Origin of the sequence: Pseudonocardia lacus, assembly GCF_018531445.1 — a bacterium.
Classification (GTDB): Bacteria; Actinomycetota; Actinomycetes; order Mycobacteriales; family Pseudonocardiaceae; genus Pseudonocardia; species Pseudonocardia lacus.
The window spans coordinates 1-57,671 of record NZ_JAHDTH010000010.1 but is presented as its reverse complement, the minus strand read 5'-3'; the positions used below and the strand labels follow the sequence as shown (position 1 = coordinate 57,671).

Genomic DNA, 57,671 nt, shown 5'->3' with positions numbered 1-57,671 from the left:
CTGCCCGACGGGGTCGTCCCGGTGGCGCAGGCCTACGCCGGGCACCAGTTCGGCGGCTACGTGCCGCGCCTGGGCGACGGGCGGGCGCTGCTGCTCGGCGAGGTGACCGACACCGCGGGCCGGCGCCGCGACCTGCACCTCAAGGGGTCCGGCCGCACGCCGTTCGCCCGCGGCGGCGACGGCAGGGCGGCGGTGGGGCCGATGCTGCGCGAGTACCTGATGGGCGAGGCCAACCACGCGCTGGGGATCCCGACGACGCGGGCCCTGTCGGTCGTCGCCACCGGCGAGGAGGTGCTGCGCGAGGAGGGTCCGCTGCCCGGTGCGGTGCTCTGCCGCGTCGCCGCGAGCCACCTGCGCGTCGGCACGTTCCAGTACGCCGCCGCCTCGGGCGACCTGGACGTCCTGCGGGCCCTCGCCGACCACGCCATCGCCCGCCACCACCCCGCGGCGGGCGACGGGCCCGACCGGTACCTGCGGCTGTACCGCCACGTCGTCGACGCCCAGGCCGAGCTCGTCTCGCGGTGGATGCTGGTCGGCTTCGTGCACGGCGTGCTGAACACCGACAACACCACGATCTCCGGCGAGACCATCGACTACGGGCCCTGCGCGTACATGGACGCCTTCGACCCGGCCACCGTGTTCAGCTCCATCGACCACGCCGGCCGCTACGCCTACGGCAACCAGCCCGGCATCGTGCAGTGGAACCTCGCCCGGCTCGGCGAGGCGCTGCTGCCGCTGATCGACGCCGACGCCGACGCGGCGGTCGAGGCCGCGACGGCGGTCCTGAGCGGGTTCGCCGAGACCTACCGGCGGCACTGGGCGCGGGGCAGCGCCGCCAAGCTCGGGCTCGCCGAGCCGGACCCGGACCTGGTGACCGACCTGCTGGAGCTGATGCGCGCCCAGCGCGTCGACTTCACCACGTTCTTCCGGGCGCTGTCGGCCGGCACCGCGCGGTCGCTGTTCGCCGAGCCCGAGCCGTTCGACGCGTGGGCCGCCCGCCGCGAGGCGCTGCTGCCGGCCGACCGGGCCGCCGTGGCCGCGGCGATGGACCGGGTGAACCCCGTCTACGTCCCGCGCAACCACCTCGTCGAGCAGGCGCTCACCGAGGCGACCGCGGGCGACACGACCTCGTTCCGGCAGCTGCTCGACGTGCTGGCCCGCCCCTTCGACGAGCGGCCGGGCCTGCAGCGCTACGCCGAGCCGGCGCCGGCGGGCTGCCCGCCGCACGTCACCTACTGCGGCACCTGACCCCACCGCGGGGGAAGATCCGGTGGTGAACGGCTCTTCCCCCACCCCCGGCACCCCCGCCGCGACCACCCTCCCCGACGGGCGGGTCCTGGCCTGGACCTCCTGGGGGCCGGAGACCGGCCGGACCGTCCTGTACTGCCCCGGCGCGGGCAGCAGCGGCTCGCTCGGCTTCGGCACCGACGACCTGCACGACCTCGGCGTCCGGCTGGTCGGCATCGACCGCCCCGGGCTGGGCCGCTCCTCACCCCGGCCCGGCCGCACCCTGACCGACTGGTGCGACGACGTCGCGCACCTCGTCGCCGATGTCGGCGCCGGGCGCGGCGCCGACACCAGCGACGTCCGCGTGGTCGGCTTCTCCCAGGGCGCGGTCTTCGCCGCCGCCCTCGCCGGGGCCGGCACCGTCCGGGCGGCCGCGCTGGTGTCCGGGCAGGACGACCTGGCGGCGATGCGCGAGCACCTGGTGCCCGAGGTCCGCGCGATGGTCGACGCGGTCGCCGACGACCCGGCGGAGTTCGAGCGGGAAGTGCCGCGGTGGGCCGGACCGGACCTGCTGTGGGACCTCACCGTCTCCACCAGCGGCCCCGTCGACGCCGCCCGCTACGCCGGCGCCGACTTCGCGCCGGCCTACCGCACCGCCCTGGCCGAGGGCTTCGCCCAGGGACCCGCCGGCTACGCCCGGGACCTGGTGCTGGCCCTCGGGCCATGGCCGGTGCCACCCGAGGGGATCGCGGTGCCCGTCGACCTCTGGTACGGCGCCCTCGACACCAGCACCGTGCACTCCCCCGACCACGGCCGCACCCTCGCCGAGCGCTTCCCGCGCGGCCGCCTGCACCTGCTGCCCGAGGAGGGGGGCTCGCTGCTGTGGACCCGGTCCCGCGACGTCCTGGTCACGCTGCTGGGCGCCTGAGCCCCGCTCGGGGTGCCGGACGGGCGCCGTCGTGATCTGCTCGGCGCACCCACGTGTCGACCGGAGGCAGCAGTGACCGACCCGACCACCGTCTCCGCCCCGCCCACCGGGGAGAACCCCCACCCCGCCCCCGCCGAGACCGAGGTGACCCCGGTGCCCGGCGACGACCTCGCCCGGTCCCGGGGCACCGACTTCTTCCACGTCGAGGAGCACCTCGACGCCCGGGAGCGGGAGGTGCTGCGCCGGGTCCGGGAGTTCAGCGACGAGGTCGTGGCCCCGGTGGCCAACGACTACTGGGAGCGCGCGGAGTTCCCGGCGCCGCTGCTGCCCGCCTACGCCGCGCTCGGGGTGGCCGGCGGGGCCCTGGACGGCGACGGCTGCCCGGGCCTGTCGCCGCTGGCCGAGGGCATGGTCACCGCCGAGTTCGCGCGCGGCGACGGCAGCGTCTCGACCTTCCACGGCGTCCACTCCGGGCTGGCGATGACCACCATCGGGCTGCTCGGCTCGGCCGAGCAGCGACAGCGCTGGCTGCCCGACATGGCCGCGGTGCGTCGGATCGGGGCGTTCGCGCTCACCGAGCCCGAGCACGGCTCCGACGTCGTGCGCCTCGACACCCGCGCGCACCGCGAGCCCGACGGCTCCTGGACCCTGCACGGCCGCAAGCGCTGGATCGGCAACGGCACCGTCGCCGACGTCGTGGTCGTGTGGGCCCGCGACGACGACGGGCAGGTCGGGGCGTTCGTCGTGGACCACGCCGACGGCGCGGGCGATCCGGTGCCCGGGTACGCGGCCCGCCGGATCACCGGCAAGACCGCGAACCGGGCGGTCTGGCAGGCCCAGATCGAGCTCGACGGCGTGCGCGTCGACGGCGACTGCCGCCTCGAACTGGCCCGCAGCTTCGCCGACACCAACCGGGTGCTGGCCAAGTCGCGCCAGACCGTGGCCTGGGAGGCGCTCGGGCACGCCGTGGCCGCCTACGACGCCGCGGTCACCTACGCCCTGCGCCGCGAGCAGTTCGGCCGCCCGCTGGCCGCCTTCCAGCTCGTGCAGGACAAGCTCTCGCACATGCTCGCCGACATCACCGGCATGCAGACCATGTGCGTGCGGATGTCGCAGCTGCAGGAGCAGGGCCGGGCCGCGCTGGAGCACGCGGCGCTGACCAAGCTGGCCACCGCCTCGGCGGCCCGCCGGGTGTGCGCGATGGCCCGCGACGTGCTGGGCGGCAACGGGATCCTGCTCGACCACCACGTCGCCCGCCACCACGCCGACATCGAGGCCGTCTACACCTACGAGGGCACCGACTCGGTGCAGTCGCTGATCGTCGGGCGGGCGATCACCGGGATCAGCGCGTTCGCGTGAGCCTGCGCTAAGCTCGCGGGGGTCGACCCGCACGGACGCCGTTCGTCCGGCCGCGGTCGACCCAGTGCGGTGGGTGACAACGACCTTCGACGGTCGCCGCCGGGCATGTCACGGAGGAGCCACTCGGCCCTCGTCCCGCGACACCCACCCACCGCCCGACCGCAGCACTGTGCGCGGACGGTCCGTCATCGACGGCCGTGCCGGGCACGCCGGAGGAGGAGTTAGTGGCTCGACGAGGCCAGCCCCAGACCAGGGCTCGCCGGAACGCCCCGAGGGATCGGCGACGCGGCCGCGACCGCGACGACGTGATCTCGGTGGCCGCCCGCGCCGTCCGGGAGGTCGAGACGGCCATCCGCAACGGCCGGGTGTCCCCCACGACGCGCACCAAGTTCCAGGTCGTCGCGCTGCTGCTGCGCGAGGAGCGCGCCCGGCTCCGCGAGGACGCGACCGCCACCGAGGCGCACCGCACCGAGCAGCTCAAGCGCCTCGACGGCATCGCGACGATCCTGGCGAAGACCGCCGTGCGTGATTCCGACCTCATGGCGCTGCTCGCCGAGGACGCCGTCGTCACCGACGCGGCCAGGTCGCTCAAGCGGGAGATGCTGCGCGAGGCCGGCATCGAGACCGCCCCCGAGCCCGTCGCGGCGGTGGAGCGCCCCGACGCCGAGCCGGCCAAGCACCGGGTCGTGCCGCAGTCGGTCATCTCGCGCCAGCTGGCCAACCCCTTCCTGGCGCCCGACCGGGCGGTCGTCCGCCAGAGCGCGCCGCGCGCGACGCGGCTGGCCAGCTGGGAGCTGATCGGCCCGCTGCTCAGCTCGTTCGAGCGCGCCGGCGCCGGCACCCCGGCGTGCATGGACCTGCCCTTCCCGACCTCCCGCTTCACCCCGCCCGGCCTCGAGCTCATGCCCCACCAGGCCCAGCTGGTCGCCGCGGCGTCCGCCGGGCACCGCACCTTCCTGCTCGCCGACGAGCCCGGCCTGGGCAAGACCGCCCAGTCGCTGCTGGCCGCGGAGGCGGCGAACGCCTACCCGCTGCTCGTCGTCGTGCCGAACGTCGTCAAGACCAACTGGGCGCGCGAGGCCGGGCTGTGGACGCCGCACCGCACGGCCACCGTGATCCACGGCGACGGCGACTCGATCGACGGCTTCGCCGACATCGTCGTCGTCAACTACGAGGTGCTCGACCGCCACGTCGGGTGGCTCGGTGACTTCGGCTTCCGCGGCATGGTCGTCGACGAGGCGCACTTCATCAAGAACAAGGCTTCGCTGCGCTCGCGCCACGTCCTGGAGCTCTCCGAGCGCATCCGGTCGTTCACCGCGGACCCGCTGCTGATGGCGCTGACCGGCACCCCGCTGATCAACGACATCGAGGACTTCCGAGCGATCTGGCAGTTCCTCGGCTGGATCGACGAGAAGAAGCCGCTCGGTGAGCTGATGGCCGCCCTCGACGCGACCGGCCTCACCCCCGCCGACCCGGGGTTCTACACCTCCGCCCGCAAGTGCGTCGTCGACCTGGGCATCGTCCGTCGGCGCAAGGTCGACGTCGCCGCGGACATCCCGGCGCGGCGCATCGCCGACCTGCCCGTGGAGCTGGACGGCGCGGCCGGCCGGTCGATCCGCGCCGCCGAGCGCGACCTCGCGGCCCGGCTGGTGTCGCGGTACGAGGCCGCCCTGGCCGGGCGCCGGTCCGACGCCGGCGTCGTCGGGCTCGACGGCATCGACCACGAGCTCGTGCGCAAGGTGGCCAGGCGGGAGCTCAAGGAGGCGAACTCGTCGCCGTCGGGCGACAACGTGTTCACCATGATGCGGCGCATCGGCCGGGCCAAGGCCGGGCTCGCCGCCGACTACGCGGCCCAGCTCGCCCGCAGCGCGGGCAAGGTGGTCTTCTTCGCCAAGCACGTCGACGTCATGGACGACGCCGAGGAGCTCTTCACCCGCCAGGGCGTGCGGTTCTCCTCGATCCGCGGCGACCAGACGCCCGGCGCGCGGCAGAAGAACATCGACGCCTTCGTCGACGACCCCGACGTCGCGGTCATCGTCTGCTCGCTGACCGCGGCCGGTGTCGGCATCAACCTGCAGGTCGCCTCCAACGTGGTGCTCGCGGAGCTGTCCTGGACGGCGGCCGAGCAGACCCAGGCCATCGACCGCAGCCACCGCATCGGCCAGGACCAGCCGGTCACGGCCTGGCGCATCATCGCCGCGCAGACGATCGACGCCCGCATCGCCGGGCTGATCGACAGCAAGGCCGGCCTGGCCGCCCAGGCGCTCGACGGCTCCGAGGAGGAGGTCGGCGCGTCGACCGACGTCCAGCTGGAGGCGCTCGTCGCGCTGCTGACCGAGGCGCTGGCGACACCGGCGCGGCTGGCCGGCTGACCGGGGGGCCGCGATCAGCCCGGCGCGCCGCGGCGTCGCGGACCGATGGCCAGCAGCGCGGCGTCGTCGTCGAGGCCGTCGCCGAAGTCCTCCAGCAGCGCGGCGATCGCCTCGACGACCGTGGCCGGCGGGGCGGGCGCGAGCGCCCCGGCGAACCGCAGGAGGTCGTCCTCCTCGTAGCGGGCGCCACCGTCGACGCGGGCCTCGATCAGCCCGTCGGTGTAGAGCAGCAGCGTGTCGCCGGGCACGAGCCGCAGGTCGGCCCGGGTGAACCGGGGCTCGGGCACGGCGCCGACGAGCTGGCCGCCGACCAGGTCCACCACGTCGACGGCGCCGTCGGCCCGCAGCACCAGCGGCGGGGGGTGCCCGCCGGAGGCCAGCACCATCTCGACCGCCTCCCCCGCCGTGCGCAGGACCCCGTAGACGACGGTGCAGAACTTCGGGTTGCCCCGGTCGTGCTCCTGGGCCAGCACGGCGTCGAGGTTGGTCAGGACGGCGACCGGGTCGGGGTCGTGGGCGGCCGCGGAGCGCAGCGTGTAGCGCGTGAGCGAGGTCAGCGCCGCGGCGCCCGGGCCCTTGCCGCAGACGTCGCCGAGGAAGAACCCCCACCGGTCGCCGGGCAGCGCGAACACGTCGTAGAAGTCGCCGCCGACCTCGTCGGCCGAGGCCGGGTGGTAGTACGCGGCGGTCTCCACGCCCGCCACCTCGGGCAGCCGGGGCGGCAGCAGCGTGCGCTGCAGGACGGTGGCCAACCGCTGGATCCGCTCGCGCTCCCGGTCGGCCTCGCGGCGGGCCTGCAGCAGCTCGCCCTCGTAGGAGCGGCGGTCCCTGGCCTCGAACACCACGAACCGGACCCGGGACGGCCCCGCGCCGTCCCCCGCCGACACGACGGCGGACACCAGCACGGGCAGCCTGCCATGCGCCGTGCGCAGCTCCAGCGCGAACCCGCCCACGGAGCCCTGCATGGCCAGCAGCGGCGCGATGTGGGTCTCGTAGTGGATGCGCCCACCCACCGTGAGCAGGTCGGTGAACCGCCCCCGCCCGACCAGCTCGGCCCCGGTGCGCCCGACCCAGCCCAGCAGCGTCGCGTTGATCCGGACGATGGTGCCGTCGGGCAGCGTCGAGAGCAGGCCGCACGGCGCGGCCTCGTACAGCTCGGCCGAGCGGGCCTGCTCGTCGAGGACCGCCTCGACCAGTTCGGCGCCGGGCCCCCTCACGGTTCGGTCGGCCCCGGTCTCACGGCCGGGCCCCGACGAAGGACAGGATCGCGGCGGCGGTCTGCTCGGGGGCGCTGAGCTGCGGGCAGTGCCCGGTCGCGTCCAGGGTGACCAGCCGGCTGCCGGGGATGTGCTCGTGGACGTAGGCGCCGACCTCCGGCGGGGCGATCGCGTCCTGCGCGCACTGCAGGACCAGCGTCGGCACCGCCACGGTCGCCAGGTCGTCGCGGCTGTCGGACAGGAACGTCGCGCGGGCGAACACCTGCGCGATGCGCGGGTCCATCCGGCAGAAGCTGTTGGTCAGCTCCTGGCCCAGCTCAGGGCGCTCCGGGTTGCCCATGATCACCGGGGCCATGGCCGCCGACCAGCCGAGGTAGTTGCTCTCCAGCGACTCGAGCAGCTCGTCGATGTCGGCCCGGCTGAAGCCCCCGCGGTAGCCCTCGTCGTCGATGTAGCGGGGCGAGGGCGTCACCAGGACCAGGCCCGAGACGCGGTCCGGCTCCAGGCCGGCGGCCAGCACCCCGATCATGGCCGCCACCGAGTGCCCGACGACGACCACGTCGCGCAGGTCGAGCTCCCGGCAGATCGCGGCCATGTCCTCGGCGTACCCGTCCAGGCGCGAGTAACGCTCGGCGCTCCACCCGGACGCCGGCGAGCCGCCCGCGCCGGGGAAGTCGAACAGCACGAGCCGGCACGTCCGCGCCAGGATCGGCTCCACCAGCCGCCACATGTGCTGGTCGCAGCCGAAGCCGTGGGCGAGCAGGAGCAGCGGGCCGTCCTCGTGCCCGGTCACCCGTACGCGATGCCTGTTCGCCACGTCCATCACGACATCCTGTCACCGACCCTCCTCCCGCCGGGCGGGGTGTGCGGGTGGCACCCGGCATACTCCCGCGCGTGGAGCTGCCCGATCCGGCGCTGGTGGTGCTCGTCGGGCCGGCCGGAGCGGGCAAGTCGACCTGGGCGGCGTCGCGCTACCGCGAGGTGGAGGTCGTCTCGTCCGACGCGCTGCGCGAGCGGGTCGGCACCGGCCCGGCCGACCTCGACGCCACCACCGAGGCCTTCGCCGTGCTGGAGGCGGTCGTGGCGGCCCGGCTGCGGCGCGGGCTCACCACCGTCGTCGACACGCTCGGGCTCGACCCGCGCCGGCGCCGGGACTGGCTCGCCGCGGGCCGCGCCACCGGGCTCCCCTGCGTCGCGGTGGTATTCGACACACCGGGCGCGCTCTGCCGGGCGCGCAACCGGCAGCGCGACCGGCCGGTCCCCGCGCCCGCGCTGACCGCCCAGCTGCGCCGGATGCCGGAGGTGTCCGCCGAGGTCGCCGCCGAGGGCTGGGACGTGGTGGTGCGCGAGCGGGGTGGTCCGGCGCCCGCCGCGGCGGCGCCGGCGCCCGCCGCCGCACCAGCGGGAGCCCGGCCGCTGTTCGCCGAGCCCGGGCGGCTCTCGTTCGTGCTGCAGGTCTCGCGCTTCCCGTGGGGCGACGACCCGGCCGCGTGGCTGCGCGCCGTGGCCGTCGCGGCCGAGGGCGCGGGGTTCGCCGGGCTGGCCCTGATGGACCACCTCATCCAGATCCCGCAGGTCGGACGGCCGTTCGAGGCGATCCCCGACCCGCTCGTGGCGCTGGGGCTGCTGGCCGGCGCGACGACCACCCTGCACCTGGGCACCCTGGTCTCGCCGGTCACCGTGCGCCCCGCCGGGCCGCTGGCCAAGGCGCTGGCCACGCTCGACGCCCTCAGCGACGGGCGCGCCTTCTGCGGCCTGGGGGCGGGCTGGTGGGAGCGCGAGCACGCCGCCCACGCCCTGGCCTTCCCCTCGCCGCGCGAACGGCTGGACCTGCTCGAACGCGCCGTCCCGACGCTGCGCGCGCTCTGGGCACCGGGCACCGGGCCGGCGGCCGGGCTGCCCGAGACGACCTGCTACCCGCGCCCCGTCGGGGCGCTCCCGATCATCATCGGCGGCACCGGCCGGCGGACGCTGCGCATCGCGGCGACGGCGGGCGACGCCTGCAACGTGCCCGCCGACCGGGTCGCCGACGTCGGCGAGCAGAACCGGATCACGGTGCTCGACCTGCCCCTGCTCGGCGACGACCGGGAGCACGTCGCGCGGCTGGTCGAGCGGCTGCGCGGGCGGACCGGCGCGGCCGCGTTCGCCGCCCGCCACCACGCCGGCACCGCCGCCGAGCACGTGCGCCGCTACCGCCTCCTCGCCGAGACCGGCGTGCGCACGGCGTTCGTGTCGCCCCCCGACCTGGCCGGACCCGACGACGTCGCGCGCTGGGCGCCGGTGACCGCCGCGCTCGCGTGACCCGCGGGGACGCCTACGGTGTTCTGGTTTATGGCGAGCCTGGACAGTGCCTTGACTGTTGGTAACTGATCGCCCTTGCGTAGCAACCCCAACGCAGTCCCTGGCGAACCTGGCGGACCAGTCGCAGGTAGGGCGACAACCCGGAGTCCTGCTCCAGCCGAACGTGATCATCCGCGCTCCTCGCGCCGCCCGGTACGGCCGAGCCATCCCGCGACCGCGCGAACCGTGCGCGGTCCGTAGTCCTCGGCGAGGAACCGGGGCAGGTGAGCGTCGTAGCTGCCGAGCCTCACCCCGGCCTGATCGAGCGCATCGAGCAGCCGCTCGGTGGGCGTGCGTCTGTAGTCCGGCATGGACAGCCGACCGGGCTTTGCTCGCTTGGCGCGGGCGATCCAGCCCGCGATGACCTGGATCTCCGGGACTCCGGTGTCTCCGGTCAGCAGCCGCACGGCTCCCCTGTCGAACGCTCGGATGTCCACTCCGGCGCCCTCCAGGGCGCCGAGCAGCCACGTGGCGGCCCGTGCCCGCAGGTCGGGCCCGGACATCCCGGCCGCTCCGCCGAGAAGCTGCCACAGGTCCAGCGGATCCGCGTCGAACGGCCCCAGCGGCACGGCATCCCGGTGGTAGAGGACGTGTCCCGCTCCGCCGGTGAGAAGGCGAGATCCGTCGGTGATCTGTGAGTTGTCGAGGATCAGCTTCATGGTTGGTTCTCCTGGTCGGTGACGCAGGAGAAGCAACCGCTGATATGCACTCGCAGTACGCACGCGACTACCACCCGCACAAAAGTGCGGGTGAACGATGATCGGTCAGGAGCGGCGCGGAGCGCCGACGGTCCTGGCCAGAGCGGCCGGGTCGAACCCGGCGACCACCTCCGGGCCAGTGCCAGACCGTACGGGTTCGGGCTCGCTGACCAGCCCCGTGGTCGGGCTCACGAACCGCGCGCCAGCCTTGCCGAGCGTGGCGAGGTGACCCAACCAGGCTGGATGCCGCCACAGCCGGTCGCTGACCATGAGCACGAGTGTCAGCGGCGTACCGACGGCGAGAGCGTCGACGAGGACCCCGGCGGCGTAGGTGTCCATGATCGCGGTTCCTGCCTTGCTTGCGGTGTTCATCGTCAGCGGGCAGGCGACCACGGCGGCCGGTCGCGGTCCGCTGGCCTGGTGAGCGTCGCGCTGCTCGAACAGCACGGGGCGACCGGTCACGACCTGGATGGCATCGACGTCCAGCCAGCCCTGCGACGCCGGTGACGCGACTACGGTGACGGTCCAGCCGATCGCGCCAAGCGCCGCGGCGACGTCGGACGCCCGGGCGGCGAGAGGAGCACCGCACACGACCAGCGTCAGAACGTCGGTGGCGGCGTTGGTCACGGTGTAGCTACTCCAGGGCTCCAGCGCGGGCGGCCAGGTCGGTCAGCGTCCGGGAAGGCTTCTTCCGCTGCCGCCCCAGCATCTCGCGCAGGGTCTCACGGGCCATCACGTTGTAGCGGATCGCCTCCGGCGCCGCTCGCTCCGCCTCCAACAGGTGCAACGTTGCCTCCGCATCGCGCTTGCGCTGCGACTGCGCCCATGCCAGATCAAGATTCACCTGCGCACGACGACTGCTCAAACCGGGCGGCAGCCGTCCGATGTCGACCGCACTCGCGGCGGCGAGCGCTTCGGCTGGGTCACCGAGTTCGGCGGCGACGGACACCCGGTGGATCGCCACGTTGGTCGGCCCGAAGGCGGTCCAGGCATGGTTTGCGTCGGTCCCGAGTGTTCCGGCGAGGGTCTCGGCGTGGTCGAGTCGCGCCCATGCCTGTGCCCGGTCGGTCCGGCGAGCCGCGATCACGGCCGCGATCAGCCACAGCGCACCCGTAATCGACAGCAGGGACGGGTCATCGGCGCGCACGCGCGGAGTCAGCCGCTCCGCCATCGTGACGGCCAATGTCTCCGCCTCATCGGTCCGGTCCGACCGCAGCAACGCGCACACGACCTGATAGATCGCCATGCCTTGCGCGGCGAACGAGTCGAGCGTTCCGGCCGTCATCGCGGCCCGGTCGGCGGCGACCGCCGCAAGGTCGGCAGATCCGAGCTTGGTCAACAGCTTGGCACCGGCCACGTAGACCGAGACGTAGCCCAAGAGCTGCCCACCGTCGCCGTTCGCGGCGATGTGAACCTGATCGGCGGCGACGAGCAGCTCGGGCAGCTCCCGGATCACCCGACTGTAATTCGCGGCCTGGTACTGCATGTGGATGTCCGCTGCGCGGGCGTGCAGAGCGTCCGCCGACAGCGGGTCATCACTGTCGACCGCGCCGGTCAAGGCGGTATAGCGGACAAGCACCCGGCGGATGCTGTCAAGATCGTCGATGAGCGTCGTTCCGTTCGGAGCGTACTGCCACGAACGACCCGTCAGGGCCTCCACGTCGACGTGAAGCACGTTCGCCATGTCGAGCAGAACCGAAAGACGATCAACCGACCGTACTCCGCGCTCAACCTGCGAAAGCCACGACTCGGACCGCCCCACCAAGCCTGCAAGCGCGGCCTGGCTAAGCCCTCGTCGACGACGGTACGCAGCAATGCGCTGTCCGGTCGTTGCTGGCGCCACGTCGCCGACTATCTCACGAAGTACAGCGGCACGCCAAGACGCTACTGAGGAACCGCAAGGCATACGCGAGTGCAACCCCACCGGTCGGCAGACGTCGGCGTTCGGCGTTACTTGTTCGATTACCAGTTGAGATACACCGCAAAATCGTCTACAACTGCGGTAACAATTTCCTGCGCCTCGTCAAGTGTGCGCCTCACTCCGAGATCCGTTCCATCGAATGTCCAGCGAACGGCGGTCATCCGCTTAACGGCCACACCCGGCGCAACATCTACATTCTCCGAGGCCAGTTCAGCGGGAACTCGGATACTCATGCCGCCCGGCAGTCCGACATCAATGAATGGAATCTCATCCAGTACATGCGGAACCAACCGCTTGTGCTTAAGATCGTTGACTTGAGCGGAAAGTTTCATCATCCACTCATGTCCAGGTTGATAAGGTTGATGCTTCTCGAAAAGAGCGGTAACGTCTGGCCTGGAGGACTCGACACCCGGTAGATTCTTTCTCATGACCTTCAGCCATTCAGATGGCGTCGGAGCAAGCGGGTAGTAGCTTCGCTTTCCCGACTCACCAAAGTGGCCGACAGCCTCGTGCGCAATGTACTCCAAGGCGGACCGCTGGTTCTCAAGTATGTTCTTGACCTTGACCTGAATCTTAGCAAGCTCGCTTTCGTCAGCCACATTCCGGCGCTTGAGAGAAAAGTGCAACAGTTCGCGAACCTTTCCGATTTCAGAAGCGCTGTCCGCTAGTAGCGCCCTAGCGCCGTCGAGCGGCTGGCCTGTCATGGTGACCTCTAACGTACGTCATGTAATCTGACAATTTGCCTGAATGCGTTAGCGCGAACCAATCTGCGATGCTGATAGCGAATCGCCTGAGAGGCAATTCGCACGCACCTCGAACGAGTTCCGCCTTCAACGGAGTCGAGGCAACCCCTCCTAAGCGACGCTTAGGCTCCCGACACTGCTCCCGGCGTGAGAGAGGGCCTGATGACACCTTGACGGTAGAAGCGCCATCAGGCCCGACTCAACTACTTCTTGTGCTTGGTCTTGTCGACGAGCTGCCAGGTCTTACCCGGCGCACTCGATGGCGGCAGCGGCTTACCCTGAATGGCTGTCACTTCTGAACCGCCGCCAGTCGGCCGATACTGTCCCGACTTCGGCGCCGGAGTCCCAGGCTTGATGCCCTTGCCCTTTGCCATGGCCAACACCTCCCTCCCGAGCTGGACGACCAGCCACAGGTGAGGGAGGACACCGTCATCCAGCCACAACCCGTTGTAGGGTGGAGAGGCTTACCAGGCAACTCCGGCCCCGACTGGGCAGTCAGACCCCGGTCGGGGTCTTTGCTTGCTCGTGTCGATCATACCGCACGGGGCCGACATCCCCCACATGTTGTGGCGCGTGGGGCCCTGGCCACAACATGTGCCACGAGGAACAAGTGTTCGAGTCTATCAGGGCTGTCGCTCGGTTTCCCTGTGAGCCCTGATCATGCGCCGTGTGGGCCCTCGGCGGGCGATCACCGTCCTTCCTGCTCCTTCCGAGTGACATAGTCGATGCTGGTGAGGCATGAGTGCGCGTGGCGTCACCGGGCGTCAAAGTGTGTTGAGGCGAGCCTTGACTGGTCGAGCGAGAGTCGTCTCGCTCACCCCGCATCGTGCTACGCCCCGTGCCGGAGGAGGTGGGCCGCGGCGTGGTCGATCACCGCGTCGGTGCCCGCGGCGGTCATCTCGCCGGGGACCAGGACCAGCCGGTCCACGCCCGCCTCGGCGTAGCGGCGGGCGTCGTCGGGGGTGACGAACGGGTCGGGCGGGGTGATCGTGATCTCCAGCCGGGGGGCGTCGGCGCCCCGCAGCCGCCGGCGCGCCTCGTCGAGCCGGGCGACGGCCTCGCCGGCCTGGTCCGGGGTCAGCTCCCACCCGAACCACCCGTCCCCGACCCGGGCCGCCCGCTCGATCGCCGCCCGCACGTGCCCGCCGACCACGATCGGCGGGTGCGGGCGCTGGACCGGCCCCGGGTGCTGGACGACCCCGTGCAGCGACACGAAGCGCCCGTCGTGGTCGCGGTCGTGGCGCCACAGCCCGAGCACGACGTCGAGGTGCTCGTCGGTCATCGCGGCCCGGTCGGCCCGGCCGACCCCGAAGGCCGCCAGCTCCGCCTCGACGTACCCGACGCCGATCCCGACGACGAGCCGCCCGCCCGACAGCACGTCCAGCGAGGTGAGCTGCTTGGCCAGCAGCACGGGCTGGCGCTGGGGCAGCACCAGCACCCCCACCCCGAGCCGGACCCGCTCGGTCACCGCGGCCAGGTACGTCAGGACGGTGAGCGCTTCGAGCCGGGGCTCGGTGGAGCTGTCGGGTGCGTCGTCGGGCAGCGCGATGTGATCGCCCACCCACAGCGACTCGAACCCGAGGTCCTCCACCCGCCGGGCCGTCCCGGCGAGCCGGTCCGGCTGCACGTTCGCACCGCGGTGCAGGGCGTACAGGGCGTACTTCATCGGCGCCGTCACCGGTACAGCATGGCAACACCCCGGCGGCGGACGCACCGCCGACGTCGGCACCGCGGATATCCTGCGAAGATCCGGAGCGACGGCAGGGGCGAGGTCATCATGAACCGCGAGGTGGGCGACCGGTGAGCGTGCTGTCGAGGCTGGGCGGCCTGATCGCCGACGCCGCGTTCGGGCTGCCGCTGCGGGCCACCCCCTACTCGGTGCGCCACGACGTCGCCGTCCCCATGCCCGACGGGGTGTCGCTGCTCGGCGACCTGTACCGCCCGAGCCGGGCCGCCGACGCCCTGCCGGTGGTGCTCGTCCGCCTGCCCTACGGCCGGGCCGGGCTGATCGCGCAGGCGTTCGCCGCCCCGTTCGCCCGCCGGGGGTTCCAGGTGTTCGTGCAATCCACCCGCGGCACGTTCGGCTCCGGCGGCCACTTCCGGCCCTTCACCACCGAGCACGAGGACGGCCTGGCCACCGTGGCGTGGCTGCGCGCGCAGCCCTGGTGCGACGGGCGGGTCGCGATGACCGGCGGCAGCTACTTCGGGCACACGCAGTGGGCCGTCGCGCCCTACGCCGACCCGCCGCTGGTCTCGGTCTCCCCGCACATCACCGCGGCGCGGATCACCGCGGCGTTCTACGACCACGGCGCGCCGGGGCTGCACAACGCCCTGAACTGGTCGGCCCAGATCGGCCGCCAGGAGGCGGGCGGGCTGCCCGCGCCGGTGCCGAACCCGCGGGTCGACGCCCGCCTGCGCCGGGCGCTGCGCAGCCTGCCGCTGCAGGCCGCCGATACGGCCGTCGCCCGGGCGCCGGTGGCCTTCTGGCGCGACTTCACCTCCCACGCCGAGCCCGGTGACGAGTTCTGGTCGGTCGCCGACCACGAGCGCGCCGAGCTGTCCCGGATGCCGCCGGTGAGCATGGTGACCGGCTGGTGGGACCTGTTCGCCGCCGAGCAGCTGAAGGACTACGCCCGGTTGCGCGAGGCGGGCGTGCCCGCCCGGATCGCCGTCGGGCCGTGGCTGCACGCCGAGCCCGGCGAGCTGCGGGAGATCGTCCGCACCGACGTCGCCTGGCTGCGCCACCACCTGCAGGACGGCCCGGCCCCCACCGGCGCGCCCGTGCGGCTGCACCTGCAGCACGCGGGCCGATGGATCGAGTCCGAGACCTGGCCGCCCGCGCGCAGCCGGCCGGTCGAGCACCACCTGCGCGCCGCGGGCGGGCTCGACGAGCAGGCCCCGACGACCGACGCCGAGCCCAGCCGGTTCACCTACGACCCCGCCGACCCGACCCCGACGGTGGGCGGCCCGCTGCTCAGCCCGCCGGGCAAGCAGGCCGACAACCGCGCCGTCGAGCAGCGCCCCGACGTGCTCGTCTTCACCGGGCCGGTGCTCGCCGCCGACCTCGACGTCGTCGGGCCGGTGCGCGCGCTGGTGCACGTGCGCCCCGAACTGGAGCACGCCGACGTGTTCGTCCGGCTCTGCGACGTCGACGCCGACGGGGTCTCGCGCAACGTCGTCGACGGCATCCGCCGCCTCGACCCCCGCACGGTCCCCGCGGCCGACGTCACCGTCGGCGGGGACGGTGTCCTGGCCGTCGACGTGGAGCTGTTCCCCACCGCCTACCGCTTCCGGGCGGGGCACCGGCTGCGGGTGCAGGTCAGCGGCGGGGCGTTCCCGCGGTTCGCGCGCAACCCCGGCACCGGTGAGCCGCTGGGCGCGGCGACCGCGGTCCGCCCGTGCCGGTTCGAGGTGTTCCACGACGCGGCGCACCCGTCGCGCGTGGTCGTCCCCGTCCTGTCGTAGCCGCGCCTGCCCTCAGCCGTCCAGGGCGGCGTGCATGCGGACCAGCCGCTCCTTGCGCTCGGCCCGCAGCCGCAGCGCCGTATCCAGGTCGACCTCCACGAACTTCGTGCGCGTCCGCGGCGCCGACTGGGCGACGACGTCGAGGTCGCCCGACAGCACCGTCGCGACCATCATGTAGCCGCCGCCGGACACGGCGTCGCGGTGCAGCACGATGGGCTCCACCCCGCCCGGCACCTGGATGGAGCCGATCGGGTACGGCGAGTCGACGATGTTCGACGGGTCCTGGCCTGCCCCGAACGGCGGCTCCCGGTCGACGGTCTCCAGCTGGCCGCCGGTGTAGCGGAAGCCGATCCGATCGGCCACCGGGGTCAGCGTCCACTCGGTGTCGAGGAACGCGGCCCGGCCGCGGTCGGTGAGCCGGTGGTCGTAGAGGCCCATGACGACCCGGACCTCGACCTGCTTGGACAGCGCCGGGCGCAGCCCGACGGGCAGCACCAGCCCGGCCCGCCCGGCGGGGCCGGACCCGACCGGCAGCACGTCGCCCTCGGTGAGGGGGCGGCCCTCGACCCCGCCCAGCGCGCCGAGCGCGTAGGTGGAGCGGCTGCCCAGCTTCTCCTCGACGTCGATCCCGCCCGCCACCGCGAGGTAGGCGCGTGCCCCGGCCTTGAGGTAGTCGAAGCTGAGCACGTCGCCCTCGGCGACGTCGAAGGACTCCCACACCGGGCGCTCGTCGCCGTTGACCTTCGGCGCGATCGTCGCGCCGGCCACCGCCACCGTCGCCGGGCCGGTGAACGCCAGCTCCGGTCCCATGTAGACGATCTCCAGCACGGCGGCGTCGCCCGGGTTGCCGACCAGGGCGTTGGCGCAGGCCAGCGAGTACTGGTCGAGCGCGCCCGAGGGCGGGATGCCCAGGTGGTAGTAGCCGGAGCGGCCGCCGTCCTGCACGGTGGTGGACAGGCCCGGCTTGCGGACCTCGATCGTGGTCACGCGAGAACCTCCAGCAGGCGCTTGTTGTAGCCGTCGGGGTCGTCCAGGAACGGCTGCAGGTCGAACCCGACCGGGCGGTTGGTGATGCGGAACTGCCCGGCATCGGCCTTCGCCGCCAGGTCGTCGTACTCGTCGCGGTCGATCGGGCGGAAGCGCACGATGTCGCCGGGGCGCATGAACACCATGTGCTCGGCGAAATCGGGCTTGGTCTGGGTCGGGTCGTAGATCGGCGCCGGGGTGATGCCGAACATCTGGTAGCCGCCCGCGCCGCGCACCGAGTAGATGCAGGAGAAGCAGCCGCCGTAGCCGACGGTCTGCTTGGGGGTGTCGGTGCGCGGGCGCAGGTACTTCGGCACCAGGATCTGCCGCTCCCGGGGCACCATCTGGTACTTGAACGGCAGCCCGGCCACGAACCCGACCATCGAGGTGAACCAGGGCGAGCCGGAGTGCACCGCGATGAACTCCTCGACCGAGCCGTAGCCGTTGATCCGGGCCGCGTACTCGATGTCGGTGGCGTCGGGGTCCTGGTGGCGGTCGCGGAAGCGCAGCAGCGTCTCGGTGGTCCAGGGGTCGCGGTAGAGCACCGGGATCTCCACGACCCGGCAGTCCAGGGTGACCCCCAGCGCGTCGCCGACCCGGTCCTCCAGCTCCTTGAGATGGGCCAGGAAGGCGTGCGGCTCCAGCACGTCCGGGTCGTAGCGGACCTGGTAGGAGGCGTTGGCCGGGCAGATCTCCAGGACGCCGTCCGGCCGCTCGGACCGCAGCAGCCCGGTGATGGCCATGGCCTTGAAGTTGGCCTGCAGGCTCATCTCCTCGGCCAGCTCGACGAACACGAACTCGTCGCCGCCCCAGCTGTACCGGGCGCCCCGTGTCGATGACTCGCTGGCGAGCTCGCTCATGCGGTCTCCTTCCGATCGGCCAGCCACTGTTCGAGGGTCCTGGTGTGGAAGTCGGCGGACCCGACCCACGGTTCGTCCACCAGCTCCCGCAGCAGGCCGGCGGTGGTGGGGATGCCGGCGACGGTGAGCTCGTCCAGCGCCCGGCGCGACCGGGCCAGCGCCTCGGCGCGGTCCGCGCCTCAGACGACGACCTTGGCCAGCAGCGAGTCGTAGTAGGGCGGGACGGTGCCGTCGGGCTCCAGCCAGGTGTCGCAACGGACCCACGGCCCGCCGGGCAGGGTGATGCGCCCGACGCTGCCCGGCTGGGGCATGAAGTCGTTGGCCGGGTCCTCGGCGCAGACCCGGTACTCGATCGCGTGCCCGCGCCGCCGCACGTCCTCCTGGGCGAACCGCAGCGGCTCGCCCGCCGCGATCCGCAGCTGCTCGGCGACCAGGTCGATGCCGGTGACCAGCTCGGTCGTCGGGTGCTCCACCTGGATGCGGGTGTTCATCTCGATGAAGAAGAACTCCTGCGACTCGTCGTCGACGAGGAACTCCACGGTGCCGGCCGAGGCGTAGCCGACCTCGCGGCACAGGTCGACCGCCGCCCGCGTCATCCGCTCGCGGACGGCCTCGGTGATGCCCGGGGATACCGCTTCCTCGACGACCTTCTGCCGGCGCCGCTGCAGCGAGCACTCCCGCTCGAACAGGTGCACCGCGGCCGAGCCGTCGCCGAGGACCTGCACCTCGACGTGGCGGGCGCGCTCGACGAACCGCTCCAGGTACATCGCGCCGTCGCCGAAGGCGTTCCGCGCCTCGGTGGTGGCCTGCCCGAACACGTCGCGCAGCGCGTCCTCGTCGTGCACCACGCGGATGCCGCGGCCCCCGCCGCCCGCGGCGGCCTTGAGCATCACCGGGTACCCGATCGCCCCCGCCGCCTCGACCGCCGCGTCGACCCCGGCCACCCCGCCGGGCGTCCCCGGCACGGTCGGGACGCCCGCGGCCGCGGCCACCTCGCGGGCGGCGACCTTGTCGCCCATGCGCTCGATCGTCGACGCCGACGGCCCGACGAACGTCAGGCCCGCCCCGGTGACCGCGGCCGCGAACGACGCCCGCTCGGACAGGAACCCGTATCCGGGGTGCACGGCGTCGGCGCCCGACTCCCGCGCCGCCTCCAGGATCGCCTCGGCGACCAGGTAGGACTTCGACGCGGGCGACGGCCCGATCTCCAGCGCCGTGTCGGCCAGCCGGGTGTGCAGCGCTTCCCGGTCGGCCGTGGAGTGCACCGCGACCGTGTCGATGCCCAGGTCGCGGGCGGCCCGGATGATCCGGACGGCGATCTCGCCGCGGTTCGCGACGAGCAGCCGTCTCACAGCACCACGCTCACGGCGTCTCCACCACCGCCACCGGCTGTCCGGCGTCCACCTCGTCCTCGTCCTCCACCAGGAACTCGACGAGCGTGCCGGTCGCCCCGGCCGGGATCCGGTGGAAGGACTTCATGACCTCGACCAGCCCGATCGGCGAGTCGTCGGTGACGGCGCCGCCGTCCTCGGCGAACGGCGGGCTGTCGGGGTCGGGACGGCGGTAGAACACGCCGGGGATCGGGGAGACGACGTCGTGACGCGGCAATTCGGGCTCCTTCTCTGGCGTCGGCTTCTCGGGCGTGGGCGGTGTCAGTCGTCCAGGTGGGGCTTGAGCACGTCGTGCACGGCCCTGGCCAGCTCGACCGCGTTCGGGGTGTCGGAGTGCACGCAGACCGCGTCGGCGCGCACCGCGAGCTCCTTGCCGTTCTCCGAGATCGCGACGCCCTCGGTGACCGCGCGCAGGGCCCGCTCGGCCGACCGCGCCGGGTCGAACGCCTCGTGCACCCGGGTGATGATCAGCGAGCCGTCGTCGCGGTAGTCGAGGTCGGCGTAGTACTCGCTGATGAAGCCCGCCTGGCGCTCCCCCCACACCTGCTCGTGCACGGTGCCGGACATGCCCATCAGGGGCGCGCCGAAGACGTCCGCGGCGTCGGCGACGGCGGCAGCAACATCAGGATCACGCGCGGACATCCCGTAGAGGGAGCCGTGGACCTTGACGTGGTTGAGCTCCATGCCCTCGGCGCGCAGGAACCCGGACAGCGCCCCGATCTGGTAGACGACCGCGGCGGTCAGCTCCTCGCGGTCGAGCTTCATCTCGCGCCGCCCGAAGCCCTCCCGGTCGGGCAGCGACGGGTGCGCCCCGACCTTCACGCCGTGCCGCTTGGCCAGCTTCACGGTCCGGGTCATCACCCGGGGGTCGGACGCGTGGAACCCGCACGCCACGTTGGCGACGGTCACCCAGGGCATGATCCCCTCGTCGTCGCCGCAGTGGTAGATCGAGTACGACTCGCCCATGTCGCAGTTGATGGCCACCATCGGGTCTCTCCTTCCCCTGTGCTCCCGGCGATCAACCAGCCTGCTCGGTCGCGGCCTTGATCGCCCGCCAGACGGCCTGCGGGGTCGCGGGCATGTCGACGTGGGTGACCCCGAGGTGGGACAGGGCGTCGATGACGGCGTTGACCACCGCGGGCGAGGACCCGATGGCCCCGGACTCGCCGATGCCCTTGACCCCCATCGGGTTCGTCGGCGACAGCGTGACCTGCTGCTCCAGCTCGAAGTTCGGCAGGTCCACCGCCGTGGGGATGGTGTAGGTCGCCAGGTTGGCCGCGGTCGGCTGGCCCTCGGCGTCGAACGTCGCGTGCTCGTAGAGCGCCTGGCCGATGCCCTGGGCGATGCCGCCGTGCAGCTGGCCCTCGACGATGGTCGGGTTCACCACCAGCCCGCAGTCGTCGACGGCGACGTAGCGGCGGATGCGGGTGAACCCGGTCTCGACGTCGACCTCGGTGACGCAGATGTGGGTGCCGAACGGCCAGGTGAAGTTGGGCGGGTCGAACGCCGAGTCGGCGGTGAGGTTCGGCTCCATGCCCTCGGGCAGGTTCGCCGCCAGCGACGCCGCGCCCGCCACCTCCTGGATGGTCACCGACGGCCCGGAGGTGCCGGCCACCGAGAACGTCCCGCCCTCGAACCGCAGGTCGGACTCGTCGGCCTCCAGCAGGTGCGCGGCGATCAGCCGGGCCTTGTCCAGCACCTTCCCGGCGGCCAGGTGCACCGCGGTGCCGCCGACGGCGAGGCTGCGCGAACCGTAGGTGTCGCGGCCGAACGGGGCGATCAGGGTGTCGCCGTGCAGGACCTCGATGTCGTCGGGGTGCACCCCGAGCCGGTCGGCGACGATCTGCGCCCACGCCGTCTCGTGGCCCTGGCCGTGCGGCGAGGTCCCGGTGATCACCTCGACCTTGCCCGACGTCGTCATCCGGACCGTGGCCTGCTCCCAGCCACCGGACTGCAGCCGCACGCCGGCGGCCACCTTCGACGGCGACAGCCCGCCGGACTCGGTGAAGTTGCCGATCCCGATGCCGATCTGGACCTTCTCGCCGGCTTCCCGGCGCTGCCGCTGCTCCGCGCGCAGGGCGTCGTAGTCGACGAGCTCCATCGCCTTGCGCATGCAGGTCTCGTAGTCGCCGGAGTCGTACTGCACCCCCGAGGGCACCGTGCGCGGCTCCAGGAACTTCGGGTGCAGGTTGCGCAGCCGCACCTCCGCCGGGTCCATCCCCAGCTCGCGGGCCAGGTCGTCGATGATCCGCTCGTGGCCGTACGCGGCTTCGGAGCGCCCGGCGCCGCGGTAGGCGTCGGTCGGGGTGAGGTTGGTGAACGCGCCCCGGCAGGTGAACGAGTAGCTGGCGAAGTCGTAGAGCCCGCAGAAGGTGAAGGCGCCGAACACCGCGATGCCCGGGGTGAGCAGCTGCAGGTAGGCGCCCATGTCGGCGAGCAGCTCCACCTTCATGCCCAGGATCTTGCCGTCACTGGTGGCGGCCACCGAGATGTCCTGGACCTGCCCGCGGCCGTGCGTGGTGGCCTGGTGGTGCTCCGAGCGCGTCTCGGTCCACTTGATCGGCTTGCCGGTCCGGCGGGCCAGCACGAGGGCCAGGAACTCCTCGGCGTAGACGTTGAGCTTGGCGCCGAACCCGCCGCCGACGTCCGGGGCCACGACCCGGATCTTGGTGTCGGAGATGCCGGTGCAGGCGGCCAGGATGTCGCGCACGAAGTGCGGGACCTGGGTCGCGGTGTACAGGGTGAACCCGCCGCCGACCGGGTCGGGCACGCAGACGACCGCCCGCGGCTCCATCGGCGAGGCGATCACCCGCTGCTGCAGGTAGGTCCCCTTGACGACGACGTCGGCCCGGGCGAACGCGGCGTCGACGTCGCCGGTGGCCAGCGGCCAGGTGTAGCAGTGGTTGGAGCCCAGCTCCTCGTGCACCAGCGGGGCGCCCTCGGCGAGCGCGTCGGCGACGTCGACGACCGCGGGCAGCTCCTCGTAGTCCACCTCGACCAGCTCGACGGCGTCGCGGGCGGCGGCCTCGCTCGTGGCGAGCACCACGGCGACGCCGTCGCCGACGTGGTTGACCTCGGTCGTCGCCAGCGGCCGGTGGTCGGGGACCAGGATGTCCTCGGTGACCGGCCAGCCGCACGGGATGCCGGCCAGGAACTCGCCGTCGACGTCCGCGGCCGTCAGCACCGCGGTCACGCCCGGGTGCTCGCGCGCCGCGGCCGTGTCGATGCCGGTGATCCGGGCGTGCGCGAACGGGCTGCGGACCAGCGCCAGGTGCAGCGCGCCGGCCGGGGTGATGTCCCCCGTCCACGTCGCGCGCCCGGTCAGCAGGGCGCGGTCCTCCTTGCGCGGCAGGCTGGTCCCGACGTACTTCGGCGCGGTGGCGGTCACGCCGTCTCCCCTCGGCCGAGGAACAGGTGTCCGACAGCGTGATCCACCCCACTCCCGCGCGCTAGTGTCCGATATGGCGGGTCGACGGCCCGGACCCCGCCACTGTGTCGGGTTCGCGAGGAGGCAGCGGTGCCGCTCACCCTCCGGGACCTGTGCGAGGACCGCAGCCTCGGACTCCGCGCCGCGTGTCGTTCCGCAGATCTGGATCGGACCCTCGAATGGGTGCACGCCAGCGAGCTCGACGACCCCACCCCCTACCTCGACGGCGGCGAACTCCTGCTGACCATCGGGCTCGGTCCGCACTCCGGCACCGGCCCGCGCGAGTACGTCGCGAGGCTGGCCGCGCACGGCCTGGCCGGGCTCGGGTTCGGCACCGGCCTGGGCTACGACGAGATCCCCGCCGCCGTCGTCGAGGCCTGCGAGCGGGAGGGCCTGCCCCTGCTGGAGGTCCCGGAGCGGACCCCGTTCCTCGCCCTGACCAAGGCGCTGGCCGCCGCGCACGCCGCCGACCGGCACGCCGAGGTGATGCGCACCGAGGAGGCCCGCCGCGCGCTGACCGCGGCCGCGCTGCCCGACGGGATCTCCGCGGCCGGACCGGCCGGCGCGACGCGGCGCGACACCGGCGGGCCGGCGAAGGTGCTGGCCACCCTGGCCGAGCGGCTCGGCGGCTGGGCGCTGATCAGCGACGGCGACGACCGCGTCCGGCACGCCGCCCCGCGCTCCGCGGCCCGCCGCGCCGCCGGGCTCGCCGAGGAGATCGCGAAGGTGCGCGACCACCCGGGGCGCTCCAGCGCCTCGGTGGCCGACGGCGCCGGGCAGGTGGTGCTGCAGCCAGTGCGGCTGCTCGCGCCCGCGGTGCTGGTCGTCGGCCGCGACCGGCCCTTCACCCCGGTGGAGCACCAGTTGATCGGGTTCGCGGTGTCGGTGCTGAGCCTCGCGCACGCCCGCTCCGCCGCCGTCGGACGCGCGGAGCGGCGGCTGCGCACCGCGGTGCTGCGGACCCTGGTCACCGCGCCCGACTGCGGAGCCGAACAGGTCCTCGCCGACACCTGGGGGGCGCTGCCGCGGGGCCCGGTGGTCGTGGTGGCCTTCGGTGGGCGGCTGTCCGGGGCGCGGCGGGCGGCGCTGCTCGACGCGCTCGACCGGGCCGCGCCCGGTTTCCACGCCGAACTCGACGACCGCGTCGTCGCCGTGGCGTCCGACGAGGCGCCCGGCGCCGTGGACGCCGTGCTCGCGCCCGCCGCCCGGATGCGCGACGTCCGCGCCGGCGTCTCCGGCCCCGTCGCGCCGACCGAGCTCGGGCGTGCCCTGCACGAGGCGACGCGGGCGCTGGACACCGCGGACCGCCACGACCGCGCGGCCGTCCGGTTCCCCGACCTCGCCGCCGGCGGGCTCACCGCCCTCGTCGCCCCCGCCGAGGCCGCCGCGTTCGCCGAGTCGGTGCTCGCGCCGCTGCTGCGCCACGACGCCGAGCGCCGCGGCGACCTCGTCGACTCGCTGCGCGAATGGCTGGCCCACCACGGCCAGTGGGACCCGGCCGCCGCCCGGCTCGGGGTGCACCGGCACACCCTGCGCGCCCGCATCGCCAAGGCCGCGGCCCTGCTGGGGCGCGACCTGGACTCCCCGGGCGCCCGCGCAGAGCTGTGGTTCGCCCTGCACCTTCCGGGGTGACGGCTGCCAGACCGATGTTGCCGCTCCCCCCGGAACAACCCGTCGGTGGTGCCAGCCGATCCGCGGGCGTTGGGTCACGGCCTCGCCGGCTGCGAGGAGCCGGCGAGAGTAACGACGGAGGCCGAGGAGCCGATTCGCAGCCAGATCAGGTCGGCGAGGAGGTCGTGATGAGGCGCGCTGCGAGTACCGCCATCGCCCTGATCATGCTGCTGCTGATCGCCGGGTGCGGCGACGACGTTGCCGGCGCCGAAGCCACCGACATCAACCCGCCACCCGGCACGGCTTCGCCGACCCACACCGTCCTTCCCGTCGAGTCGTTCACGATGCCGGACGTGACGGGACTCAGCGGCTCGGCCGCGCAGGGTCGGCTGGCCTCCGAACTCGGGGCTCGGAACATCGAGTACGTGCCCGCGGCCGCATCCCGCGAGAGCCGAGTCGGGTCGCAACACCCGCCGGCCGGCACGTCGGTGCGGCAAACCGACCTGATCACCCTCACCCTGCGACCGGCGTCCGCCGCGCCGGATGCCGACGACGTCCTCAGCCCGGCCGCGCGGGAGGTCGCCCAGCAGATGTACCTCGACATGATGGGTGACAGCGGTTTCTCCCGTGGCGAGACCTTGGACCACGCGGCGGGCCAGTACGTCTGCTCGCTGTTCGATCGCGGCGAGCCCTGGCGCGAAGTCGTGCGCCGGCTCGTCGTCGACGAGGGCTACGAGGCCCGGGACGGTGGAGGGCTGATCGCCTACGCCGTCGCCCTGCTGTGTCCCGAGCACAGAGCCGAGTTGCCCCCGACCTAGGAAGCGGTCTCGCCGGACGCCCACCTCCACCTCGTCGACCCCGACCAACACACCGCCACGGAGTTGTCGGTGACGACGAACACAGTCGCGCCCATCGTTCATAGCCTGCTCGCCCATGAGCACCCTCGACGCGGTCCGGTCCTGGCTCGACGAGCGGGTCCCGCGGCTGCTGCGCGAGTACGACGTACCGGGGGCCGCGTGGGCCGTGCTGTCCGGTGGCGAGGTGGTCGACGGGGCCGCCGGGGTGCTCAGCAGGGCGACCGGGGTGGAGGCGACCGCGGACTCGGTGTTCCAGATCGGGTCGGTCACCAAGCTGTGGACGGCCTCGCTGGTCATGCAACTGGTGGACGAGGGCGTCATCGCGCTCGACGACCCGGTCCGGGTCCACCTGCCCGAGTTCCGGATCGCCGACGCCGACGCCGCCGCGCGGATCACCGTGCGGCACCTGCTCAGCCACACCGCCGGGTTCGAGGGCGACATCTTCACCGACACCGGGACGGGCGACGACTGCGTCGAGAAGCTGGTCGCGGCCCTGCGGGAGGTGCCGCAGCTGTTCGCGCCCGGTGCGCAGTTCTCCTACAACAACGCCGGCTACTGCGTGCTGGGCCGGCTCGTCGAGGTGCTGCGGGGCAAGCCCTTCGACACGTGCCTGCGCGAGCGCCTCATCGCCCCGCTGGGCCTCACCCACGCGGCGACGGGCGCGATCGAGGCGATCATGTTCCGGGCCGCGGTCGGGCACGTCGAGCCCGAGCCCGGCGCGGCGGTCGTCCCGGCGCCGGTGTGGGCGATGGCCCGGTCCAACGCGCCGGCCGGCTCGATGCTGGCGATGCGCCCGCGCGACCTCGTCGGGTTCGCGCGCATGCACCTCGACGACGGCCGCGCGCCCGACGGCGGCCAGGTGCTGGCGCCGGGGACGGCCGCCCGGATGCGGGCCCGCGAGGTCGACCTGCCCGACCTCGGCCTCATGGGGTCCTCGTGGGGGCTGGGGTTCGAGCGGTTCGACAACCCCGGCGGGGTGGTCGTCGGCCACGACGGCAACACCATCGGGCAGGCCGCCTTCCTGCGGATGGTGCCGGAGGCGGGCCTGGCGGTGGCGCTGCTGACCAACGGCGGCGACGCCATCTCCCTCTACCGCGACGTGGTCGGGCACGCCCTCGCCGCGCTCGGCGGCATCGCGCTGCCCGCGCTGCCGGCCCCGCCCGCGCAGCCGCCGCGGATCGACGCCGAGCGGTTCACCGGCACCTACTCGGCGGAGGTCTTCGACCTCACCGTCAGCCAGGACGCCGACGGCCGCATCTGGATCGACCAGGTGCCCAAGGGCGCGCTCGTGGAGATGGGCGGGCGGGTCGAGCGCACCGAACTGGTCGCCCACCGCGACGACGCGCTGATCCCCCTCCGGGCCGACCGCGGCATGCACATGCCGCACGTGTTCCTCGGTGACGACGGCACCGGTCACGCCCTCTACCTGCACCTCGGCCGCGCCATCCGGCGCGCAGGCGCCTGAACCGCCCCCACCGGAACGGATGACCCCATGAAGCTGTCCACCGCGGGCCGGTTCGGCCTGAGCGCCTGCCTGGTCGTCGCACTCGCCGGATGCTCCAGCGGGTCCTCCGCCGCGGGCGGGGGCGTCGTCGAGGGCGGCACCTTCACCCTCGGGCTGTCCTCGGACCCGGGCAACCTCGACCCGCAGATGGGTGCGGGCACCTCGCTGTTCACCGTCACCCAGTTCGCCTACGACCCGCTGGTCAGCGTCGACGGCGACACCGGCGAGATCAGGTCGGCGCTGGCGGAGAGCTGGCAGGTCGAGGGCACGACGGTGACGCTCACGCTCCACGAGGGCATCACCTGCTCGGACGGGACGCCGTTCACCGCCTCGGTCGCGGCCGACAACCTGGCGTTCGTCGGCGACCCGGAGAGCAAGAGCCCGTTCCTGGGGACCTTCTTCCCGCCGGGTGCCACGGCGCAGGCCGACGACGCCGCGCGCACCGTGACGATCACGCTGGCCTCGCCGTCACCGTTCGTGCTCAACGGGCTGGCGGGCCTGCCGATGGTCTGCCCCAGCGGCCTGGCCGACCGGTCCACCCTGCAGACCGCCACCGCGGGCACCGGGCCGTTCGCGCTCACGCAGGCCGCACCCGGCGACAGCTACACCTACACCAAGCGCCAGGGGTACGCGTGGGGCCCCGAGGGCGCCACGACCGCGGCCCCGGGGACGCCGGAGACCGTCGTGATGAAGGTCGTGGAGAACGAGACGACCGCGGCCAACCTGCTGCTGTCCGGCGGCCTGAACGCCGCCCAGGTCGCCGGGCCGGACTCCGAACGGCTCGCGGGGGCCGGGCTGTTCGTCGCCGAGACCCCGGCCATGGCCGGGGAGCAGTGGTACAACCACGCGCCCGGGCGGGTCACCGACGACCCCGCCGTCCGCATGGCGCTCACCCGGGCGCTCGACCTGGCCGAGCTGCAGAAGGTCGTCACCGCCGGGCGGGGCGTCCCGGCCACGACACTGGCCATGAACGCGCCGGTCGGGTGCCCCGGCGACTCGGTCTCCGGCGCGCTGCCCACCACCGACCCGGCCGCCGCGGGCGCGCTGCTCGACCAGGCGGGCTGGACGCTCGGCGCCGACGGCGTGCGCAGCAAGGCCGGGCGCCCGCTGTCGCTGGTCTTCCTCTACCAGAACAACCTCGGCAGCAGCGGCGACGCGGCCGCCGAGCTCGCGGTGCAGCAGTGGAAGGCGATCGGGGTGGCGGCCACCGCGCAGGCCCAGAACGAGACGACGCTGACCGGGACCATCTTCGGCGCGGGCGACTGGGACGTCGCCTGGGTCACGCTCAACGTCAGCACCCCCGACCAGCTCGTGCCGTTCCTGTCCGGGCCGCCGGCCCCCGACGGCACCAACTTCTCCGCCATCGCCGACCCCGCCTACGACGCCGCCGTGTCGGCCGCGTCAGCGCTGACCCCGGAGGAGGGCTGTGCCGCCTGGCTGGACGCCGAGGCCGGGCTCATCGCGAACGCCGACATCGTGCCGTTCGCGGCCGTCTCCGCGCGGACCTTCGGCAAGGGCGCGGAGTTCGCGACGCCGGGGCAGCTGGTCCCGACGAGCATCCGGATGACGGCGGACTAGCGCGCCATGACGGCCACCGTGAACGCCCCTCCCCCGCCGACGGATCGGCGCCGTGAGCCGAGCCCGTGGCTGCGGTTCGGCGCCCGCCGCGTCGGCCGGCTGCTGGTCTCGCTGTTCGTGCTGGTCACCGCGTCCTTCGCGATGATCCACCTGATCCCGGGCGACCCGGTCCGCGGCGCGCTCGGCCCCACCGCGCCCGCCGAGCTCGTCGCGGCCCGCCGCCAGGCGCTCGGGCTCGACGACCCGCTGCTCACCCAGTACCTGCGGTACCTGGAGGGGCTGTTCACCGGCGACCTGGGCACCTCGCTGTCGTCGCAGCTGCCCGTCTCGGGCATCGTCGCGCAACGGCTGCCGGCCACGCTGGAGCTGGCCGTGCTGGCGTTCCTCGCGGCCGTCGCCGTGGCGATCCCGCTGGGCGTGGCCATGGGCGTGCTGACCCGCCGCGGGCACGGGCGGCGCACCGAGCTCGCGTTCACCACCGGCAGCATCGTCGTGGCGACCGTCCCGGACTTCCTGATCGGGGTCGGGCTGGTCTCGGTGTTCGGGGTGGGGCTCGGCTGGCTGCCCGGCGCCGGCAACGACACCCCGGCGGCCTACGTGCTGCCGGTGATCGCCCTGGCCGTCGGGCCCGCGGCGATCCTCGCCCGCATCGTGCGGGTCGAGATGGTCGCCGTGCTGGAGGCCGACTACGTGCGCACCGCGCGCGCCAAGCGCCTCCCGGCGCGCACGGTGTACCTCGGCCACGCCCTCCCCAACGCCGTCACCGCGGCGCTGACGCTGGGCGGTCTGCTGCTGGGCTCGATGGTCGCCGGCACGGTGCTGGTCGAGAACGTCTTCGCCTGGCCCGGCCTGGGCAGCACGATCGTGCAGTCGATCCTCACCAAGGACTACCCGGTGGTGCAGGCGATCGTGCTGGTCTACGGCCTGGGCGTGCTGCTGGCCAACACCGCGGTCGACGTCGCGCTCGCCCTGCTCGACCCGCGCTCGACGATCCGGGAGGACTGAGCCGTGCCCCCCGCATCGACGCGGCGCTGGTCGCGGGTCGCCCGCACTCCCCTCGCCCTGGTCGCGATCGCCCTGCTGGTGGTCGTCGCGGCGCTGGCCGTGCTCGGGCCGGTGCTGTGGGGCGCGGACGCCGAGGCCGTCGACACCGGGAACATCCTGGCCGGCCCGTCCGCGCGGCACTGGGCCGGGACCGACAACCTCGGCCGCGACATCGCCGCGCGGGTGCTGGTCGCGTCGCGGCTGTCGGTCGTGCTGGCCCTGCTGGCCGTGGCGATCGCGGTGGTGGTCGGGCTGCTGCTCGGGACCGCGCCGTTCCTGCTCGGCAGGGGGCGGGCGGGTCGGCTCGTCACGGCCGCGGTCAACATCGCCGTCGCCTTCCCCGGGATGCTGCTGGCGCTGTTCTTCGCGGTGGTCTTCGGCGTCGGGGCGACGGGCGCGGTGATGGCCATCGGGCTCGCCGGGGCCCCGGGGTTCGCCCGCCTGGTGCAGACCCTGGTCAGCGGGGTCGCCGCCCGGGACTTCGTCGCGGCCGCGCGGGTCGCCGGGGTCGGCCGGGGCCGGATCCTGGTCCGCCACGTGCTGCCGAACATCGCCGAACCGCTCGTCGTGAACGCCACCATCGGCGCGGGCACCGCCCTGCTGTCCTTCGCCGGCCTGTCGTTCCTCGGTCTCGGTGTCCAGTCGCCGTCGTTCGACTGGGGCCGGCTGCTCTACGACGGCGCCTCCGCGCTCTACCTGAACCCGGCCGCGGCGCTCGTCCCCGGCGCGGCCGTGCTGCTGGCCGGTCTGGCGTTCAACCTGGTCGGCGAGTCGGTCGCCAAGGGCCTGGGGGTCGAGGGGCTGGGCATCGAGGGGCTGGGCGTTCCGGTGGGCAGCGGGCGGTGGGTCCTGCCCGGGCGCACGGCCGCGCCCGGCCCCGCCCACGCCGCGGCGGACGCCCCGGACCCCGCCGACGACGTCGTGCTCGGCGTCCGCGACCTCGCGGTGAGCTTCCGCGGGCCGTCCGGCCCCGTCCGCCCGGTCCGCGGGGTGAGCTTCGACGTCCACCGCGGCGAGTCCGTCGGCATCGTCGGCGAGTCGGGCTGCGGCAAGTCGCTGACCGCGCTGGCCGTCACCCGCCTGCTCGACGACGACGCCCGGCTCGAGGCGTCCCGGCTGCACCTGCTGGGCACCGACCTGCGCGCCCCGCAGGCGACGGCCGACCGCCGCAAGCTCGGCACCGAGCTGGCCGTGGTGTTCCAGGACCCGATGACCTCGCTCAACCCGGCCCGCCGCATCGGCGCCCAGCTGGCCGAGGTCGCCACCCACCACCAGGGGATGACCCGCCGCGAGGCGGCCGCCCGCGCGGTGGACCGGCTCGACGCGGTCCGCATCCCGGACCCGGGAGAGCGCGCCCGGCAGTACCCGCACGAGTTCTCCGGCGGCATGCGCCAGCGCGCGATGATCGGCATGGGGCTGATGGGCACCCCGGCGCTGATCGTCGCCGACGAGCCGACCACCGCGCTCGACGTCACCGTCCAGCGCCAGGTGCTCGACCTGCTCTCGGCCGTCCGGGACAGCGACGCCGTCGCGCTGCTGCTCATCAGTCACGACGTGGCGGTCGTCGGCGAGGTCTGCGACCGCGTCCTGGTGATGTACGCGGGGCGGATCGTCGAGGACCTGCCGGCCGCGGAACTGGCCACCGCCCGCCACCCCTACACCCGCGCGCTCGTCGACGCGGTGCCCGACATGGACACCGACCTGGACGAGCCCCTCGCCACCATCCCGGGCCGCCCCGTCGACCCGGCCGACGTGCCCGCCGGCTGCGCGTACGCCGCCCGGTGCCCGCTGGCCGACGCCCGCTGCCGGGCGCAGGACCCGGCGCTCGTGTCCGACCCGCACGCGCCCGCACGCCGGGTGGCCTGCTGGCACGCGGGGGAACCGCTGCCCGCCGAACGCGCCGTCGACCTGCTCGTGGAGTCACCGTGACCGAACTGCGCTTCGCGGACGTGACCGTCCGCTACGGCCGCACGACCGCCGTCGACGGGGTGAGCCTGCTGGTCCCCTCCGGCGAGATCGTCGGGTTGGTCGGCGAGTCGGGGTCGGGCAAGTCCACGCTCGCCCGGGCCGCCGTCGGGCTGGCCCCGCTCGGCGGCGGGCGGATCACCATGGACGGCGAGCCGGTGCCGCTCAGGGGTCGGCACCGGCCGCTGCAGATGGTCTTCCAGGACCCCTACTCCTCGCTCGACCCGCGTCGCACCGTCGGGGACAGCGTGGCCGAGGCGATGCCGCCCGGCGGTTCGCGCGCCGAGCGGCGGGTCGAGGTGCAGCGGCTGCTCGAGCTGGTGCACCTCGACCCGGCCCGCGCGGACGCCGTGCCGTCGCGGCTGTCGGGCGGGCAGCGCCAGCGCGTGGCGCTCGCCCGCGCGCTCGCCGCCCGCCCCCGCGCCGTCATCGCCGACGAGATCACCTCCGCGCTGGACGTCTCGGTCCAGGGGGCCGTGCTCAACCTGGTCCGCGAGCTGCGCCGCGAGCTGGGGCTGTCGATCCTGTTCATCTCGCACAACCTGGCGGTCGTCCGCTACGTCGCCTCGCGGGTCGTGGTCCTGCGCGGCGGCCGGGTCGTCGAGCAGGGCCCGACCGCCGAGGTGCTCACCGAACCCCGCCACGACTACACCCGCGAGTTGCTCGCCGCCGTCCCCGGACGGGGCGCACGAAGGAGCCGGACGTGACCCGACCCATGCGCATCGAGGACCTGACCGAGATCGCGGTCCCGTCCCGGCCCGCGGTGTCGCCCGACGGGTCCCGGGTCGTCTACGTGCTGCGGACCCTCGACGCCGACCGCGACCGCACCGTCGAGCAGCTGTGGCTGGTCCCGGCCGGCGGGGGCACCCCGCGCCGGCTCACCGCCGGACCCGAGGACACCGCCCCGGCGTGGTCGCCCGACGGCGGCCGGCTCGCCTTCCTGCGCGGCGGGCAGGTGGCGGTGCTCGACGTCGACGGCGGTGAGCCCGAGCAGCTGACGGACCTGCCGCTCGGGGCGGGCGAGCCGCGGTGGAGCCCGGACGGGCGCCGGCTGGCGTTCAGCGCGCCGGTGGATCCGACCGGGGGTGCGATCGGAGGCGCGACCGGCCCCATGGTCTCCGACGGGCTCGACTACCAGGCCGACGGCGCCGGGCTGCACGGTCGGGTCCGCCACCAGGTGCACCTGCTCGACGTCGCCGACCGCCGGCTGCGGGTGCTCACCGACGGGCGCGGCACCGGCGCCCCGGCCTGGTCGCCGGACGGCACCACGCTCGCCTTCACCGGCCCGGTCGGCGCGGACGCCGACCTGCGCCACCGCACCCCGGTCCAGCTCCTGACGGTCGACGGGCCGCACGCCCGGCCGCGGCCCGTCGCCTTCACCGACGGTGTGGCCGCCACCGCGGACTGGGCCCCCGACGGGTCGCTGCTGGTCACCGGCTGGTCGGGCGACCCGGCCGGGCACGCGCGGCTGTTCCGGCTCGGTGTCGACAGCTGGGAGGTCACCGACCTGACCGGCGGCCTCGACCGCAACGTCATGCCCGGCGGCGTCGGCTACCCGGGCGGGACGCCGCGGGAGGTCGACGGGCGGGTGTGGTTCTGCCTGCGCGAGCACGGCTGCACACACCTGTGGTCGGTCCGGACCGACGGCGGCGACCCGCGCCCGGTGCTCGACGGCGCGGGGCGGGTGGTGTCGGACCTGTCGGTCGCCGCCGGTCGCGCCGCCGTCGTGCTGACCACGCCGGAGTCGTTCGGCGAGGTCGCGGTCGTCGACCTGGCCACCGGCGCGGTCGCTGTGCGCACCGAGCACGGCGCCGCGGTGGCCGACCGCGAGCTGCTCCCCCGCGCCGAGCGCTGGTTCACGATCTCCGACGGCACCCGGGTGCAGGCCTGGCTCATGCACGACCCCGCCCGGACCGGGCCTCGGCCGGTGCTGCTCGACGTGCACGGCGGCCCGCACAACGCCTGGAACGCGGCCGCCGACGAGGTCCACCTCTACCACCAGGAGCTGGTCCGCCGGGGCTGGGCGGTGCTGCTGGTCAACCCCCGCGGCAGCGACGGCTACGGCGAGGCGTTCTTCGACGGGGTCCGCGACGCGTGGGGTGTCGCGGACTCGGCCGACCTCCTCGAACCGCTCGACGAGCTCGTCGCCGAGGGCGTCGCCGACCCGGACCGGCTCGCGGTCGCGGGCTACAGCTACGGCGGCTTCATGGCCTGCTGGCTGACCGGCCACGACACCCGGTTCGCCGCCGCCGTCGCCGGTGGGCCGGTCAGCGACCTGGTCAGCATGGGCGGCACCAGCGACGACTGCCACCTGATCAGCGCGTACGAGCTCGGCGGGGCGCCGTGGCAGGAGCCGGAGCGCTACGCGGCGATGTCGCCGCTGAGCCGCGTCGGCGACGTCCGCACGCCGACGCTGGTCCTGCAGGGCGGCGCCGACCTGCGGTGCCCGCTCGGCCAGGCCCAGCAGTGGCACACCGCGCTGCGCGAGCGGGGCGTGCCGACCCGGCTGGTCGTCTACCCGGACGCCCCGCACGCGTTCATCCTGACCGGCCGGCCCTCGCAGCGCCTCGATGTCAACCACCGGATCCTGGACTGGCTGGAGCAGCACACCGTGCGCGCCGGGCGACCCCGCGTCGACAGCGCCGAGTCGAGAGCGCACTGGCAGCGGCGCCTGGCCCGGCTCGCCGAGCGGCACGGCGTGCCCGGCGCGCAGCTGGGCGTGCTGCGCCTCGGGACCGACGGCCGCGACGACGAGCTGGTCGAGGCCGTCCACGGCGTCCTGCACGTCGGCACCGGGGCGCCGGTCAGCGCCGACGCGCTGTTCCAGATCGGCTCGATCACCAAGGTGTGGACGGCGACCGTGGTGATGATGCTGGTCGAGGAGGGCCTGCTCGGGCTGGACACCCCCGTCGTCGAGGTGCTGCCCGAGCTGCGCCTGGCCGACCCCGACGCCACCAAGGCGGTCACCACCCGCCAGCTGCTCACCCACACCAGCGGCATCGACGGCGACATCTTCACCGACACCGGCCGCGGCGACGACTGCCTGCGCCGCTACGTCGAACTGCTCGCCGAGAGCACCCAGAACCACCCGGTGGGCGCGACCTGGTCGTACTGCAACGCCGGCTACGTCCTGCTCGGCCGGATGATCGAGGAGGTCACCGGGCTGAGCTGGGACCGGGCCGTACGCGAGCGGCTGTTCACCCCGCTCGGGCTCGCCCGCACGGTGACGCTGCCCGAGGAGGCCCTGCTGCACGCCGTCGCCGTCGGCCACGACGAGCGCGACGGCGGGCCGGTGCCGGTGCCGGCGTGGTCGCTGCCGCGGGCGCTCGGGCCGGCCGGGCTGGTCACCGGCACGGCCGCGGACGTGCTGGCCTTCGCCCGGCTGCACCTGACCGGCGGACTGGCCGCCGACGGCACCCGGCTGCTGTCGGCCACCGGCGTGCACGACATGGCCGCCCACCACGCCGACCTGCCCGACAAGCACATCCTGGGCGACTCCTGGGGGCTGGGCTGGATCCGGTTCGACTGGGACGGCCACCGGCTCATCGGCCACGACGGCACCACGCTCGGGCAGCAGGCATTCCTGCGGGTGCTGCCCGAGCAGGGGCTGGCCGTCGTGCTGCTGACCAACGGCGGCCACGGCCGCGACCTCTACCAGGACCTCTACCGGGAGGTCTTCGCCGAGGTCGCCGAGGTCGCGATGGCGGAGCCGTTCGCTCCGCCCGAGCACCCCGCGCCGGTGGACGTGGCGCCGTTCGTCGGCGTCTACGAGCGGGCCGGTGTGCGGATGGAGGTCGAGGACGGCCCGGACGGCCCGCTGCTGCGCACCACCGTCACCGGCCCCCTGGCCGACCTGGTGCCCGACCCGGTCGACGAGCACCCGCTGGTCCCGGTCGGTCCGGCGCTGTTCGCCGTCCGGCCGCCGCAGGCGCAGACCTGGGCGCCGGTGACCTTCTACGAGCTGCCCACCGGGGAGCGGTACCTGCACCACGGCGTGCGGGCGACACCGAGGACGCGCTGATGCCGGGCCGGACCGTCGAGATCGCTCTGGAGCTGGACGGGGCCATGCGGGCCGCGGACACCGCCGCCCGCGGGGCGGGGGTGTCGGTGCGCGAGCTGACCGAGCTGGCCGACCTCGACCGCACCGTCGAGCTGCTCTGCGCGATCTGGGGGCGCTCGGCGAACCCGCCGATGACCGTCGAACTGCTCCGCGCGTTCACCAAGGCGGGCAACTACGTGGCCGGCGCCTTCGCCGACGGCGTGCTGGTCGGGGCCTGCGTCGGCTTCTTCCACGCGCCGTCCGAGGACGCGCTGCACAGCCACATCGCCGGCGTCGCGCCCGCCGCGACCAACCGCCGCATCGGCTTCGCGCTCAAGCTGCACCAGCGGGCCTGGGCGATGGCCCGCGGCGTCGGCGAGATCGCCTGGACCTTCGACCCCCTGGTGGCCCGCAACGCGCACTTCAACCTGGTGAAGCTGGCCGCGCGGCCGGCCGAGTACCTGCCGAACTTCTACGGCCCGCTCGGCGACGCGATCAACGGCGACGAGGACTCCGACCGGCTGCTGGTGCGCTGGCGGCTGCGCGACCCCGACGTGGTCCTGGCCTGCTCCGGGGACGGCCCGGCCCGCTCCCGGCTCGACGGCGCCGTGCCGGCGCTGGGCACCGCCGACGACGGCGGACCGCGTCCGGGGAGCCTCGACGGCCCGACGTCGCTGGTCGCGGTACCCCCCGACGTCGAACGGCTGCGACTCGTCGACCCGCAGGCGGCGCGGCGCTGGCGGACGGCCGTGCGCGAGGCGCTCGCCGCACTGGCGGGGCGCGGCGGGCGGATCGACGGGTTCGACCGCGCGGGCGGCTACGTCGTGCGGGGCCACCGGTGAGCGAGCTCGCGAGCGGGGGATCGACGCCGCGCCCGCGCCGCATCGAGCTGCGCCGCATCCGCCTGCCGCTGGTCGCGCCGTTCCGGACCTCCTTCGGCACCCAGCGGACCCGCGACGTGCTGCTCATCCGCGTCGTCACCGACGCCGCGGAGGGTTGGGGCGAGTGCGTGGCGCTGGCCGACCCGTCGTACTCCAGCGAGTACGTCGACGCGGCCGCGGACGTGCTGCGCCGCCACCTCGTCCCGGCGCTGCTGGCGGCGGGACCGGTGCCGGCGCACGCGGTCGCGCACGTGCTGGCGCCGGTCAAGGGCCACCGGATGGCGAAGGCGGCGCTGGAGACCGCGGTGCTCGACGCCGAGCTGCGCGCCGAGGGCCGCTCCTTCGGCCGCGAGCTGGGCGCGGTGCACCGGCGCGTCCCGTGCGGCGTCTCGGTCGGGATCATGGACAGCGTCCCCGAGCTCCTCGACGCCGTCGGCGGGTTCCTCGACGAGGGCTACGCCCGGATCAAGCTGAAGATCGAGCCCGGCTGGGACGTCGAGCCGGTCCGGGCCGTGCGCGAGCGCTTCGGCGACGAGGTGCTGCTGCAGGTCGACGCGAACACCGCCTACACGCTGGCCGACGCACGCCACCTGGCCCGGCTGGACCCCTTCGACCTGCTGCTGGTCGAGCAACCCCTCGCCGAGGACGACGTGCTCGGCCACGCCGACCTCGCCGCGCTGATCCGCACCCCGATCTGCCTGGACGAGTCCATCGGGTCGGCCCGCGACGCCGCGGCGGCGATCCGGCTGGGCGCCTGCCGCATCGTCAACGTCAAGCCGGGCCGGGTCGGGGGCTACCTGGAGGCCCGGCGCATCCACGACGTCTGCGCCGCGCACGGCGTGCCGGTGTGGTGCGGCGGGATGCTGGAGACCGGGCTGGGCCGGGCCGCCAACGTCGCCCTCGCCGCCCTGCCCGGGTTCACGCTGCCCGGCGACACGTCGGCGTCCGGGCGGTACTACGCCGCCGACATCACCGAGCCGTTCGTGCTCGACGACGGCCACCTCGACGTGCCGACCGGTCCCGGGCTCGGCGTGGCGCCCGTGCCGGACCGGCTCGCCGAGGTCACCACGGCGGCCGAGTGGCTCGCCGGCTGAGGTCGGCGGCCGAGCCGACGACCGGAGCGGACGCCTTCGTCGAGCCGGAGGGCCGGCCCTACGGTGACGGCGTGCACCCCGCCGCGAGCGCGCGTCCCCGCACGGGCCTGGGTCGGGTCCTCGACGACCTGGGCAGCACCCTGCTCGACCTCGCCCACGGCGACCCCGACCGCCACCCCGACATCGGCGGCGTCGTGATCCACGACCCGCTCGACCAGCCGGTGCTGCCGCCGCACGCGCTCGTGCTCGGCATCGGGGTGGAGGCCCCCGACCAGGTCGCGGCGCTGCTGCGCCGGCTCGGCGGCCAGGGCGCGGCCGGTCTGGTGCTGCGGGCGCCGGTCGCGCTGACCGCGCCCGTGCGCGCCGCCGCCGACGAGGCCGGGGTGGCCGTGATCGGGCTGACCCGGGGCGCGCCGTGGGGCCACCTCGGCGAGATGCTGCGCGCGCTGCTGGCCGAGGGCGACATCGGGGTCGCCGACTCCGAGTCGTTGGGCGGGCTGCCGTCGGGCGACCTGTTCGCCGTGGCCAACGCGATCGCCGCGCTGCTCGACGCCCCGATCACCATCGAGGACCGCAGCTCCCGGGTGCTCGCGTTCTCCGGGCGCCAGGACGAGGCCGACCCCGCCCGGGTCGAGACCATCCTGGGCCGGCAGGTGCCCGAGCGCCTCTCCCGGATCCTGCACGAGCGCGGGGTGTTCGGCGAGCTGCTGCGCAGCGACCAACCGGTGAGCATCGACCCGGTCCCGGACGGGCGCGGCGGGCGCTCCATCCCGCGCGTCGCGATCGCCGTCCGCGCGGGCGACGAGGTGCTGGGTTCGATCTGGGCGGCGGTGACCGAGCCGTTCAGCCCCGAGCGCGTCGAGGCGCTGCGCGAGGCGGCGAAGCTGGTCGCCCTGCACCTGCTGCGGGTCCGGGCGGGCGCGGACGTGGCCCGGCGGCTGCGCTCCGACCTGCTCAGCTCCGCGCTGGAGGGCGGCGTCGGAGCGGGCGAGGCCCTCGGACGGCTCGGCCTCGCCGGGCGGCCGCTGCTGGTGCTGGGCGTGGCCCTCGACGAGCACGGGCCGCGACCCCCCGCCGACGGCAGCGCGGACGCCGCCACCACCCAGGACCGCCAGCGCCTCGCCGACGCCTTCGCCATGCACCTGTCCGCCGTGCACCCCCGCTCCGCGGCGGGCGCCATCGGCACCGCCACCTACGGGCTGCTGCCCGCGGTCGGCCCCGCGGACAAGGCGGAGGCCCGCGCGCTGCGCACCCTGCAGGACTTCCTGGACCGCGTCGGCGACCGGCTGCCCGCGATCGCCGCGGTGGGGCCGGTCGCGCCCGACCTGTCCGGGCTGGCCCACAGCCGCGCCGGTGTGGACCGGGTCCTGCGGGTGCTGCGCGAGGGCACCGGCCGAGCGACCGGGCGGCGGGTCGGGCGGCTCGACGAACTGCAGGGCGAGGCCCTGATCCTGGAGCTGCGCGACCTCGCCGCCGCCCGCGGCGACGAGCCGACCGGGGCGCTGGCCCGGCTGATCGACTACGACGACCGCCACCGCAGCAGCCTGGTGGAGACGCTGCGCGCGTGGCTGGACGCGTTCGGCGACGTCGTCGCGGCCTCCGACGCGCTGTTCGTGCACCAGAACACCTTCCGCTACCGGCTGCGGCGGGTCGTCGAGGTCGGCGGCATCGACCTCGACGACCCCGACCAGCGCTTCGCCGCGATGCTGCAGCTGCGGGTGCTGCGCACCACCCCGCCGCGGGGCGGCTGACCGAGTCAAGAGACGGCGGCCGGGGCCGTCAGCGGTCTCTCGACCAGGGCGACCGCCCGTGCGAGCGTCGGCCCATGGACATCGACGTCCCCGCTACGGGCCCGGTGCGCGGGCGGTGAGGACCCGGGCCGCGATCTGCCGGGAGCCCGGCGCGCCGTGGGAGCTGGTCGACCTCGACCTCGACGACCCCGGCCCGCGGGAGGTCCGGGTGCGGTTCCGCGCGGCAGGGCTGTGCCACCTCGACGACCACGCGCGGCGGGGCACCGTCGGTGCGCGGGCACCGTTCGTCGGGGGCCACGAGGGCTCGGGGATCGTCGAGGCCGTCGGGCCGGGCGTCTCCCGGGTCGCGGCGGGCGACCACGTGCTGTGCTCCCCCGTGCCCGTCTGCGGGCACTGCCGCTACTGCGCGACCGGCCGGCAGAACCTCTGCGACGACGGCGCCGACCCCGCGGCCGGGCCGGTGCCGTTCCACCTCGACGAGCGGGACCTGGCCGGGTACCGGGGGCTCGGCACGTTCAGCGAACGCGCCGTGATCTCCGAGCGGTCCTGCGTCCGCGTCCCGCACGACCTGCCGCCCGCGGTCGCGGCCGTGCTGGGCTGCGCCGTCCCGACCGGGTGGGGCACGGTGGCCCACCTCGCCGGCGTGCGCGTCGGGCAGACCGTCGTCGTGTTCGGGTGCGGCGGCGTGGGGGCGAACGCGGTGCAGGCCGCGGCGGCCACCGGGGCCCGGCGCGTGGTCGCCGTCGACCCGGTCCCGGCGAAGCGGGAGGCGGCCCTGCGCTTCGGCGCGACCCACGCCTTCGCCGACGCCGCCGAGGCACACGACTTCGTCGTCGACGACACCTGGGGCGAGCTGGCCGACCACGCCGTCGTCACGGTGGGCGTGGTCGACGACGCCGTGCTGGACGCCGCCCTGATGGTCGTCGGGAAGGCCGGCCAGGTCACCGTGACGTCGCTGGGCCCCGGCTCGTTCCGCCACCACCCGAGCCCGGCGATCGCCTACACCCGCCGGATCCGGGGCGGGGTGCTCGGCGGTTGCAACCCCCTCGACGACGTCCCCCGCCTGGTCCGGATGTACCAGGACGGCGCGCTCGACGTCGACGGGCTCATCACCGCCCGCTACCACCTCCACGACATCGGCACCGGCTTCGACGACCTGCACGCGGGTCGCAACCTCCGCGGGGTGATCGTGCATGAGTGGTGAGACCACCGTCCGCGCCGGCGTCATGCTCGACGGCGGGTCCGGGTGGGAGGTCGTCGACCTGCGGGTCGACGAGCCCCGCGCGCACGAGGTCCGGGTCGCCTTCCGCGCCGCCGGCCTGTGCCACTCCGACCACCACGTCACCCAGCGCGACTTCCCGACCCGGCTGCCCATCGTCGGCGGCCACGAGGGTGCCGGCGTCGTGGAGGCCGTAGGCCCCGACGTCGCCCGGGTGCGCCCCGGTGACCGTGTCGTCTGCTCCTACATCCCCGCCTGCGGGACCTGCCGCCCGTGCTCGACGGGCCACGAGAACGTGTGCGTCAAGGGCGCCAACGCCATGACCGGCATGGCCGAGGACGGCACGTTCCGGTTCCACCTCGACGGCCCCGGCACCGCCTCCACCGACCTCGGCGGGTTCTGCGGCCTGGGCACCTTCGCGCAGCGCGCGGTCGTCTCCGAGTGGGCCTGCCTGCCCCTGCCCGACGACGTCCCGTTCGACGTCGGGGCGCTGCTGGGCTGCGGCGTCCCCACCGGGTGGGGCTCCGCGGTCCGCGCCGCCGAGGTCCGCGCCGGTGACGTCGTGGTCGTGGTCGGCGTCGGCGGGGTCGGGGTGAACGCCGTCCAGGGCGCCCGGTTCGCCGGCGCCCGCCACGTCGTCGCCGTCGACCCCGTCGAGCTCAAGCGCACCACGGCCCTGCGGTTCGGCGCGACCGCGGCCCACCCGCACCTGGCCGCCGCGGCGGACCACGTCGCGGAGGTGACCGCGGGCGGGTTGGCCGACCACGTCATCCTGACCCCCGGCGAGCTCGACGAGGACATGGTGGCCGCGAGCACCGCGCTGGTCGGCAGGGGCGGCCGCGTCATCGTGACCGCGAACGGCCGCTCGTCGGAGAAGGCGCTCACCTTCGCCACCCAGGACGTCGTGCTGCACCAGCGCGAGGTCCGCGGCGCCCTGTTCGGCAACTGCAACCCCCGCGCCGACATCCCCCTGCTCATCGACCTCTACCGCGCCGGACAGCTCCGGCTGGACGAGCTGATCTCCCGCCGCTACCGCCTGGACCAGCTCGACGAGGCCTACCGGGACATGGTCGAGGGCCGGAACATCCGCGGGGTGGTACTGCACGACACCTGAGTTGCCCGTGTCGCGCCGCGAGTTGTCGAGGGGTCAGAACGGCGGCGGCCCGGTGTCCGCGGTCGGCGGTGGCCGGTCCGGTGGTCGGGCCCGCCGCCGCTCAACCTCGGCCACGACGTGCGCGATGAGATCCGGTCTGCCTTCGACGCGGTAGTCGTGCGGATCACTGGAGTAGGACCGCCCGGTCGGCGTGCTCCAGGTGATCCGCCCATCCGGGTCCTGGCGCACCGACCAGCCCGGGGCGTCGTGCTTGAGCTGATGGTGATGCACACACACCCCATACAGATTCGATGCCGCGGTGATACCACCGTCGCCGGCGAAGGCCACGGTGTGATCCAACACCGACCGTGTGCTTGGTCCGGGTGGGCGTTTCGATGGCAAGCCGACCCGCACCGCAGGCGCGCCAGCGCCGAGGAGCGGAAGCGGCGCGGCAGCACTGGTCGAGGCTCGCGGGACGCGCGTCACCAACCACTCGCCATGCCCCCGGGGCCGGGGGGCCTGGGCGCACCTCGCAGCCCTGGACGTGGTCTCGCAGCCCGCCGGCGGGCTGCGACGACCCACCTGACGCTGCGCGGACGCCACCACCTCTGCGAGCCACCGTGTGCACAGCGCCAGCCGGTGCGCGCGGTCCACCCAGGGCCTGTCCCGGGCCGGCGCGGGGCCGAGCCGGAGATCAACTCGGCGCGCTGACCTGCGGCCGACTGACCACGTGCCCGTTCAACCCCAACTTCACGACTTGCCGCATGCCCCGGGCCCGGGCCCGGGCCGAGTAGCCGCCCCGCAGCCCCGAGCGCACCTCGCAGCCCTGGACGTGTACTCGCAACCCGCCGGCGGGCTGCGAGACCCCACCCGACGCTGCGCAGACGCCACCACCCCTGCGAGCGACCGCAGGCGCGCAGCGCCGAGGAGCGGAAGCGGCGGGCAGCACTGGTCGGCTCGCGGGACGCGAATCGCCAACCACTCGGCACGCCCCTGGAGCAGGCAGGGGCGGGTCCTGGGCACCTCGCAGCCCTGGACGTGGTCTCACAGCCCGCCGGCGGCCTGCGAGGACCCACCTGACGCTGCGCGACGCCACCACCCCTGCGAGCCACCGTGTGCACAGCGCCGGCCGGTCACGGGCCCGCCCCGGGTCGGCTGTGGCTCCTGCTGCCGGCGTTCGCCGCCACCGCGCTGCTGGTGGCCGGCCTTGAGGCGGTGGCGGGGCGCCGTCCCGTCCTCGGCCACGCCTGGGCGGCGCTGGTCGTGGTACTGGGCCTGGCCGGGGCCGCGTCCGTCGGCGGGGCGCCGTCGTTCGTGCTGTTCGTGGTGCCGCTCTTCGCCGTGCTGCTGGTCTGGCAGGGCGTCACCGCCGCCGTCCTGCGCGGCCCGGCCATGCCGGTCTGGTCGCCGGCGGTCGTGGGCGGCGCGCTGCTGGCCTGGCCGCTCGCGCTGACCTTCCCGATCACCGCCTGACCGCGATCAGGCCGCCGGCACCCGGCGCAGGGCCAGGGCCAGCCCGCCGGCCCCGAGCAGCAGCGCGCTGACGTAGCCGAGCAGGCCGGGCCAGCCGGCGCCGTCGTAGGCCAGCCCGCCCACCGAGCCGGCGATGCTGCTGCCCGCGTAGTAGGCCAGCAGGTACAGCGAGGACGCCACGGCCGGGGCACCGTCGGCCAGCACCGACGACCGGCGCCCGACCCACCCGCTGGCCAGCGAGTGCGCCCCGAAGAACCCCACGGTGAACAGCAGCAGCCCGGCCAGCACGGCGACCAGCTGGTCGGGCAGCGTGACCCACGCCCCGGCCAGCGCGGCGAGGACCGCGGCCCAGAGCACCCGGCGGCGCCCGACGCGGTCGCCGAGCCGCCCCGCCGCCGAGGACGCGTAGGAGCCGGCGAGGTAGCCGAGGAACACCAGGCCCACGAGCGCGGGCGGCACCGCGAACGGCGGCCCGAGCAGCCGGAAGCCCAGGTAGTTGTAGACGGTGACGAAGGCGCCCATGAGCAGGAAGGCGATCCCGAACAGGCACCGCAGGCCGGGGTCGCGCAGCTGGGCGCGCAGCGGGGCGCCGAGGTCCCGCAGCCGGACCCGGGGCGCGGCGGGGGCGACCGAGGCCGGCAGCAGCAGCCGGAAGGCGACGGTCGCGGCCAGCGACACGGCACCCACGATGGCCAGCGCGACGCGCCAACCGCCGAGGTCGGCGACCACGCCGGCGATCAACCGCCCGGACAGCCCGCCGAGGGTGTTGCCCGCGATGAGCAGCCCCATCGCGCCGCCGAGCCAGCGCGGGGCCACCTCGCGCGCCACGTGCGCCATCGCCAGCGCCGGCAGCGCGGCCAGCGCGAGGCCCTGCAGCGCCCGGACCGCGACCAGCACCCCGAAGGACGGGGCCAGCGGGGCGAGCAGGCCCAGCACGGCCGACGCCGCCAGCGCGGCGGTCATCACCCGCGCCCGGCCCCACGACTCGGCGACCGCGGACAGCGGGACGACGGCCAGCGCCAGCGTCCCGGTCGTCGCCGACAGCACCAGGCTCGACACCGTCGAGGACACCCCGAACTCCGCCGCCAGGCTCGGCAGCAGCCCCTGCACGCAGTAGACCAGCACGAACGTCGCGACGCCCGCGCACCACAGCGCGGCTCCGACGCGCCGGTAGCCGGGCGTCCCGCGCTCGTGCAGCGGCGCCGTGGACGCCCGCGTGGAGATCGTTGCCATTCCTCACGAGTCTAGGGCGGCGAAGGCACCTCGGCAGGCCCGCGGAGCGAGCGGACGGGACAACCGGTTCTCCTCCGCCCTCCGGCGGGCCCTCACCGGGCGAAGGAGAACCCGACCTCCCCGTAGCCCTCGAAGTGGGCGCGGACCTCGTCGCCCGGGCCGATCGCCGGCGGCGGCGTCGTGGTCCCGGTGGTCACGACCTCGCCCGCCCGCAGGTCGCGGCCCAGCCCGCTCAGCTCCCGGGCCAGCCAGGTCAGGGCCGTCACGGGGGACCCGAGCACGGCGTCGCCGCGGCCGACGGCGGCGGTCTCGCCGTTCACCTCGATGCGGGTCGCCCGCGCGGCGAGGTCGGCGCCGCGCCAGTCGGGCACCTCCGGTCCGAGCACGAAGAACCCGGCGCAGGCGGCGTCGGCGACCAGGGACGGGCCGCCGACGGTGGCGAAGTCGACGAACCGGGAGTCGGGGACCTCGACGGCCAGGTGCAGCGCCGCGACGGCCGCGGCGATCGCCTCCGCGGAGGCGCCCGCCGGCACGTCCTCGCCGAGGCGGAAGGCGAACTCGGCCTCGACGACCCGCATGTGCAGCTCGCCGGACGGGATCACGCCGCCGGGCTCGTGGCGGAACCGCTCGAACAGCGGCCCGGGCAGGGGCCCGCTCACCCCGATGTGGGCCTGCCCCGCGGCGGCCGTGGCGGCGATCTTCCAGCCGTAGGCGGGGCCGGCCAGCTCGACCAGCGCCCGCTGCGCGGCCCAGCCCGCCGCGACCGCGGTGGGGCGGATGCGCCGGGGCAGCGCGTCCATCCGTTCGCCGGACCGCCAGGCCGACCACACGGTCTCGGCCACCTCGGCAGCGACGTCGTCGATCCGCATGCATCCTCTTCCCGTCGGGAGCGGTCGGTCGCCCCCAGCCTGCGCCACGGACGGGGCCACCGGCATCACCGGGCCCACCCGCCCGGCACGACCGATGGCCGCGGCGTCACCGGATCGGCGGTGTAGCGGCCGGGTCGGCAGGGTAAGGAGCCGTACCGGGTGATCGTCTCCCGGGCGGACACCCGACGAGGAGAACCACATGACGAGCTACGTCGACCGCCTGCGCGTCCAGCCGCAGTTCCACGCGCACGAGCACGACAAGCTCGGTGGCATCCTGTTCGGCCGGTTGGAGAACCGCCTCGCCCACTGGCAGCCCGAGCAGGTGGAGCTGGACCTGGCGATCAAGGAGCGGGGCACGAAGTCGCAGCGCACCGTGCTCGAGTGCTCGATCGCCGGGCACCCGAAGCTGGTGGCGACCTCGGCGGAGCAGGACATCGACAAGGCGGCCGCCGAGGTGCGCGACGAGCTCTGGCACCAGATCGACCGCCTCGCCGGCAAGCACGCCGTGCGCAAGACCTGACCCGCCCCGCCCCGGGCCCGGAAGGTCACGAAGCAGGTCAGGGCGATCAGTGCGGTCCACGCACGCTGCTCATCACCACCAGCGTCTTGGTGCCCACCACGCCGGGTATCGCCCGCAGCCGGGCGACCACCTCGCGCAGGTGCGCCATGTCCCGCACCCGCAGTTGGCACAGCGCGTCGAAGTCGCCGGCCAGGATGTAGACCGCGTCGACCTCCGCGACGCGCCCGTGCAGCGCCTCGATGTCCTCCGGCGAGGACGTGCCTTGGAAGCGCAGCTCGCAGAACGCCTCCAGCGGGCGGTCGCCGCGGGCCGGGTCGACGATCGCGGTGAAGCCGCGGATCACGCCGGTGGCGACCAACCGGTCGACCCGGCGCTTCACCGCGGGCTGCGACAGCGCGACCTCCGTGGCGAGGTCGGCGAACGTGCGCCTGCCGTCGACCTCCAGCAGGGCCAGCAGCCTGCGGTCGACGTCGTCGAGCGGGGTCACCCGCGCAGGATAGTGACGGTTCACCGGTCGGAGCAGAAGCATTCCTGCGTACTGGGCGCGGACCGCCTTTCCTATCTTGCGGACGCCCCTCCGACTGGGGTCTGCTCGCAGCGTTCCCACCACGACGAGGAGGCGGCCAGGTGCGTGCGAGCGCGGTGACCCTCGACGACAAGTACGGCGCGACGTCCGGGCGGGCGCTCGTCTCGGGCATCGAAGCACTCGTGCGGATGGTCCTCGAACAGCGCAGGCTCGACACCGAGCGCGGGCTGGACACCCGCGCGTTCGTCTCCGGCTACCAGGGCTCGCCGCTGGGCGGGGTCGACCTGGAGATGGGCCGGGCGCGCCGGCACCTCGACGAGACCGGCGTCGTGTTCCGGCCGGGCGTCAACGAGGAGCTGGCGGCCACCGCCGTGGCGGGCACGCAGATGCTGGCCGCGCTGCCCGGTCGCCGCCACGACGGCGTCACGGGCTTCTGGTACGGCAAGGCCCCCGGTCTCGACCGGGCCGCCGACGCCATCCGGCACGGCCAGCTCGCCGGGACCGCCACGACCGGCGGAGCCGTCGCCTGGATCGGCGACGACCCGTCCTGCAAGTCCTCCACCGTCCCCAGCTCCTGCGAGCCGATGGCGCAGAGCCTCGCGCTGCCGCTGTTCGCGCCCGGCACGGTCGCGGAGATCGTCGAGTACGGCCTGCACGCCGTCGCGCTGTCGCGGGCGAGCGGGCTGTGGACCGGGTTGAAGATCGTCGCGGACGTCGCCGACTCGGCGGCCACCATCGACGTGGGCGCGCTGCGCCACGGCATCCCGCACCCGCCGGCGGCACCGCGCCCGCTGCTCCCCCCGATCGTCGGGCCCGTCGGCCTCGACGCCGAGCACGACATGCTCACCCGGCGCCTGGACATCGCCCGCCACTACGCCACCGAGCACGGCCTCAACCGGATCACCTTCTCCGCGCGGCGCGCCCGGCTCGGGATCGTCGCGTCCGGCACCGCGCACGCCGTCGTCGAGCGCGCCCTGGAGGACATGGGGCTCGACGAGGCGGCGATGGAGGCGCTGGGCCTGCGGCTCGTGCGGCTCGGGATGCCGCACCCGCTCGACCCCGGCCACCTCGCCGCGCTCACCGAGGGCCTCGAGGAGGTCTTCGTCGTCGAGGACAAGGTCCCGTTCGTGGAGGGCGCGCTCAAGCAGGCCCTGTACCGGCGGGCCGATGCGCCGAACGTCGTCGGGCGCACGGACGAGACCGGCCGGCCGCTGCTCACCGGGCGCAGCCAGGTCGCCGCCGAGGACGTCGCGGTCGCCCTCGGCCGGCGGATCTCGGTGGTGCTCGGCGCGGAGCGGCTGCCGCGCCCGGCGCGCGAGCACCTGGACCGCCTGCGTCCCGCCCGGGCCTCGCGGATCAGCCTGCCGATGGCCAAGCGCACGCCCTTCTTCTGCTCCGGCTGCCCGCACAACCGCTCCACCCGCACCGAGGACGGCTCGCTGGTGGGCGTGGGCATCGGCTGCCACGCCCTGATCGCGCTGGAGGGCGAGGGCCGGGGCACCCAGATCGGGCTGACCCAGATGGGCGGCGAGGGCGCGCAGTGGATCGGCCTGGCGCCGTTCACCGACGACCCGACGCTGGTGCAGAACCTCGGCGACGGCACGTTCCACCACTCCGGCTCGCTGGCGGTCCGCGCGGCCGTGGCCGCGGGCGTGCGGATGACCTACAAGCTGCTCTACAACGACGCCGTCGCGATGACCGGCGGGCAGCGCGCAGAGGGTCGCCTCGACGTCCCGTCGGTGACCCGGCTGCTCGCCGTCGAGGGGGTGCGCCGGATCGTGGTCACCACCGACGATCCGGGGCGGTACCGCGGCATCGCCCTGGACCCGATCGCGTCGGTCCGCCACCGCGACGACCTCCCCGCCGTGGAGCGCGAACTCGCCGCCGTCGACGGCGTCACCGTGCTCCTGCACGACGACCGCTGCGCCACCGAGGAGCGCCGGCTGCGCAAGCGCGGCAAGCTGCCCGCCGTCACCGAGCGGGTGGTGATCAACGAGCGGGTGTGCGAGGGCTGCGGGGACTGCGGCGACAAGTCGACGTGCCTGTCGGTGCAGCCGGTGCACACCGAGTTCGGCCGCAAGACCCGCATCCACCAGTCGTCCTGCAACTCCGACTTCAGCTGCCTGGAGGGCGACTGCCCGTCGTTCCTGCTGGTGGAGCCCGGGACGCGGAGCGCGCCCGACCGGCCGGAGCTGCCGGTAGCCCTGGTCGAGCCGCAGCCGCGGTTCGGCGAGCGCGACGTGCTGGTCCGGATGCCCGGGATCGGCGGCACCGGCGTGGTGACGGCGTCGAAGATCCTGCAGATGGCCGCCCACCTCGACGGGCGCTTCGCCGCCGGTCTGGAGCAGATCGGGCTGGCCCAGAAGGGCGGCCCGGTCGTCTCCGACGTGCGGATCTCCAAGACCCCGGTCGTCGGGTCGCTGCGCGCCTCGCGCGGCACGGCCGACGTGCTGGTGGGCTTCGACCTGCTCGGCGCGGCCGACGACACCAACCTCGGCGTCTGCGTGCCGGACCGGACCGTGGCGGTGGTCAACTCGGCGATCGTGCCGACCGCGCCGATGATCACCGGGCGGGTGGTGCTGCCGGGCTCGCCCGACGAGGCGCTGGAGCGGATCGCCGCGGCCACCGCCGAGCAGGTGCACCTGGACGCGCAGCGGCTGTCCGAGCGGCTCTTCGGCGACCACATGCCCACCAACGTCGTGCTGCTCGGCGCGGCGTACCAGGCCGGGGTGCTGCCGGTGAGCGCCACGGCGCTGGAGGAGGCGATCCGGCTCAACGGGGCCGCGGTGCAGAACACCCTGGACGCGTTCCGCTGGGGTCGCGCGGCCGTGCAGGACCCGGAGGCCGTGCGGGCGGCGGTCGAGCCGCCCGCGCGGGAGGCCGTGGCCGTCGACGCGGCCGCGCGGGCCCGCGCCCAGGAGATCGGCCTGGGCGAGGTGCTGGCGGTGCGGATCGCCGACCTGACCGGCTACCAGGACGCCGCCTACGCCGCCCGCTACGCCGAGGAGGTCCGCCGGGTCCGCGACCTGGCCGTGGCGGCCGCCGGCGCGGCGACGGGCGAGCGGATCGGCCTCGCCTACGCCCGCGGCCTGCACAAGCTGATGGCCTACAAGGACGAGTACGAGGTGGCCCGGCTGCACCTCGACCCCGTGGAGACCGCGCGCCGCGCCGAGGCGCACGGCCCCGACGCCCGGGTCTCGGTGCTGCTGCACCCGCCGGTGCTGCGGGCCATCGGGATGAACCGCAAGATCCGGCTGCGGGCCGGCGCCACCCCCGCGTTCCGGGCGCTGCGGGCCGCCCGCAGGCTGCGGGGAACGGCCTTCGACCTCTTCGGCCACGCCCACGTGCGGCGGACCGAGCGCGAGCTCGTCGGCGAGTACCAGCGGCTGGTCCGCGCCGCGGTGGCCCGGCTCGACGCCGCCACCGCGGACGTGGTCGAGGAGATCGCCGGGCTCCCGGACCTGGTCCGCGGGTACGAGGACGTCAAGCTGGCCAACGTCGCGCGCTTCCGCGAGCGGGCCGCCGAGCTGACCGCGCTGCTCAGCCCGTGATGCCGTACTGCGCGATCTTGCGGTAGAGGGTGGAGCGGGCCAGCCCCAGCGCCGCGGCGGCCGCCACCCGGTTGTTGCCGGACTCGCGCAGCGCGTGCACGATCGCGTCGCGCTCGGCCAGGTCGACCTGGCGCAGGATGGCGCGCGGCGCGCTCTGGCAGAACTCGGGCAGGTCGGCGGCCTCGACCACGCCGACCGGTCGCCGGCGCAGCGCCACGTCGAGCGCGTCCCGCAGCTCGCGGACGTTGCCCGGCCACGCGTAGCGGGCCAGCGTGCGCAGCGCGCCCGCCGACATCCGCGCGTCGCGGCCCGGCGCCAGCTCGTCGAGCAGGTCGGCCACCAGCGCGGCGAGGTCGCCGGAGCGGTTGCGCAGGGGCGGCACGGTCACCGAGTGCCCGAAGTCGGTGAGCGGCCCGGTGCCCCCGGGGTCGGAGATCGTGGCGGCGAGCCGGGCGCCGGTGCCACGCAGCGCGGCGACCGCCCCGGCCGCCGCGGCGGCGTCCCACAGGTCGAGGTCGCGCAGCACGACCAGCGGCGGCGGACCGGATCGGGGCAGCCCTTCCGGCAGGCCGTCGACGGGGTCGGCCGGTCCGAGCTCGACGACGTGCCCCTCGCCGTGCAACGCGCGGTCCACGTCGACGAGCAGCCGACGCCGCCCGGCGCCGCGCTCGCCGACGACCAGCAGCGGAGTGCCGGCCGCGAGCGCCTGGGCCGCCCCGGTCCAGGCCGCCCGCCACGCCGGGCTCGTCCCGGTGGGCTCGGGCAGCGGCCGGGTCTGCGGGACGGCCACGGCGGCGGCCTCCCGCAGCACCGTGACCACCGCCACCAGCCCGGCGACGGTGCTGCCCACGGTGACGGTGGAGCCGCGCATCCGGACCCGCGCGCCGGAGGGCAGGTGCAGCCGGTCGTCGACCGCGGGTCCCCGGCGCATGAGGAACCGGGCGTGGTCCTGCACGGCGACGAGGTCGCCCGGGTCGAGCAGGGTCTGCAGGGCGGTGTTGGTCAGCACCGTGCGGCGACCGACCGCCAGCACGGCCCGGCGCGTCCTGGCCTCCACCCGGGTGTAGTGGTCGAACAGGGCCTGCTGGTCCGCGTCGCGGTCGTGCAACAGCGCCTCCTGGATCCGCCCGGCCGCCGATCTGACCAGCGAGAGCAGCAGCGGCGACGAGTCCTCGGCCCGGCAGCTGACGTCCAGCACCCCCTCGATCCGGCCGGTGAACGGGTCGCGCACCGGGGCGCCCGCGCACGCGTACTCCTGCAACTGCTCGACGAAGTGCTCGGCCCCGACGACGTGCACCGGCCCGCCGCTCTCCAGCACGGTGCCCACCCCGTTGGTGCCGACCGCGCCCTCGTCGTAGCCGAAGCCCTCGGCGAAGTTGTTGGTGTCGGCGATCCGCCCGATGGTCGTCGTGGTGTCCAGCCGGACCAGCAGGCGGGCGCTGTCGTCGGTGAGCGCGACGCACACCGGGATGCCGGCCACCTGCTCGGCCAGCTGCTCGATCACCGGGCGGGCGCAGCGGACCAGCCGCGACTCCACGTCCAGGTCGGGGTGGAACCGGTTCGCGACGACGCCGGGGTCGACCCCGCGGGCCAGGCTGCGCCGCCAGGAGGCGGCCACATGGCGCGGGATTCCGGGCAGGGCGATGTCGGGGCGGTCCAGCAGCTCGGCCCGCGCGGACGTGAGGAGCCTCCGACGAGCGAGGGCGTCACCCATGCATCACACCTCCCCGTGCGACTCCCCCATCATGCGTGGCCGTCAAGGGGGCGGGGTGTCCGAAGATGGGACACCCGGGAGCGGGGACCGGACATACCGTCGCAACGTCCCCCGTCACCGCCGCCCCAGAGGACACCGCCCATGACCAGTGCCGCCACGGCCCCGCAGGACAGCTCGCTCGTCGAGGACCGTCACGTCGACGTCCTGATCGTCGGAGCCGGCGTGTCCGGCCTCGGCGCCGCGCACCGGCTGCGCACGCAGTTCCCCGAGCGCAGCTTCACGATCCTGGAGTCGCAGGACGCCCGGGGCGGGACCTGGTGGACCCACCAGTTCCCGGGGGCCCGCTCCGACAGCGACCTGTTCACCTACGGCTACCGGCACAAGCCGTGGCGCGGGCCTTCGATCGCCGCCGGCAGCGCGATCCTGGAGTACCTCGACGAGGTCATCGAGGAGGACGACCTCGCCGGGCGCATCCACTACCACCACAAGGTCACCTCGGCCTCGTGGTCGTCGGCGGAGCGCCGGTGGACCGTGGAGGTCACCCGCACCGACACCGGTGAGCGGCTGACCCTCACCAGCGACTTCCTGTGGATGTGCACGGGCTACTACAACCACGAGGACCCGTACCGGCCCGAGTGGCCGGGCCTGGAGCGCTACGAGGGCACCGTCGTGCACCCGCAGCAGTGGCCGGCCGACCTCGACACCACGGGCAAGCGGGTGCTGGTCATCGGATCGGGATCGACGGCGGCGACCCTGATCCCGGCGATCGCGAAGACGGCCGCGCACGTGACGATGCTGCAGCGCTCGCCCTCGTACTGGTTCGCCGCGCCGACCGTGCACGACCTGGCCACCATGCTCGAGCCCCTGGACCTGCCGGCGGAGTGGACCCACGAGATCCTGCGCCGCCAGTACGTCCAGCAGCTCGACTGGCTGGCCACCACCGGCCGCGACAACCCGCAGGAGCTGCACGAGTTCCTGGTCGAGGGCATCCGGCCGCTGCTGCCCGAGGGCACCGACGTCGAGAAGCACTTCACCCCGCGCTACCGGCCGTGGCAGCAGCGCATCGCGTTCGTCCCGGACGGCGACTTCTTCGAGGCCATGCGCGAGGGCAAGGCCTCGGTCGTCACCGACACCATCAGCGAGTTCACCGAGAAGGGCGTGCAGGTCTCCTCGGGCGAGGTGATCGAGGCCGACGTCGTCGTCACCGCCACCGGCTTCAACCTCGCCCCGTTCGGCGACATCCCGTTCACCGTCGACGGCGAGGCCGTGGACTTCACCCAGCGGGTCACCTGGCGCGGGCTGATGATCAGCGGCGTGCCGAACATGGCCTACGCCTTCGGCTACTTCCGGCACAGCTGGACCCTGCGCGTCGACCTGGTCAACGACGTCGTCGAGCGGATCTTCCGGCACATGGCCGAGCGCGGCGCGACGACCGTCGTCCCGACGCTGCGCCCGCAGGACGCGGACATGCCGCTGCTGCCGTGGTCGGACCCGGAGAACTTCAACGCGGGCTACGTCCTGCGCTCGCAGGGGCGCATGTTCCGCCAGGGCGACCGGGACCCGTGGACCCACATGCACGAGCACGACCACGAGCGCACCTCGCTGCCCGAGGCCGACCTCGACGACGGCCTGCAGTACCGCTGATCCCCCGGCCCCAGGAGAGACACATGCCCCGCATCCCCGTCCGCACCGGGACGACGCTCAACTACGAGATCAGCGGCGAGGGCGACCCACTGCTGCTGATCATGGGGACCTCCGGCGCCATCCCGCTCTGGGGTGAGCTGGCCCCCCGCCTGGCCCGGACCCACCGGGTCATCGCCTTCGACAACCGCGGCCTGGGTGGCAGCGACCGCGGCGAGGGCCCGATCTCGGTCGCCTCGCTCGCCGAGGACGCCTCCGCGCTGCTGGAGGCGCTGGAGATCCCCAAGGCGCACGTGCTGGGCTGGTCGCTGGGCTCGGCGATCGTGCAGGAGCTCGCGCTGGCCCACCCCGACCAGGTGGCCTCCGCCCTGCTCTACGCGACGTGGGGCCGCTGCGACGGGTTCCAGCGCTCGGTGCTCACCGCACTGCGCCTGCCCTACGTGCACCGCGACATGGAGTCGGCGATGGCCACGGCCGGCATCGCCTTCTCCCCGCAGCTGCTCGACCACCCGGACTTCGCCGAGATGCTGGTGCCGATGCTGCCCGCGTTCCCGCAGAACGAGGCGCAGATGCAGGTGACCGTCGAGCAGTGGGACGCCGACCTGCTGCACGACTCGATCGACCGCCTCGGCGGGATCACCGCACCGACGCTGGTCGTGGTCGGCGAGCAGGACCTGCTGACCCCGCAGTGGCAGGCGAAGAAGGTCGCCGACGCGATCCCGGGCGCCCGCTACGAGCTCGTCACCGGGCCCGGGTCGAGCCACGGGATGCACATCGAGCGCCCGGAGGACCTCACGCGGATCGTCACCGGGTTCCTCGGCGACCTCGCCAAGGCCGGCTGACCGGGGGTCACCGCCGTCCGCGCCGCACCAGTGCGCGGACGGCGACGACCGCCGCGCCGGCCGCGGCCACCCACGGGCCGGCGACGATCAGCGGGTCGAGACCCTGGTGCACCACGTCGGCGCGGCGCCGACCGCGCCGGGACGCGATCCCGTGCCGGGTGAACTCGGCGAGCAGCCCGGTCTCGGTGACCGGGTTGTCCGGGCGGGCGGTGACGAACGAGCGCAGGTGGCTCTCCCACGCGTCGACCCGGTCGGCCGCCACCAGCAGCAGCCAGTGCGCCGCGCGGCCCTCGCTGTAGCGGCGGTAGGAGAACTTCCGGATCGCGCCGGACAGCCCCTTCGGCGGGCAGGAGGTGCCGAACACCGGGGTGACGAAGGCGTGCTCGATGGACCGCTCCCGCGGCCACTTCTCCGGCTGGCGCTCCGGGAACTCCCAGTGCGCCCCGGTCTCCTCGGCGTGCTCGCGCGGCACCGCCGGGCGGTCCTTCGGGTCCAGGTCGGCGCCCCAGCCCGGGATGCGGGCGCGCAACTGCTCGCTGGTCTCCGGGTTGGCCGGCTTGCGCGCGGTGTAGGTCGGCAGGTCGGTCACGGTGCTCGTCCTCCTCACCCGGCGGCCGGGACGATCAGCGGCTTGATGCAGCCGTCCAGCTTGGCCGAGAACATGTGGTAGGCCTCGGCGATGTGCTCCAGCGGCACCCGGTGGGTCACGATGTCGCTGGGCGCGAGGTAGCCGTTGCGGATGTGCTCGAACAGCCGCGGCCACTGCCGCTTGACCGGGGTCTGGTTCATCCGCAGGGTCAGGCCCTTGTTCATCGCGTCGCCGAACTTGACCGCGCTGAAGATCGGGCCGTAGGCGCCCATCACCGAGATCGTGCCGCCCTTGCGCACCCCGTCGATGGCCCAGTTGAGCGCGATCGGTGAGCCGCCCTGCAGCTTCAGCTTGGCCGAGGTGACGTGCTGGAGCAGGTTGCCGTCGGCCTCGGCGCCGACGGCGTCGATCGCGACGTCCGCGCCGAGGTGACCGGTGATCTTCTTGAGGTGCACGACGATGTCGTCGTACTCCACGAAGTTGTAGGTCTCGGCGTGGGCGAACTCGCGCGCCTTCGCCAGCCGGTACTCCAGGTGGTCGATGACGATCACCCGGCCGGCGCCCATCAGCCAGGCGGACTTCGCCGCGTACAGCCCGACCGGACCGGCGCCGAACACGACCACCACGTCGCCCTCGACGATGTCGCCGAGCTGGGCCCCGAAGTAGCCGGTGGCCAGGGCGTCGGTCAGCAGGACGGCGTCGTCCTCCGCCATCCAGTCGGGGATCTTCGCCGGGCCGACGTCGGCGAAGGGCACCCGCACGTACTCGGCCTGCCCGCCGTCGTAGCCGCCGGTGGTGTGCGAGTAGCCGTAGATGCCGCCGACGGCGGTGGCGTTCGGGTTCACGTTGTGGCAGTTGGAGTACAGCCCGCGGGCGCAGAAGAAGCAGGACCCGCAGTAGATGTTGAACGGCACCATGACCCGGTCGCCGGGGCGCAGGTTCCGCACCGACGACCCCACCTCGTGCACCGTCCCGACGAACTCGTGGCCGAACGTCATGCCGACCCGGGTGTCGGGCATGAGCCCGTGGTAGAGGTGCAGGTCGGAGCCGCAGATCGCGGCCAACGACACCTTCACGATCGCGTCGTTGGGGTGCTCGATCGGTGGTACGTCCTTCTCCTCGACCCGCACCTTGTACGGCCCGCGGTAGACCATCGCTCGCACCGCTCGCCTCCCCGTCCCACCGCGCTCCCGTCCCGGACGACCCCCGCCCGGGTGCTGCGCGGTGGACCTCGGCATGCCCGCGGGGCCGCCGCGCAAACCGTCAGGGGCGGCTGGTCTGCGCGCGCTCGCCGCGCCGCATCACCGGCCACCGCTCGACCGCCCCGGCCGCCGCGGCCAGCGCCCGGTCCAGCGGGGCCAGCCGGGAGCCGAAGCGGTGCCCGGTGAGCTCGTCGAGCCGCTGCAGGTTGTCGCGGCCGCGGTCGAGGACCGTCAGCGGCAGGGCGGACAGCGTCTGACCCGGCGGACGGCGGGACACGACGGGGTGCGGGCGGGTCGGGGAGATCCGCCGCACCAGCTCCCACGTCCAGCCCAGCAGCCGCAGCCGCCGCGGCGACATCAGCTGCTGCAGCCGGGCCAGCAACTCGTCCTCCTCGGTGCGCACGTCGTGGTCGAGCACCGCGAACGCGCGCTCCATCAGCTCGACGTGCCCCGGCTCGGACCGGGCGGACCCGTCCAGGTCGCTGACGACGTCGTCGACCTCCTGGTGGTCGGACTCGATGCGCAGGGTCAGCGGGTCGCCCTCGGGGAGCACGCGGCGCGCGGCCGGGAAGAGCACCGCCTCCTCGGCGAAGGCGTGGGTGAACACCAGGCGGGCCAGCGCGCGCAGCGCCCTGGCGTGCTCGCGCTCGTCCGGGGAGTCCAGGGTCTCCCGAGCGCGGGCCATCAGCCGGTCCAGCCGCTCGTGGTCGGCGCGCTGCCGGGTCAGGATGCTCATCCGACCGCCGAGCTGCTCGACGCTCTGGTCGGCGATCGAGCGCGGGGCAGCGACGGTCGCGGGGGCGGCGTGTCCGGCACGTGGGTCCATCCGTGCGAGGTACCCAACTCCCGCCGTTGAACCGCGCGGCTCCGCCCCGGGCCCTCCGCCCGGGGCGCTCAGGCGGTGCCGGCGATGTTGAGCACCGTCACCGTGCCGTCGTCGAGGTTGGTGACGTAGGCCTGGCGGCCGTTCGGCGCCACCGCGATGCTCGTGGGGCTGCGCCCCGTCGGCACGCGCGCGGTGATCGCGAACGTCTTGGTGTCGAAGACCTGGATCGCGTTGTCGTCGACCGTGGCGAGGTAGCCGTGGCGCCCGTCGGGGGCCATCGACACGTCCTGCGGGTGCGGCGCCGTCGGTACCGTGGCCACCACGGTGTTGGTGTTCAGGTCGGTCACCGACATCGAGCTGCTGTCGTAGTTGACGTTGTAGAGCAGCGGCTCCTCCGGGTGGGCCAGGATGCTGTGCGGGCTCAGGCCCACCGCCACCGTCGTGATCGGCGCGTTGGTCGCGGTGTCCAGGATGGTCACCACGTTCGACTCGTGGTTGGCCGCGTACAGGCGCGTGCCGTCGTCGGAGACGTCCACCCAGTGCGGGTTGGGCTGCACGTCGATCGTCGCCGCGACGGTGTTCGACGCCGTGTCGATCACCGTGATCGAGCCGGAGTCGTGGTTGGGCACGTAGACGGTGCGCCCGTCGGGGGTGACGTCGAGCGCGAACGGCCGCACGCCGGTCGGCACGCGCGCCACGAACGTGCTGGTGGCCGTGTCGAGCACGCCCACCTCGTTCACGGTGCGCTCGTTGTTGAAGATGCTCACGTAGGCGCGGGTGCCGTCCGGGGAGAACGCCACGAACTGCGGGCCCCCCTCGGGGACCGGGATCGTGCCGGTGACGCCGTTGAGGGTGGTGTCGAAGACGGTGAGGATGCCGGCGGCGCGGTTGGCGATGTAGCCGTAGCGCCCGTTCGGGGCGATCTCCATGTAGCCGGGCGTCGGGCCGACCGGCACCGTCACGCCGACGGTCGGGGTGGCGCTGCTGTTGCCCACCGGGGCGGGCGCGGCCGCGGTGGGGGCCGGGGGTCCGGGCGCGACCGGGACCTGCGGCTGCGCCGGCTCCGCCGCGACCG

At 74.4% G+C, this 57,671-nt stretch carries 45 protein-coding genes and 2 pseudogenes (1 of these 47 running past the window's edge); 24 read left to right on the top strand and 23 right to left on the bottom strand.

What is annotated here, in order from left to right; genetic code table 11:
* The 4 genes from KIK08_RS03970 to KIK08_RS03955 all read left to right on the top strand — a co-directional run.
* Positions 1-1,248, top strand: the 3' portion of a protein-coding gene (locus KIK08_RS03970) for a protein adenylyltransferase SelO (protein ID WP_214401590.1). 198 nt of this gene lie to the left of the window's left edge; only the last 1,248 of its 1,446 coding nucleotides appear in the window; its start codon lies beyond the left edge, outside the window; it ends in the stop codon at positions 1,246-1,248.
* Positions 1,249-1,273: 25 nt separating this feature from the next.
* A complete protein-coding gene (locus KIK08_RS03965) occupies positions 1,274-2,155 on the top strand; it encodes an alpha/beta fold hydrolase (protein ID WP_214401589.1) in 882 nt (293 codons plus the stop codon).
* Positions 2,156-2,227: 72 nt separating this feature from the next.
* Positions 2,228-3,514, top strand: a complete 1,287-nt coding sequence (locus tag KIK08_RS03960; RefSeq protein ID WP_308257376.1) for an acyl-CoA dehydrogenase family protein — start codon at positions 2,228-2,230, stop codon at positions 3,512-3,514.
* Between the two features lie 305 nt (positions 3,515-3,819).
* A complete protein-coding gene (locus tag KIK08_RS03955; RefSeq protein ID WP_308257375.1) occupies positions 3,820-5,886 on the top strand; it encodes a DEAD/DEAH box helicase in 2,067 nt (688 codons plus the stop codon).
* Between the two features lie 14 nt (positions 5,887-5,900).
* Here KIK08_RS03955 and KIK08_RS03950 read toward each other — a convergent pair whose 3' ends face one another.
* Both KIK08_RS03950 and KIK08_RS03945 read right to left on the bottom strand, forming a co-directional pair.
* A complete protein-coding gene (locus KIK08_RS03950) occupies positions 5,901-7,103 on the bottom strand; it encodes a PP2C family protein-serine/threonine phosphatase (protein ID WP_308257374.1) in 1,203 nt (400 codons plus the stop codon).
* A gap of 19 nt (positions 7,104-7,122) precedes the next feature.
* The gene (locus KIK08_RS03945; RefSeq protein WP_308257373.1) at positions 7,123-7,896 is read right to left on the bottom strand and encodes an alpha/beta fold hydrolase; all 774 of its coding nucleotides are present in this window, start codon (positions 7,894-7,896) and stop codon (positions 7,123-7,125) included.
* 101 nt (positions 7,897-7,997) lie between these two features.
* Between KIK08_RS03945 and KIK08_RS03940 the strand changes: the two genes are divergently transcribed.
* Positions 7,998-9,404, top strand: coding sequence for an LLM class flavin-dependent oxidoreductase (locus KIK08_RS03940; RefSeq protein ID WP_214401587.1), 1,407 nt, complete (start codon positions 7,998-8,000; stop codon positions 9,402-9,404).
* Positions 9,405-9,571: 167 nt separating this feature from the next.
* Here the strand turns inward: KIK08_RS03940 and KIK08_RS03935 are convergent, their stop codons facing one another.
* The 6 genes from KIK08_RS03935 to KIK08_RS03910 form a co-directional block, all read right to left on the bottom strand.
* Positions 9,572-10,102, bottom strand: a complete 531-nt coding sequence (locus KIK08_RS03935; RefSeq protein WP_214401586.1) for a hypothetical protein — start codon at positions 10,100-10,102, stop codon at positions 9,572-9,574.
* Positions 10,103-10,207: 105 nt separating this feature from the next.
* Entirely contained in the window at positions 10,208-10,768 is a 561-nt protein-coding gene (locus KIK08_RS03930) for a flavoprotein (protein ID WP_214401585.1), read from the bottom strand.
* Between the two features lie 7 nt (positions 10,769-10,775).
* Entirely contained in the window at positions 10,776-11,984 is a 1,209-nt protein-coding gene (locus tag KIK08_RS03925) for a helix-turn-helix domain-containing protein (RefSeq protein ID WP_308257372.1), read from the bottom strand.
* A gap of 119 nt (positions 11,985-12,103) precedes the next feature.
* Positions 12,104-12,766 (bottom strand): hypothetical protein, encoded by a 663-nt coding sequence (locus KIK08_RS03920; RefSeq protein WP_214401584.1) that lies wholly within the window; start codon positions 12,764-12,766, stop codon positions 12,104-12,106.
* A gap of 242 nt (positions 12,767-13,008) precedes the next feature.
* On the bottom strand, positions 13,009-13,179 hold the full coding sequence (locus KIK08_RS03915; protein ID WP_214401583.1) for a hypothetical protein: 171 nt from the start codon (positions 13,177-13,179) through the stop codon (positions 13,009-13,011).
* A gap of 455 nt (positions 13,180-13,634) precedes the next feature.
* On the bottom strand, positions 13,635-14,483 hold the full coding sequence (locus tag KIK08_RS03910; protein ID WP_214401582.1) for a TIGR03619 family F420-dependent LLM class oxidoreductase: 849 nt from the start codon (positions 14,481-14,483) through the stop codon (positions 13,635-13,637).
* Positions 14,484-14,605: 122 nt separating this feature from the next.
* Here KIK08_RS03910 and KIK08_RS03905 point away from each other — a divergent pair, with 122 nt between their 5' ends.
* Positions 14,606-16,270 carry a CocE/NonD family hydrolase gene (locus KIK08_RS03905; protein ID WP_214401581.1) on the top strand — a complete coding sequence of 555 codons (1,665 nt, stop codon included), beginning with the start codon at positions 14,606-14,608 and terminating at the stop codon, positions 16,268-16,270.
* 12 nt (positions 16,271-16,282) lie between these two features.
* On the opposite strand, the gene KIK08_RS03900 is transcribed toward KIK08_RS03905, so the two are convergent.
* The 6 genes and pseudogenes from KIK08_RS03900 to KIK08_RS03875 all read right to left on the bottom strand — a co-directional run bounded on the left by KIK08_RS03900 (position 16,283) and on the right by KIK08_RS03875 (position 22,935).
* Complete coding sequence (locus KIK08_RS03900; RefSeq protein ID WP_214401580.1) at positions 16,283-17,257, bottom strand: 5-oxoprolinase subunit C family protein; 975 nt, start codon at positions 17,255-17,257, stop codon at positions 16,283-16,285.
* Complete coding sequence (locus tag KIK08_RS03895; protein ID WP_214401579.1) at positions 17,254-18,156, bottom strand: 5-oxoprolinase subunit B family protein; 903 nt, start codon at positions 18,154-18,156, stop codon at positions 17,254-17,256. The genes KIK08_RS03900 and KIK08_RS03895 overlap by 4 nt, the downstream gene beginning before the upstream one ends.
* Positions 18,153-19,508, bottom strand: a pseudogene (locus tag KIK08_RS03890) (acetyl-CoA carboxylase biotin carboxylase subunit). Before KIK08_RS03890 ends, KIK08_RS03895 begins: the two are co-directional and overlap by 4 nt.
* 10 nt (positions 19,509-19,518) lie before the next feature.
* A complete protein-coding gene (locus KIK08_RS03885) occupies positions 19,519-19,764 on the bottom strand; it encodes an acetyl-CoA carboxylase (RefSeq protein ID WP_214401578.1) in 246 nt (81 codons plus the stop codon).
* A gap of 44 nt (positions 19,765-19,808) precedes the next feature.
* The gene (gene pxpA, locus KIK08_RS03880) at positions 19,809-20,534 is read right to left on the bottom strand and encodes a 5-oxoprolinase subunit PxpA (protein ID WP_214401577.1); all 726 of its coding nucleotides are present in this window, start codon (positions 20,532-20,534) and stop codon (positions 19,809-19,811) included.
* Positions 20,535-20,565: 31 nt separating this feature from the next.
* Positions 20,566-22,935, bottom strand: a complete 2,370-nt coding sequence (locus KIK08_RS03875) for a xanthine dehydrogenase family protein molybdopterin-binding subunit (RefSeq protein ID WP_214401576.1) — start codon at positions 22,933-22,935, stop codon at positions 20,566-20,568.
* A gap of 129 nt (positions 22,936-23,064) precedes the next feature.
* On the opposite strand from KIK08_RS03875, the gene KIK08_RS03870 reads away from it, so the two are divergent.
* The 13 genes and pseudogenes from KIK08_RS03870 to KIK08_RS03810 all read left to right on the top strand — a co-directional run bounded on the left by KIK08_RS03870 (position 23,065) and on the right by KIK08_RS03810 (position 41,631).
* Positions 23,065-24,606 carry a PucR family transcriptional regulator gene (locus KIK08_RS03870; RefSeq protein WP_214401575.1) on the top strand — a complete coding sequence of 514 codons (1,542 nt, stop codon included), beginning with the start codon at positions 23,065-23,067 and terminating at the stop codon, positions 24,604-24,606.
* Between the two features lie 203 nt (positions 24,607-24,809).
* The gene (locus KIK08_RS03865; RefSeq protein ID WP_214401574.1) at positions 24,810-25,403 is read left to right on the top strand and encodes a DUF732 domain-containing protein; all 594 of its coding nucleotides are present in this window, start codon (positions 24,810-24,812) and stop codon (positions 25,401-25,403) included.
* A 115-nt stretch (positions 25,404-25,518) separates the two neighbouring features.
* The gene (locus KIK08_RS03860) at positions 25,519-26,907 is read left to right on the top strand and encodes a serine hydrolase domain-containing protein (protein WP_214401573.1); all 1,389 of its coding nucleotides are present in this window, start codon (positions 25,519-25,521) and stop codon (positions 26,905-26,907) included.
* Positions 26,908-26,934: 27 nt separating this feature from the next.
* Entirely contained in the window at positions 26,935-28,524 is a 1,590-nt protein-coding gene (locus KIK08_RS03855; protein ID WP_214401572.1) for an ABC transporter substrate-binding protein, read from the top strand.
* 6 nt (positions 28,525-28,530) lie between these two features.
* Positions 28,531-29,529 carry an ABC transporter permease gene (locus KIK08_RS03850; protein ID WP_214401571.1) on the top strand — a complete coding sequence of 333 codons (999 nt, stop codon included), beginning with the start codon at positions 28,531-28,533 and terminating at the stop codon, positions 29,527-29,529.
* A 3-nt stretch (positions 29,530-29,532) separates the two neighbouring features.
* Entirely contained in the window at positions 29,533-31,497 is a 1,965-nt protein-coding gene (locus tag KIK08_RS03845) for a dipeptide/oligopeptide/nickel ABC transporter permease/ATP-binding protein (RefSeq protein ID WP_214401570.1), read from the top strand.
* Positions 31,494-32,210, top strand: a pseudogene (locus KIK08_RS03840) (ABC transporter ATP-binding protein); the annotation flags it as partial. The gene KIK08_RS03845 and the pseudogene KIK08_RS03840, both read left to right, overlap by 4 nt.
* Positions 32,211-32,236: 26 nt before the next feature.
* The gene (locus KIK08_RS03835; protein ID WP_214401568.1) at positions 32,237-35,554 is read left to right on the top strand and encodes a serine hydrolase; all 3,318 of its coding nucleotides are present in this window, start codon (positions 32,237-32,239) and stop codon (positions 35,552-35,554) included.
* Positions 35,554-36,414, top strand: coding sequence for a GNAT family N-acetyltransferase (locus KIK08_RS03830; protein WP_214401567.1), 861 nt, complete (start codon positions 35,554-35,556; stop codon positions 36,412-36,414). The genes KIK08_RS03835 and KIK08_RS03830 overlap by 1 nt, the downstream gene beginning before the upstream one ends.
* Positions 36,411-37,547: an o-succinylbenzoate synthase gene (menC, locus tag KIK08_RS03825; protein ID WP_408004637.1), complete on the top strand. Its 1,137-nt coding sequence runs from the start codon at positions 36,411-36,413 to the stop codon at positions 37,545-37,547. Before KIK08_RS03830 ends, menC begins: the two co-directional genes overlap by 4 nt.
* Before the next feature lie 71 nt (positions 37,548-37,618).
* Positions 37,619-39,298: a PucR family transcriptional regulator gene (locus KIK08_RS03820; protein ID WP_214401602.1), complete on the top strand. Its 1,680-nt coding sequence runs from the start codon at positions 37,619-37,621 to the stop codon at positions 39,296-39,298.
* Positions 39,299-39,413: 115 nt separating this feature from the next.
* Positions 39,414-40,502, top strand: coding sequence for an alcohol dehydrogenase catalytic domain-containing protein (locus KIK08_RS03815; protein WP_214401566.1), 1,089 nt, complete (start codon positions 39,414-39,416; stop codon positions 40,500-40,502).
* Positions 40,492-41,631, top strand: a complete 1,140-nt coding sequence (locus tag KIK08_RS03810; RefSeq protein WP_250556248.1) for an NDMA-dependent alcohol dehydrogenase — start codon at positions 40,492-40,494, stop codon at positions 41,629-41,631. The genes KIK08_RS03815 and KIK08_RS03810 overlap by 11 nt, the downstream gene beginning before the upstream one ends.
* A 33-nt stretch (positions 41,632-41,664) precedes the next feature.
* Here KIK08_RS03810 and KIK08_RS03805 read toward each other — a convergent pair whose 3' ends face one another.
* Positions 41,665-41,958 carry a hypothetical protein gene (locus KIK08_RS03805; RefSeq protein ID WP_214401565.1) on the bottom strand — a complete coding sequence of 98 codons (294 nt, stop codon included), beginning with the start codon at positions 41,956-41,958 and terminating at the stop codon, positions 41,665-41,667.
* A gap of 765 nt (positions 41,959-42,723) precedes the next feature.
* Here KIK08_RS03805 and KIK08_RS03800 point away from each other — a divergent pair.
* Positions 42,724-43,083, top strand: a complete 360-nt coding sequence (locus tag KIK08_RS03800; protein ID WP_214401564.1) for a hypothetical protein — start codon at positions 42,724-42,726, stop codon at positions 43,081-43,083.
* A gap of 6 nt (positions 43,084-43,089) precedes the next feature.
* Here KIK08_RS03800 and KIK08_RS03795 read toward each other — a convergent pair whose 3' ends face one another.
* The gene (locus KIK08_RS03795; RefSeq protein WP_214401563.1) at positions 43,090-44,316 is read right to left on the bottom strand and encodes an MFS transporter; all 1,227 of its coding nucleotides are present in this window, start codon (positions 44,314-44,316) and stop codon (positions 43,090-43,092) included.
* Between the two features lie 92 nt (positions 44,317-44,408).
* Entirely contained in the window at positions 44,409-45,185 is a 777-nt protein-coding gene (locus KIK08_RS03790; protein ID WP_214401562.1) for a 2-keto-4-pentenoate hydratase, read from the bottom strand.
* A gap of 199 nt (positions 45,186-45,384) precedes the next feature.
* Here KIK08_RS03790 and KIK08_RS03785 point away from each other — a divergent pair, with 199 nt between their 5' ends.
* The gene (locus tag KIK08_RS03785; protein WP_214401561.1) at positions 45,385-45,705 is read left to right on the top strand and encodes a hypothetical protein; all 321 of its coding nucleotides are present in this window, start codon (positions 45,385-45,387) and stop codon (positions 45,703-45,705) included.
* 46 nt (positions 45,706-45,751) lie between these two features.
* Here the strand turns inward: KIK08_RS03785 and KIK08_RS03780 are convergent, their stop codons facing one another.
* On the bottom strand, positions 45,752-46,192 hold the full coding sequence (locus tag KIK08_RS03780; protein ID WP_308257368.1) for an Lrp/AsnC family transcriptional regulator: 441 nt from the start codon (positions 46,190-46,192) through the stop codon (positions 45,752-45,754).
* A 140-nt stretch (positions 46,193-46,332) separates the two neighbouring features.
* Here KIK08_RS03780 and KIK08_RS03775 point away from each other — a divergent pair, with 140 nt between their 5' ends.
* Positions 46,333-49,782: an indolepyruvate ferredoxin oxidoreductase family protein gene (locus KIK08_RS03775; RefSeq protein WP_214401559.1), complete on the top strand. Its 3,450-nt coding sequence runs from the start codon at positions 46,333-46,335 to the stop codon at positions 49,780-49,782.
* On the opposite strand, the gene KIK08_RS03770 is transcribed toward KIK08_RS03775, so the two are convergent.
* Positions 49,772-51,496 carry a sigma-54-dependent Fis family transcriptional regulator gene (locus KIK08_RS03770; RefSeq protein ID WP_214401558.1) on the bottom strand — a complete coding sequence of 575 codons (1,725 nt, stop codon included), beginning with the start codon at positions 51,494-51,496 and terminating at the stop codon, positions 49,772-49,774. The genes KIK08_RS03775 and KIK08_RS03770 overlap by 11 nt on opposite strands.
* 141 nt (positions 51,497-51,637) lie before the next feature.
* On the opposite strand from KIK08_RS03770, the gene KIK08_RS03765 reads away from it, so the two are divergent.
* Both KIK08_RS03765 and KIK08_RS03760 read left to right on the top strand, forming a co-directional pair.
* Positions 51,638-53,140, top strand: a complete 1,503-nt coding sequence (locus KIK08_RS03765) for a flavin-containing monooxygenase (protein ID WP_214401557.1) — start codon at positions 51,638-51,640, stop codon at positions 53,138-53,140.
* Positions 53,141-53,163: 23 nt separating this feature from the next.
* A complete protein-coding gene (locus tag KIK08_RS03760) occupies positions 53,164-53,979 on the top strand; it encodes an alpha/beta fold hydrolase (protein WP_214401556.1) in 816 nt (271 codons plus the stop codon).
* Between the two features lie 7 nt (positions 53,980-53,986).
* On the opposite strand, the gene KIK08_RS03755 is transcribed toward KIK08_RS03760, so the two are convergent.
* The 4 genes from KIK08_RS03755 to KIK08_RS03740 form a co-directional block, all read right to left on the bottom strand.
* Positions 53,987-54,568 (bottom strand): hypothetical protein, encoded by a 582-nt coding sequence (locus KIK08_RS03755; RefSeq protein WP_308257367.1) that lies wholly within the window; start codon positions 54,566-54,568, stop codon positions 53,987-53,989.
* A 14-nt stretch (positions 54,569-54,582) separates the two neighbouring features.
* Complete coding sequence (locus KIK08_RS03750; protein WP_250556249.1) at positions 54,583-55,722, bottom strand: zinc-dependent alcohol dehydrogenase; 1,140 nt, start codon at positions 55,720-55,722, stop codon at positions 54,583-54,585.
* 109 nt (positions 55,723-55,831) lie between these two features.
* Positions 55,832-56,596, bottom strand: a complete 765-nt coding sequence (locus tag KIK08_RS03745; protein WP_214401554.1) for a hemerythrin domain-containing protein — start codon at positions 56,594-56,596, stop codon at positions 55,832-55,834.
* A 68-nt stretch (positions 56,597-56,664) separates the two neighbouring features.
* Positions 56,665-57,671, bottom strand: a 1,007-nt coding sequence (locus KIK08_RS03740; RefSeq protein WP_214401553.1) for a beta-propeller fold lactonase family protein, incomplete at its 5' end; no start/stop codon positions are given.

Coding starts and splice junctions, on each gene's coding strand:
- KIK08_RS03895 (WP_214401579.1), bottom strand. CDS start 18,156: ATGAGCGAGCTCGCCAGCGAGTCATCGACACGGGGCGCCCGGTACAGC.
- KIK08_RS03860 (WP_214401573.1), top strand. CDS start 25,519: ATGAGCACCCTCGACGCGGTCCGGTCCTGGCTCGACGAGCGGGTCCCG.
- KIK08_RS03810 (WP_250556248.1), top strand. CDS start 40,492: ATGAGTGGTGAGACCACCGTCCGCGCCGGCGTCATGCTCGACGGCGGG.
- KIK08_RS03750 (WP_250556249.1), bottom strand. CDS start 55,722: ATGGTCTACCGCGGGCCGTACAAGGTGCGGGTCGAGGAGAAGGACGTA.
- KIK08_RS03790 (WP_214401562.1), bottom strand. CDS start 45,185: ATGCGGATCGACGACGTCGCTGCCGAGGTGGCCGAGACCGTGTGGTCG.
- KIK08_RS03765 (WP_214401557.1), top strand. CDS start 51,638: ATGACCAGTGCCGCCACGGCCCCGCAGGACAGCTCGCTCGTCGAGGAC.
- KIK08_RS03850 (WP_214401571.1), top strand. CDS start 28,531: ATGACGGCCACCGTGAACGCCCCTCCCCCGCCGACGGATCGGCGCCGT.
- pxpA (WP_214401577.1), bottom strand. CDS start 20,534: ATGGTGGCCATCAACTGCGACATGGGCGAGTCGTACTCGATCTACCAC.
- KIK08_RS03785 (WP_214401561.1), top strand. CDS start 45,385: ATGACGAGCTACGTCGACCGCCTGCGCGTCCAGCCGCAGTTCCACGCG.
- KIK08_RS03745 (WP_214401554.1), bottom strand. CDS start 56,596: ATGGACCCACGTGCCGGACACGCCGCCCCCGCGACCGTCGCTGCCCCG.
- KIK08_RS03855 (WP_214401572.1), top strand. CDS start 26,935: ATGAAGCTGTCCACCGCGGGCCGGTTCGGCCTGAGCGCCTGCCTGGTC.
- KIK08_RS03795 (WP_214401563.1), bottom strand. CDS start 44,316: ATGGCAACGATCTCCACGCGGGCGTCCACGGCGCCGCTGCACGAGCGC.
- KIK08_RS03770 (WP_214401558.1), bottom strand. CDS start 51,496: ATGGGTGACGCCCTCGCTCGTCGGAGGCTCCTCACGTCCGCGCGGGCC.
- KIK08_RS03830 (WP_214401567.1), top strand. CDS start 35,554: ATGCCGGGCCGGACCGTCGAGATCGCTCTGGAGCTGGACGGGGCCATG.
- KIK08_RS03915 (WP_214401583.1), bottom strand. CDS start 13,179: ATGGCAAAGGGCAAGGGCATCAAGCCTGGGACTCCGGCGCCGAAGTCG.
- KIK08_RS03920 (WP_214401584.1), bottom strand. CDS start 12,766: ATGACAGGCCAGCCGCTCGACGGCGCTAGGGCGCTACTAGCGGACAGC.
- KIK08_RS03865 (WP_214401574.1), top strand. CDS start 24,810: ATGCTGCTGCTGATCGCCGGGTGCGGCGACGACGTTGCCGGCGCCGAA.
- KIK08_RS03935 (WP_214401586.1), bottom strand. CDS start 10,102: ATGAAGCTGATCCTCGACAACTCACAGATCACCGACGGATCTCGCCTT.
- KIK08_RS03760 (WP_214401556.1), top strand. CDS start 53,164: ATGCCCCGCATCCCCGTCCGCACCGGGACGACGCTCAACTACGAGATC.